This window comes from Massilia aurea (assembly GCF_024753205.1).
In the GTDB taxonomy this organism is placed as follows: domain Bacteria; phylum Pseudomonadota; class Gammaproteobacteria; order Burkholderiales; family Burkholderiaceae_D; genus Telluria; species Telluria aurea.
This window is the reverse complement of record NZ_JANUGZ010000008.1, coordinates 1-57,671: the sequence shown is the minus strand read 5'-3', so window position 1 is coordinate 57,671 and position 57,671 is coordinate 1. Positions and strand designations below refer to the sequence as shown.

Sequence of the window (57,671 nt, the reverse complement as noted above, 5' to 3'; positions counted from 1 at the left end):
GCCCACTGGTTAAAAGCTGGTCGGCTGTTCGTGACGCCGCGGCCCGAAAAACCCGGTAAATACAATAATGCGCTCGTTGCCATGATGCCCGGCGACCCGGTCTTCGCCTACGAGGACCGGCTCGGCTTCGTCGCCATCGGCTGGGTGTGCAGTCCAAAAGACCTGCAGGACAGCAGCGGCGGCACGGCGCTGTACCCCAACCCGGCCGAGATGGTGCGCTCGCTCGGCGTCGACTGGGATACATCGGTGACCCGGACCATGAGCGAAGTGTCTGCACGCACCCGCGTTCCCCAGCATGGCCTGCAGGCCTGCAACGCCGGCACCCCACTTCATGACCTCATGACCACGATGCTGCGGGAGGCGCAAGGGCGGCGCCAGCTGGACGCTGAAGCACAGGATGCGGACACGCTCAAGCGTATCAAGGCGGACCCGAAGTACGACAGCGTGACCAGGACGCAGCTCGTTCGCGCTCGCATCGGCCAGGGGCGCTTTCGCGACGGCGTGCTGGCCCGGGAGCCGGCGTGCCGGGTGACCGGCATCACGCAGTCGCACTGCCTCGTGGCCAGCCACATCAAACCCTGGGCGGTATGCGAAGACGGTGAACACCTCGACGCTGCGAATGGCTTGATGCTGGCTCCGCACGTCGACCACCTGTTCGACACGGGCCTGATCAGTTTTACGGATGAGGGCCGGATGATCGTCGCGCCGGCGCTTGACCCTGCCGTGCTGCAGGCCTGGCATATCGCGCCTGACGCGAATGTCGGCCAGTTCGCCCCCGACCAGGCGCACTACATGGCATATCACCGCCTTTACGTGCTTGGACAGCCGCGGCCGCGACGACAACGCAACGTCGTGGGCGACGCCGACGCAGGTCCGGTCGATATCGCTACGGCAGAGATTTCGTCAACCGTAACTCCTGGAGTGCTCTAATGCCCGCGCTCACGCTACCCTCCCGCAAGTCGGTACCTGGCCGCCAGTGCGATTGCGTCCATCACCTCGATACAGGTCCGATTCCCATGACGACCTGCGTGCGTTGTCTCGGCACCGGGCGGACCGACCCGCGGCGCGAAAGGACAATCAAAAAGAATCGCGAGCGCCGCATACCTACCCAGGAACAAATCGACGCCTTTAATGGGGCACATTGCAGGCTGCTCTATGCCAGCCTCGGCCCGCACTGGCGGTGCCCGGGCTGTCGTCGTACGAAGTACCAAGCGATCCGCTGGACCACGCTGTTTCGCAACAGCCCGAACAGCTATCAGGGATGGGCGTGCGGCCTGGCCAAGCACCATGATCATGGTCCAAGGCCTGCGCGGTTTCCCGAGACGGTGATGTGCGAACAGTGCAACAGCGCCGACGGCACGGCCAAGCGGGTATTGCGGCTGCCCGACGATTTCTCGTTCTCGCCGGCGGAAGTGAATCGGTTTGTGTTGCCGACGCCGCATGGATGGCACCTGATCGACTACCTCGCTGCGCAGAATCTGTATGCCGCGGTGCGCCGCCCTCTTCCGCCGCCCCCGCCGCTGATCTTCTGGCCACCAGGGACATCATCATGACTCGCCCACCCTTTAAACTTCAGGATGATGAGGCGCGTACTCTGCTTGCGCACCTGAGGATGATTGAAGCGAATCACCCTCTCGACCAGCGCGATCATCGCCCGTTTGTCCGCGCGTTCATGCGGGCCGTGCACAGCGCGACCGGCAAAACCTTCAGCCCTGCCATCTACCGGCGCCTGCTGTCCGTCTACGCGCCTGAGCGGCGCCCATCGACGTCGACGCTCGCGATGGAGAAAGAGAGACTACGCGACGAGCTCGCGCTCGAGCGCGATGGGTCAATGCAAGCGGCGGCGCTGGACGCGCCACGGCTTGGAGAGGCGATTCGCGCCGCGGTTACCGACGCGATCGGCGAGCGGCCGGCCAGGCACGCCGACGCTAGCGCCGGCGCGGCGGGGCCGGATGCCGGATTCTGGCGCGAGCGTGCAGCAGAGACCGAACATGCGTTGGCCGATGCGCGCGCCCACGCCGCACGGCTCGCCGGCGAACTGCTGGCAGCGCAGGCCAGTGTCGAAGTGCTGTCCGCCGAGCTGCAGGCCGCCAGGAACACGTTGAACAAGCAGGCTGACAGCATCGGCAAGCTGGCCGCCGAGGTCGAGGAATCGCGCCGGTTCACCATGCGCGCCATCGATGATGCCCGTGGCGAGACGAGATTGTGGCGCGAGCGCTGTCAGGTCATTGAGGCGCAGGCCGCAGCCAAGGCCAAAGAAGACAATATTTTGCTCGAGACATTCCGCCAGCTCGCCTACCAGCGCGGCGCGGCGATTCCCCCGATACTCCAGAAAGGATCGAAGTGAACGACATCATGATTGCCCCGCTGGCAGCGATCGACCTGATGGTACCGGTGCCGCAGCCCGATCACGGTCTGGGACCAGTCGAGGATGACTGGGACGCAGCCGCTGTTTGGTTGCGCTCGGTCGCTCGCAAGAGCAAGAATGGATCCGAAGAGACCGTCAAAACGTATGCGTTTCACCTGGCGAAATTGCGCTGGTATTGCGAGAACGTGCGCCGCGTCACGCCGTCGCGCTGGAACCTGCAGGATGTCGAAGCCTTTAAAGAATTTCTCGAAGAACTGCCATTCGAGGCGTTATGCGCTCGCATTGACGCGGGCAAAGGACGGCCGGGACGTTACGCGAAACAGGGCGAGCCAGGCCATACACCATTCAGGATCCAGCCGTCGGATGGAAGCCGCGCCGACATCGAGCGCTTCGTGCACGCGATGTTCAGGGCGTGGCACACAAGCGGGTATATTCGCCTCAATCCCATGGCGCTCGAGGGTGCCGGCACGCGGCGCACGATCAACGCGCATCGCGCGATCGACGTCGACGTCCACGCCCTGGTGCTGGCGACGATGGAGCGCGAGCGATGCGACACGCCGGCCGCACGCCAAATTAACTTGCGCGATCGGTTCATTCTCGTGGCCTTGCGCGAACTGGGCCTGCGCGCGAGCGAGATCGTCGGGTCGTCCATGAACGCTTTCGAGCAGCTCTCGGATCCTCAGACGAAGCGACGCTACTGGATTTTTCATGTCACTGCATCGGTTGCTAAAGGTGGAAAAGAGCGCTGGGTGCCGGTCACGGATACCCTTCTTAAAATGCTCGAGGGGTACCGTATGGAGTTTGGCCTGTCGCCGCAGCCGACGCTATCGGAAAAAGGCGCCCTGCTGCTTTCTCCTTACACGCGGGCCGTCCTGATCGCCGGCAAGCCGGTGCGCAGCGCCAACGACCGGCGCTATTTCGGCGCCTGGAAGGAACTGACGACGAGGCAGCACCTGTTTGCGCGCGTGAAAGCGAGACTGGCAACCACGGCCGCGATGCTCGACGCCGACTCTGAGACCAAACGACTCGCCGACGATCTTCGCAAGGCCTCGCCGCATTGGCTGCGCCACACCTTCGCCAAGTCTGCCTTGTTGCAGGGCCAGTCGATGCGCGAGGTCGCTGATCTGCTCGGTCATACCAGCATGGACACGACGATGGTCTACACCAAGCAGAAAGCGCTCGACGCGATCCGTGCCTACGAGCGCGAACACATGGGGCCGGCCAGCGAAACGTAAGAAACTTGCGGTCAGGAGACTGGCGTCTGTTTTGTCCACGGAAGCGGCAGACGTCGGATGGCAAGTCTGCCGATCAGTTGCTCCTAAATCCAAAATTGCGTCGATTTGGGGCTACAATTCTGCTGCAGGATCACCCGGTTAAATTTTTTAGGACATCTTATGACCCATTCCCTTGCTCATTCGGTCGCCGCACGGGGCGACTATCGAATCATTCGACGAAACGGCGCGGTTGTTCCTTTCGATCCCAGCAAGCTTTCGACTGCGATGACGAAGACGTTTATGTCGGTTGCAGGTGGCAAATCTGTGGCTGCATCGTCGGGTGGAAGCGTACAGGCGGATTCTGGAAACGGCGACTGTGGTTCGATAACGTCGGCCGGAGCTGATGGTGCAGCGCCAGGCAATTCTGGAGGCGACGATGATGGTGATGGTGATGGTGATGGCGACGGCGATGGGCCCCGACGTAGACCACGATCCCGCCTCAAATCTCCCCGCACTCGCGCCGCTCGGCGCCGCCTGCCCTCATCAAAACCAGAACCTGAGCGTGCCCATAGCCACGCCTTGCTTGTGTTAGCGTTTGTCTTAACACTCACACTAGCAACTGTTCTGACATGCGCCCTCATTGGGCAGCCGAACCTCGCCGAAAAAATCCTGCTCGCTATTGGCTCAATTGCGGGGTTAGCCTCTGCGTTTGTGCGACCAAAGTAGCCCGGCTGGGCTCGGGGGGGCCGTTGAAGTGCAGCCCCCTCTCCCCATCGCCGCCGGCCAAGCGCCCTTCCGATTGGTGACGCTCCAACGCAGGAACAGCCAGGTACACCGAATTGTATAAAATTGTCAAAATGCGCTTCGATGATAATACCAATTATCATTGAAGGGCAGAACCGTAACCCTTGGAGTTTCGATCTGTAATTTGGAGCTTTCTTGGGTGTGGAGCCCTTGGAAGTAAATTTGGTACTTTTTTGGAAGTAAAGTTGTTAGATATCCTACTCGGCAGATATCTAACAAATTCACTTCCAAGTGCATGGACGCTGAGGACATCACTCGCTTAGAGCAAGCGACCATTAGCTAAAAGGCGCGAACGGAGCGGTGAGGCCACTGGCCTAGCCTGCGTCTAGCTTATTTCGCATACAATGCCTGATGAAAATAGAGTCCTTACGGAAATTTTCAACATGCACCTTTCTAATATCAAGCTGTGGAACTTCCGCAAGTTCGGGACGCGCGCAGCGTTTGCGGTGGGGACGCCGCACCTCGACCTTTGCCTGAACGAAGGCCTCAATGTACTGATCGGCGAAAACGACTCGGGCAAGTCTGCCATCATCGACGCCATCCGCCTCGTTCTCAAGACGCACAGCTACGACTGGGCCCGCGTCGGCGAGGATGACTTCCACCACACGCAGTGCAGGATGAGGATCGAGGTAATACTGTCCGGCCTCGGACCGCCGGAAGCGAAGAACTTCACCGAGTTCCTCTGCTGGGAGCGTGGCGTGTCGGCGCCCCTGCCCTATCTCCGCCTTATCCTCGACGCGAAGAAGAACCCGCTTACCGGTCATGTCCTGCCATACGAGGTACGCGCTGGCGCAGACGCCGAAGGCAAGGCGCTCAGCCCTGAAGCCAAGGAGTACCTCAAGGTTACATACCTGAAGCCGCTGCGCGACGCGGAAGACGAACTGGTGGCCAGGAAGAACTCCAGGCTCTCGCAGATTCTCGTCGGGCACGAAGCGTTCAAGAACAAGGGTATCGGCCACGTGCTGATGAAGCAGCTCGCGGGCTTTAACGGCTCGATCGAAGGCTATTTCGACGGAAAGGACCATGCGGGGGCAACGATTCCGGACCAGCTCGGCAAGTCTCTGAAAGACGACATTGATGGCTATATCGCGGCACTCTACGAACCGGGCAAGAAAACCGGGCTTGCGGTCACGGAGCGCGGCCAGCTCAGGAACCTTCTAGAGAAACTGGAGCTTTCGATCTCTGGCGAAACGAAGCCCGGGCTGGGCACGCTCAACCGCCTTTTCATGGCGTCCGAGTTACTTCACCTAAACAAGAGCGGATGGACCGGGATACGCCTGGGGTTGGTGGAAGAACTGGAGGCGCATCTGCATCCTCAGGTCCAGATGCAGGCCGTCGAAATGCTCCAGAAGCAGGCAAATGTACAGCTCATTCTGACTACGCACAGCCCGAATATCGGATCGAAAGTAGAACTGAAGGATCTGGTTATATGCAGCGAAGGCAAAGCATTCCCGATGGGCCCCGCGCACACAGAGCTAGCAACCGACGACTACGTGTTCCTCCAACGGTTCCTCGACGTCACGAAAGCTAACCTGTTTTTCTCGAAAGGAGTGATCCTGGTTGAGGGATGGTCGGAAGAGCTGCTCGTGCCTGAATTCGCCAAGTTCCTTGGATATAACCTGACCCAGAAGGGAATCGCTGTTATCAACGTTAACAGTCTTGCCTTCATCCGGTACGCCAATATCTTCAAGCGCAAGGCCAAGCCCGATTTCCCCAAGCCGGTGGCAGTAATTACGGATTCGGACGTTTCTCCGGACAACGAGGACGGCGCGATTAAGGGAGACAAAGCGATGCTCGCGGCTGCCATCGCCGCCAAAAGAGTCAAGTACGACGGCCAGTGTGTTAAGTCCTTTATTGCGCCGCAGTGGACTCTGGAATACTGCCTATCGAAATCCGCCGCGTTCGGACCGAAATTTCAAGAGATAGCGAAAGCCGTTCACAGCGGCACCGAGTGGACCGACTTCGACGCGACCCTCACCAAAAAACTGGAGAGCCAGTCGCTGAAGAAGACCGAAATCGCGAGCCGGCTGGCTCAAGCGATAGCGAAGGGCGAAATTGATAGGTTGAAGGTCGCGGGCGACAAGCACGTCGAATACCTCGTGAACGCAATTAAATATGCCTGCGGCGTTTAGCGTTACGGACGAGGACATCGCCTACGCCGAGAGCATCCTCCTTCCGGCCGGTGAATCATTCGATAGCGAGCGCCGCGAATTCATCAGAAACCTGGACACCATCGACCTCCAGGCCGTACCCGGCAGCGGCAAGACGACAGCGCTACTCGCGAAGCTGCTGATCCTTGACCGCCACCTTCCCTTCGCCGACGGTGCAGGCGTCCTCGTCATTTCCCACACCAACGCCGCTATCGACGAGATAAGGGATAAGATTGGTTCCCGCTGCTCCAACCTATTCAGGTACCCGAACTTCGTCGGTACAATCCAGTCGTTCGTGAACGAATTCCTCGCCGTGCCTTACTACGCTAACCGCTTCAATAAGGCACCGCTTAGAATAGAGGACGGTATCTATGATCAGAGATTCTCGTGTCCGCCTTTCAAGATCAGGGACTTCACCGATGAGGAAAACAGGAACGCCAGGCGCTACCTTATGGCATCGAAAAAAGCCATCAGATGGAGTATGGAAAACGGTAAGGCCGTCCTCACGGACGGCTATGGCGGCAAAGCCATCGACTTTAGCAAGCCACGGGGCAACACCAAGCCACAGAACTACGCCGACTGGAATGAAGCCGAAAGGGCGCGCGTGGGATCTTGGGTGTCCGCGTTCAAGGCCCAGATACTGAAGGCCGGATACCTGTGCTACGACGATGCGTACTTCCTCGCAAGCCTGTCCCTACGGAAGAATCCGCTCGCAGGTGAGCTTCTCCAGAGAAGGTTCACTTACGTGTTCGTTGACGAGATGCAGGACATGGAACAACACCAGCATGACCTGCTCGAAGAGGCCTTTATGGCAAACCCTTGCTCACGGAGTACCTACCAGCGGATCGGCGACAAGAACCAAGCCATTTTCGAAGGTAGGGACGCCTCGGCGCACGCTTTCTGGAAGGACCGGGCGACGGTACTACAGCTCAACGGGAGCTACCGGCTGAGTCCGATGGTCGCGGGGATAGTCAGCCCGTTCGCGGTCTCCCCGCTGAAGATCGACGGGAGACAAATGCGAGCCAACGGCCTTCCCGTATCCGTCAAGCCCAGACTCATCGTGTACTCCGACACGACGAAGGAGCAGGTAGTCGCCACGTTCGCGTCCCTCATCCGAACGCTGCTCGACTCCGGAGAGATTCCGGACAGCCGGAAAAACAAATACAAAGCCATCGCTTGGGCAACACAGAAGGGGGACGGAAAAGTACGGCTCTGCGACTACTACCCGGGCTTTTCAAAGGAAGAACAGCAGCAGAAGCCTGACTACTCTGATCTAGCGAGCCACCTTGAATACTACGATAAGGAAGACCGCACCATGTCGTCGATCGAGAGCAGCATTTGCAACGCCCTGCTGCGCATTCTGAGGGAGGAGGCCCTTTTCAATCCAGAGGGGATGCCGTACTCGAGAGCGAGGATGCTGACATTCCTACGGGAGGACAAGCACGACTATTGGCCGACTTACCAAGCGCAGGTGTACGAGTGGTGCGCCGACGTCTTGGGGGGACAGGGCATAGCGGTGCTGAGGAAGATCCAAGCCGCCCTGCCCGAGTTCCTGCGGCAGTTTGGCGGTAAGGTGGACAGGAGTTCCGCGTTCATATCAACCCGGAACGAAGGCATGCCGGCAATAGCAATGAAAACCGGCAGCGAAGCAGCCAACTTTTTCAAGCACGACGGAGTCACAGTAGAGATTGCCTCGGTGCACCGGGTAAAGGGGGAAACGCATGCGGCAACGCTATACATGGAGTCGTTTTACGAACGGGGCGGCGGCGGCAATTACGAATCCGAACGTCTCGCGGAACAGCTGCAAGGCGACCCCCTGTCCGTCAAGCCGCACAACCTAGTTGTGCAGTCAGCCAAAATGGTCTATGTAGGGTTCTCAAGGCCTACTCACCTGCTCTGCTTCGCCGTGCACGAAGCGAGGTTTAAGAAGCTGGAGGCCAGTATGCCACTGGGCAGGTGGGAAGTCGTCCGCCTGTAGCAGGAGCCGCGCGGCAAGCAGCTTCCATTCCTTACGCCCCGCGATTGCGCCCTACTAACGGCCGCGTGATCAAGACGCGCTTCAAAACGCCTGGCTATCGCAGAGCGCCATCAGGCGTCGTAGCACCAGACATCGCGCCTGCTATCGAGCCGAAACCGGCACGGTCTAACAAATGTAGTTCATGCCGCAGTAAAGTGCCCGTTTTACTTCTAGTTTTCGGAAGTAAAAGTATGAGATCGGGATCGCAGATTGAAAATCCCTTCCATGATCCGGGCCTATAGCGATCTAACAACGTTGCTTCCGAGAGCTTGTGGCCCGCAGCGCCGGCGCTCCTGATGCGACAGGTTTATGGAGCGCTACCGTCCGTTGAAGCAAAAATGCCACGGCTTGCGCAGCAAAGTTGCCACATGTCGTGCGGTTACCGGCTAGCCACGTCGGCCAGTTGAAAGGCCGGTCTCGACCCAAAGAAGACAATGCAGATCTGCTCTCTACGACCCGGCTAGCTCCGGCAACAGGAGGCCTACATGCTTTTTATGGTTCGCTTGAGCCAGCTTAGACGTTCGGGAACCCGTTGAGAAGCTGCCCGATGCGATCCTTCGTCATTGTCGTTTTGCATTGGTTAAGCGCCATCGTGTATGCGGTCTTACTCTCTTCTATCTCAAACGCGAAAACTGCGCAGTTTGCATCACGGAACTTAATCCATGCAATCTGAGCGGACTTCAACTTGGAAAGCAGTTCAGTACGTAGTTCCGGTGCTGCCTTGTACGAACCCACGACCTGATCAATGGTTTGACGATAGACGACATTCAGTTCCCGATCTGCCTGTTTGAAATTTTCAGCAACGCAAGACTCGATACTGGCACTTGAACTCAAAGCACATTGTGTGTCGGCATTGGTTGTTCCGGCCAAGCAGAAAACGAAAAGACTTACGAAAAACTTCATCAGTTCCTTCATATCGATTCTGTTGGGAAAAGGGGAATGACCGCTTTTGGCCCAGGCTGTGTAAAAACTTAGAAGTAGGCCTTGGCAGGAGAACTATACCCGCCGATGCATTTGGTACGGCGCTTTAAGAAACTCAGGGAGCAATGCCGTGTTTTTGAGGTTACTGACCGGATCAGCAAGGTAATCGCTCCAAATACGCGTTGCAGGTCCAATAAAAAGGCATACGCCCTAATCGCTTCCATCATGCCAGCGACCCCAAGCAGCGACATCAACCGTTTGACGTTATAGGCGAGCACGTGCAGGCTCATTTCGGTCTTCACGCGTTCCAGTCCTTTTGTCAGGAAGTGCGTTGCCCCCATCCAGGACTTGATGGTCCCGAATGGATGCTCGACTGAGCAACGCCGGATCCGCATGGCATCTGGGCTCCGTCCAAGCTGCTCCTGCATGTCGTCGAGCACGTCCTGGTGCTCCCAGCGCGTCACCCGGCGCTGTTGGCTAGGCGTGCACCTGTCCTTGAGCGGGCAGGTCTTGCAATTCGAGCTCCAATAACGGTTGAGCGTCATGCCTTTTTCAACGCCGGCGAAACGCCAGATCAGTGCCTGACCCGCCGGGCAACGATACTCGTTCTTCTCCCGGTCATAGACGAAATCTGATTTGTCGAATCTGCCGTCGGCCTTGGCGTTGGATGTCCTGGTAGCCGGCACCAGCACGGCAATCCCGGCTTGCTTGCACGCCAAAATTTCCTCGCCCTTGAAGTAGCCGCGATCAGCAATTGCAGTCAGCGACTCTGTCCCGATTGCGGTGCGAGCCTTCTTTGCCATTCGCGACAGCTGATCGCGGTCGTTGCCGATGTTGGTTACCTCGTGTTCGACGATCAAATGGTGCTTGGCGTCGACTGCGGTTTGCACGTTGTAGCCGACGATGCCTGAGCCCCGCGTCATCATGGAACGAGCATCTGGATCGGTCAGCGAGATCTGCGTTTCGCCAGTCTCCTCCAGCCTCGCTTCAATTTCTCTAAGCGCGGCCATCTGCAATTTCATCGCTGAGATCTTCTCGTTCAGTCGGGCGCTGCGCGCTTGCTTTACCGCCGGCTCCTGCCTGTCAGCCGTGTCCAGTTCCGCCAAATAGCGGCCGATATTGGCCTCGATTTCTTCCATCCGGCGCTTGAGCTTTGCTTGAGTAAAGTTGCGATCGCTGCTGTTGACTGCTTGAACTTGCTGCCGTCGATCGCCACAACCGCGTCCGAGAACAGGTCCAGTTGCTGGCACAGAACGACAAACTGCCGGCACACATTGCGGATCGCTTTGCCATTATCTTTACGGAAGTTCGCGATCGTCTTGAAGTCCGGCGCCAAGCGTTGCGTCAACCACATCAGCTCGACATTACGCTGCGCTTCGCGCTCGAGCCGACGGCTCGATTGGATGCGGTTAAGGTAGCCATAAATGTAAAGTTTAAGAAGAACGGCGGGATGGTAAGCGGGCCGGCCCGTCTTTGCTGGTTGCACCCGAGTGAAGCCCAGGATGCCAAGGTCAAGTTCGTCCACGAATACATCGACCACCCGCACTGGATTATCTTCGGCCACGTAGTCGTCCAAGAGTTCAGGCAACAGCGTGCCTTGGCCACGATCCTCGCCTTCAATAAAGCGCTTCATTTTGCATCTGTCTTGATGAGATACTGGCTTAACGTTTACCGAGCCACGTCCGTTTACACGAGGCTACGTTTTTACACAGCCTGGGCCGATAGCGGACGTTGGGGGCTCAGTGTACGAGCTTGTTGCAACCTGGACAAGCCGCCGGTGGGCTGGTAGACAGGTTGTTGAGGCAGACTTTATTGTTTTGTGGCGAACTTTATTAGTTTGTGGCGGACTTTATTAGCGCGCCACACTCGATCCCAGGTGCGGGACAGCCCAATTATCAGCATCGTGTTTTCCGTCCTATCGGTTGCCCAGCTTTTGAACCTCAGCGATCAGTGACACGGCGACGAACATGCCGAAGGCCGGGGCAATTGCCGAGACCGGTACCCACCACCACGACTTGTCGGAAACCGACGTGATCCCAAGCATGCCGCCGACAAGTTTGACCCCAACCAGCACAGGCAACAGGGCTCCAAAGACCTGTAGGCCAAACATGGCAGCGCCGCGCCAAGTGCGAATACCGAGGTCTTTCAGGGCCTGGCTACGGTGATCTTGTCCCATGATGTTTTCCTCGACTAGGCAGCGTGCTTAAGGCGCCAAGCCTCAGTGTTCTTGATTGCGTCGTACAACTTACCTTCTACGCGATTGCTGTCTATTTCACCTAGCTCTACACAGTACTGCGTCCACCCATCGTGCCAAACGTGGCTCGTTGTAACCATAACAGGTGCAGTACCTTCCTCCGGAAACTGGTCCGCGGTTATGTCGACTATTAGGTCACCGCGCCGCAACCAGATATGAGATTTTTCAAGATGTTCGCCACGGCTCCCAACTACAAGTTCGAATCCGTTTTCCCCTGATTCCTTGAGTAGCGCGCCCAATACCCTCGAACAGTCGTCGCACCAACCTCCAGGGAAAAGGCCGTTGGGGTTCCAGATCGAGGGACTGACCTCTTCAACGATCGAACGCACTAGCGCTGCAATCCGGCCCACATTTGATTCTGACGTATCCATTAATGTTTTTTCCTCGTCGCCGGCACCGTGCCAGCTCTCAATGCACCAGGCCCGTCGTGCGGGCCATGGGGATGCAAACACCGCCAAGCGAAGAAAGTTTTCGATTAGTCGACGTGAATGATTAAGCTCACGCTGTTCGCTTCACGTAAGACATTGGTCGACGCGATTTTCATAAAAACATCTTCGTCTTGTGTGTTGCTCGCCGCGTTAACAGCCTTTTGAACGCTTGCTTTCGTGCCCATCACGAAAATCTCTGCGGTATCCGGCAAATCGTGCAGGAGAGCCAGGAGTTGCGCCTTTGTTGTGGTGCGTGCCATGTCGTACTTCCTTAGATCGGCTACCGGCCGGGTCGGGGTGCCGATCGGCACCAGGTTGTTTTCCTAGCGCTTCTTGTCGGCGGCCTTGATCTCGTCTTCTGTAAGCTGCAGACGATGGAGATACGCGCCTTTTGTCATGACAGGAACTGGTTTGAGGGTGCCATCGTCACCAGCTCCGACCAGCCCGTAGGTTTTACCTTCATCGGTGAGGCCAAATGCAGCAAGGTGCCATACTGTTGCGTCGTGTTTGAAGTACCAGTCCACTGCTGGCATGATCTGGATAATTTTCATTTTTAGTCCCTTTCACGGGCCGGCACTGCGCCGCCCTTCCAGTGCCGCAGCCGCGTCAAGCGCGGCGAAGGCGAACATGATAGTTGACGATGTATAGGAGAAGACTCTCCGAAATCCACACCGGCCGATCAACTAACTTTTCCTCGTTCGCCGGCACCGTGCCAGCTCTCAACGCACTAGGCCAGTCATGCTGGCCGTGGGTGCTGCTGTGCGGGTTTTCCGCTGCTAGTCGTTGCTTAGATGGTCAATCGGGCATGCCGCGCGTGCGGTCCTGAACCTCGCGACGTTCGATAATCTTTGTCAGATGAGGAACAACCTGCAGATCGTAGACCGCTTTCTGCTTTTCGGTAAGAGCGCTGTAGCCTTGATCGATACACGCCAACGCGACCCCATGTGCTGTGGACTTCTCCTCGATCACGCCCTCGTCCACGGCCTCTTGCAGCAGTTCATGCGATTCAAAGTCGTATTCCATGTCGTTCCTAATAAACTGTTTATACGCTATTTTCCTATTTATTCCAGCGAGTTAGAAGCGGCATGCATTGCGCTAACCAACTTTGGTACCGCCTCGGCAATGCCCGTCACGAGCTTCACCATTTTCTGGCTGCCTTCAGCTGCACCTAAACTCACGCGCCAATAGCTAGCCAATTTTTCGCGTAACGCAACTGGTGCAGCCTCAGCGACATCATCATGGCTGTCAATCACTTCGGCAGCGGCTTGCTTCGCTGCTTCACGCATCGCTTGACGTCCGCGAATGGGATAATCATCAATGCCGCGCACAATCAGATCTACTTGGTGTAGGACAAACACACGTACAGGCTCTGGAAGGTCATCGTCTTCGACAGTTTTACGAAAAGCGGTCAGAGCATCCATTAGTCGCTGGAGCTCTTCATGGGATAGCGCATCTTCACTTTCGATGGCTTGCGTGCACCAGCGAAGGGCGAGCATTTGATGTTCAGCAAGGTTGGGCCTAAAGTTGCCCCAGCCGGAAGATAGATTTGCTACCGAAATGACATTGAGAACTGCCATTAATGCCGGTTCATACAGATCACTTGAAAAACTTGTTGCCGACATTAGCTTTCGCAGCAATAACACCTCGTTACGTACCAGATTTAGTCTGCTACTGATGGCATGGGGATCTGCGTGAGCGTCATCTGCAGCTATGCCAAAGACACTGCCCCAAACTTCGAGCATCGGTGCTTGATCAGGCATGCGTGAGGTTAAGCTTAGTATGTGGATCAAACGTTTAGCAGGATTCGTTCGCTCTCGCTCTTCGTGGGCAGAGCCTGATTCTTGTTGGTCTTCTTGCGCTTGCATGTGTTTTCCTATCGTTTAGAGTTGCAGGCGTAGCGTTCAAATTTAAGTTCCGGCTGCTCTTGCGCAGGCTCAAACTTTGCATAAAGATGGTCCTGAAGTAGCACCGGAATACTTTCAAGACCGATACGAACCTGTTGATACATTGCCATCGCAAGCACTTCGCCAGTTGTCACATGCGCGATAAGTTTGTTCGCCGTCTCGATGATATTGACCAGTGACCATTCGATAACGGGTTGAGGCATATTGATAGCACCGAAAACGTCAGTTGGCGAAACCATCGACAAGCTTTTGCCATTGATCGAATAATGTTCGATAGCGATATCGCTGGAGTTGCGCTTGGTAAGCTGTACCAGTTTCCCTTTTCTTGCGCCTAGACCTAAGAACTCTAAGAGCGCCCTGGCATGAAGAAAACCGATGTCGATCAACGGGTCTGCGAAAGTTGACAAGCTAAGATCCATTGCTGGCTTACCAGCAATGCTAATGCTAATGGGCGTCGAGTCGTTGAATTTCTCACACAAATTCAAGACCGATAGCGTTCCCTCGATGGCACTGACCCGGCGGGGAAGCCAGACAGCTAGAACCTGGTCTAAGCTCAGAGGTTGACTGCGTAAGTCTTGGCGCGCTTCCATCACATTTCCTATACTAGCTGCCGGCCAGCTTGCGGGCGCCAACAGGGCGCGTTTTACTTTACCTGCGTTTTTCTTTAGATCGGCAATGCATCTACAGCGCTTTTGATTGCAGTCCGGTACTCCGTGGCTTCGTCCAGCGCTCGAACTTCGCTGCGGGCCGGGCCACGACCTGTCCTCGTAGTTGCGACACGCGACGCCTCCAAGAACGAGTGCAGCGCCTTCTGCCGCGCGTACGCATCGATGAGGTCGAGCAGGTGCTGTTTAGTGATTTCGGCCATGGCGCGTTTTCCTCGTTATCCCAAGCGTCGAGCGGCGGCGCAGTCTGGGCAATAACCTTTGTGCGCCGCTCATACCCATCCCTGTGTCGATGCATTGCTGCGAAGACTGGTGGTAGAACCAAGTTGGCGTCCTTGGCGGTGTCCTGATTGAATGCCTGTGATCGTGGGCATTTCATGCCACCGTCACACAACAACAGCATTTCCGTTAAGATCGACATCATATTTTCCTTTGCAACCGCCCCAGCGAAGCCAGGGCGGTATGCCACCTTAGTGACAGTGAGAGAGAATTAACATCACGAGCACGGCTACTGCCCACAATTTCCAGATTCCGTTCATTTGAGACTCCTTGCTTAAGTTCCAACCGGCTTGGTTGTCTCAGGTATAGGAAGCAGTCTCATCAATCTTTCTGATTTGAAACAATTTCTTACATTTTCTTAGCGAACCCGTTTTCCTTGGGGTTCAGGCACTAGCCAAAGCCCTGAAAATCGTTTCAAAGAGTTGCGCAGCATTCGCGCGCGTAGTTGAATCGAGCGGACGTTCGCCGCACTCATCCCCATCAAGCAACACCGCAAGAGTCATGGCCTTTCCCATTGGATGATCCGTCGCAGTGCGAAAGGCGGCTAAGACCGCTTCCGCACCTGCTTGGGCCTCAACTGCTGGCGGTGTCCGATGTAATTGTGCCTTGGCAGTTGCTGGGTAGGCACGAATCAAGCGGCCCAGATACCGGTCTTTGCTCATGGTCATTTCCTCGCCCAGCGGCCGGCCGGGTAACGGGCGCCGGAGCGCTGTTTCCCTAGAACGGCACATCGTCAATCAATGAGCCAACTTCCGGCGCCTCGTGCTGCCCCGCCATCTTTTCGAGCCGCGCTATGGCCCGTGACTTCATCTCTTTGATTTGAGGCGCGATCGCGTACATATCGACTCCAACTGCCGACGCGCAAAGTTGACCTAGCAGATCCATCTCTCGCTTTTCAACGGCCTGCGTCGGCACGAGTAGGATGGCACAAGCAAACGCTAACTCATCCGAAGTCGGTAGCGTGGCTGTCTTCTCCTCTACTGCTTCCAGGTACTGATCAACGACTGCCTCAGCGTCAAGAAACTGTTTGGTCGAGGCGTCATCTTCACCGTGCTTCAGTTCGACCTTGAGCCTTGCGAGCAAAACCTCACGGCCCCGTGCGATAGCTTGGTTCTTATCGAATTTGCGCGTCATGTTTTCCTTGGGCTAATCACTGGTGCGGAGCAATTCAGCAACAGTCGTCACATGCTGTTTGACATACATGACCTCGCCACTGCTCAGAGTCAGGCGGGTATGTGGGCTGCCAGATAGCTCATACGATGCGACGGATTCGTAAGAGGTTACATCGCTGGCGCGAATCGCACGTGAGGTAGTCGAAGCGGAGCCTTGACCTTGCATCATGAAGAGCGAAAGCAAGGGATTAATATCAACAGATACCGCGTCGAAGGTGACAAACTTGCTCATGGTGTTTTCCTCGGGTCAGGCAGCGTTGGCAGATGCCCAGCAATCGGCATCGGCTTCCTGCCAGCCTTCAATCCACGCTTGCCGCATCTGTGCATCATCCTCGCCATACGGGCAGCTCGTGCGGGCGGCGCCGCCGAAGTAGCAGGCGTTGTAGCCGGCTCTTTGATCCGTTGCTTGCCGCCGTTGGTGAACGCGACCAGGTTGAATGGAATTTTGTTCATGGGTCAGTTTTCCTTTAGAACTCTGGCAGTACAGCCGGCTTGAATTGCAGGGGCAGTTCGGGATCAGGAAACGACAGTCGATGCGTCATCGCCTCGCCGACGTAGACGATCAGCTTGTCGCCTTCCAGCAGAGCACGTGCCGACATCAGCGCAGCCTCAGGCATGCCGGCGATGCGGCCGTAGGCCCAATACCAACCCGGCGCCGTCGGCCAGGTAGCAGAAGTAGTGCTCATCATTTTCCTCGTTCGCCGGCACCGTGCCAGCTCTCAATGCGCCAGGCCCGTCATGCGGGCCATGGATGCTGCTGTGCGGGTTTTCCATGGTCATGCGCTGAAAGCGCGTGCTGACCGTAACCGGGCTCCCCCGCCGCCTGTGCACAAGGGTTAGCGGCCCGGTGCGATGTGTTTGTATAGCTGACCGTTATTGCACGCTGGGAGCTTGTCCAAGCTGCCTAATCGCCGCTCCAATCTCCTCCTGAAGACGCAGGCCAGTATCAACAACCAAATTATGTAGGTCACTGGCACGTTCGGCGTCGCGAGCATTTACTGTCGCCGCACCGTTAGATGTAAACGTCGCGATTTGAGAACGTAAAGATTCGTCTGCCACTCGGGACGCTAACAAGGCTACGTTCCTGAACGTCTGCCTCATAATTTCTTCATCAGGACGGTGTACTTCAAGTGCCGGCCAATTTGCCAGGAACGTCATCGATACCATACGAACTAGACTGTTGATTTCACCCTGTAGCTGGAGCAGGTTCTCACGCTGGAACTGCTGCTCTCTGATTCTGAGGTCGTGTTCTGCTGTCCGTCGATGAAGTTTTTCAGTGTTCCTTGCAGAGATCATCGTTGTCGTAACGCTGACAAGCGCGCCGACCACAGTTCCAATGAAACCCCATACGGCTGCATCCATGATTTTTCCTTCACCAGTCGGCGCCGTGCATCGAGCGCAAGATCGCGCCAGTCGGTTTAGCGAATTTGTATGGAATGCGGTAGCAGTCCAGGTAATGCTCAATCTGTGGCCATTCGAGATCGGAACAAACTTTTTCGGCAATGTGCGGGGTGGCTGCGCCACTGCCAAATGCACCGATCAATGACGACGGCAACGAACTGGCATCTTGTACAGCCAGCTCTAAAGTAACTGTGCTCATGTGTTTTCCTCTGATCTAACGTGGTGCGAAGCCAGCATCAGCCAGGGCTTTTCCCACGGCCATGACGCCAGCTTGCATTTGGTAGGCGCGTTCCTCGGCCTGCTCGTGGGAAAGATGAGGCTCAACGAATTGAGCAAAGGTATCGAGGGTCGACCGCTTCGCAAATTGCGCCAGCTGGAGCGCAACAGCTTCATCAATCGTGATGGTCAAAGTAACTTGTTGGTCTGCGCTCATAAGCTCTTTCCAGGGTTTCGGGATTGGCACCATGCCGGCGCTCTCATTGCGTCCGGCCCGTCATGCGGGCCGTGGATGCTGCTGTGCGCGTTTTCCTAGCTTCGAAGGTACCGATCCCGCAGCTCCATGAACCCTGCAGAATCTCGGGTCAAGTTGTAGCCTTCCGGGAGATCGCGTGCGATGCCACCAGAGCCCCAAAGCACGTCCCGTTCCGCGCCATGTTCGTTTGTCTCGACTGTTCCGCGGAACTTATCGATCGGATCGAGCAGCCGGAAATACTCGACCACCGCTGGCATGCCAGCTTCGGTCACTGTCCGCAGTGGCGGAACGATCTTAATTTCTTTCATTGCCTTTCATTTGGCGCTCACTCAGAACGTTCAGGCCATTTGACGAAGTACACATAGCGGCCGATCAACCAGATTGCGGCCAGGATCGAAAGCCCGCTCCCAGATAGAAGGAAGAGGCCAACCGTAGACCGCACTGGTTCAACCAGGGCCGAGAATTGCCCGGCACCGTCGCTATCGATGCCAGCCACCAGAAAGGCCAGGACCAGCAGGAACAAGGCCAGGAAGCCGTACCCTATAGCTTTGCGCTCCGATCGCTTCAGTAACGCCACACAGGGGTCAATAGAGTGTTTGTAGCCCATACCTAAACCTTCCGATGTGTGCAGTTCGGACCGCACTCATCCGCTAATACGTACATAAAAATCTCATGTTCCGGTAGGTCGCCGTAGGCTTGTCTGATGCGCCTAAATCGTAGCGTGGAAGAGACGGTTTCCAGAGCATCGCAGCGGCCGTTCTTGCACCGCGCCTCGTGTCCTTCTCTGCACCCGGTCCAGGCCTCGACAGCATTGCCCACAGTTTTTCCTCTGCCTTAGCGCTTTGCCTTACGGGCCAGGTCGAGTACCTGCTGCAAGACTGGACCGACACTCATTCCTTTGCGGGTCGCGCCGAGTAGTAGACGGTGCGCACCCACAACGCCGGATTGGTTCGGGCTGACGATCACACCAGCGTGGCCAGTGGTCCCTACGTCGGACAAGTTACTTTTTGCGGTCTTGGTCATAGTGTTCTCATGGTTGCGGGGCAGGCACTGTACCTTCCCTTTCAATGACATCGCCGCGTCGAGCGCGCCATTGGTACTGCTAGGCGTTTTCCGAGATTAGCCCTAGACAAGCTTGCCAAGCTTTACGCTGCGCTCTTTAGTGAGCCAGCGGTAAGCAAAGACATCGCCATTCTCGATCTGAACACAATCGTACATGCCGATAGCACGGCTTTTGTCCACCGTTATATCGAAACTGAGGACGGTCGGCTTACCACTCTCATCCAAGATTTCATACACCGGGGCGACGCCGGCTGGTCGAGGTCCGTCTATAGCACGAACATTCAACGAAACTTCACGCTGGTCAGCGGTTTCAAAGCTCAAATTCATCACTTTTCCTAGGTGCAGATTACAGTCGGAACACGCGCGTCTAAATTTTCTAGCTCGGCGTTAGCGACCATATTGGCTAGTAGATCGGAAACTTGACGACGATAGCTTTGCGTATCGGGGTGGATACAGTCCCTTGGGATATTGACCGGCTGCGTCCAGAAGAAACCCACCACCAACCACCTGTCGCTCTGACCAGGAATAAGGATCGATTCTTGATCCGGGTGAGGCTGCAGGTCGCTTGTTCGGCGAGTATGAAAACCCACGTGCACTGCGAAGTACTGAGGTGGATTAAGCGCGCTTTCCGGTGCTGGACCTTCGAGGTGGATCGTCGCGCTCCCTCCACCCCGATTCCAGTTGAACTGAACAATTTGTAGCTTCATGATTTTCCTCGTTCGCCGGCACCATGCCGACTTTCAATGGGCCAGGCCTGTCATGCGGGCCTTGGATGCTTCTATGCGCGGTTTTCCTTGGTCAAAGAGCGCGAGGCCGTGACGCTCGGCCAAGTCGTTCGCATACTGGTCGAAGTCAACCAAAGTGCCAGTGCTGTCGCGAACTACCCAACGCCCAGCCATCGGATTGCCTTGCGGAGTCTCGCAGAACTCGCGCTTCATGGATAAAGAGCCGTCTGCTGCACGGAACTCACCATCGCTTAGGCGCTGCATCACACGCTTCATGGACAGGCTCATCTAGGCAGTTCTCCTATCAAATCGGTTTATAAAATGCGACACCGTCCGCGCCAGCCTTTACGACGACAAAATCCTGTGACCAAAGATCCAAGATTCCAAATGCACCGTTTTTATTGATGTAAAGCCAATGTCCGAGTTGAGGGACACGAATTGAACCGTCATCAAATTTTTTAACCTCTTTAGCTGTTAACGGATCGATTTTCCACGGACTCGTCTCGGCCTGCTCTGCTGCTTGGACTGCAGCTGAAATATTTGACCAAGCCATCTGAACGCTAGATGCTGCCGCTGCACCCTTAATCGAATTAAGAAGACGCTGAATTCGGGCCTCGACCTCCGGAGAGCGCTTATGCTCTGTCATAAGATTTTTCCGCTGAGTTAGTTATACACAACCTGCACTGACATTCCGGTTTCTTCACGAAGACGCCGGATGACCGACATGTGCAGCGTGGTTTGTTGCTCGTTCAACTGACCGTTGACATAAATAGGCTTGCCTGCCCGGACCAGTGCGACGAGTTGCGAATAGATGTCGACTTCGTTTTGACCACCGTTGTCGATCGAATCCGCTGGACCGCTGCTGGCTTTTCCGGCAACGACTTGCTTGTAGCGACGCTCGAACTCATCAAATTCACTCATGTCGAAGATGAAGCCGCCGAGCGGGGTGTACCCCAGGATTTCTTGACAAACCACGTAGAACACGTCGTTCGGATTCCCGTTACTATGTTTGTTAATCGACTGACGGATCTGCTCGTCCGTGTACTGTTTGCGCATACTTTTCTCTCAATCAACGGCATCCGGCCGGATCGGGGGCGCCGTGCGGCACCAGGTTGTTTTCCGCTCTACGCGGCGATACGTTCAATAGCTGGCCGTTTGGCCTTTCCAGCTTGATGCAGATCGTACTGAAGTTGCATGCCTGCCCAAAGCTCGGGGCTAGTCCCGAAGGCTGCGCCAAGGCGATATGCCATGTCTGGCGAAACACCGGCTGCACCAGTCACGACGCGCTGAAGTGTCACACGGCCGACACCGAGTCGAGAAGCCGCCTCTGTCACGGTCATGTCCCCCAGGTACTCCCGAAGAACTTCGCCAGGATGGGGAGGATTGTGCATACGAGTCATAATGTCCCTCTGTTGTCAGTGATAATCAAGATAGTCAACGAGAATCGCATCACTACCTTCAAATGCGAAAATCATTCGCCAGTTTCCGTTGACCGTGATTGCCCAATGTCCTTTCAGGGCACCCTTCAACGGATGCAAACCCCACGACGGAGCCGACAAATCCTCTGGCCGGATTGCTTGGTCGAGAGCGGCCAACTGTAGACGCAATCTTGTCGCATGTGCCGCTTGGATTCCAGCCTTGCTCCCTGTCTCAAAGAACCGCTGCAGGCCCTTGTGTCTAAAGGTCTTTATCATAGATTAATTGTAGCGTGTATCGCTACTAGGTACAAGAAGTATTGTTGCTCCTGCGCGGCGGTGAGCTGGTGGAAACCGTTTCCTATCAACGTATCCGCTAAGCCACTCCTATGCTTGCAAATATATATAAAGGAACGGTAATGAACTCTGACGATATCGACGAGCTGCGGCAAATGCGGATTTGCTATGTATGCGTGGACGAGGCCTACCTGTCGAAGGAAATTCAGAACGACGGTGATCCGGTTCAGTGTTCGTATTGCAACGAGATAGTGAACACCTACAGCATTGGTGATGTCGCTGAATGCATCGAGACCGCGTTCGAACAACACTTCTACCTCACAAACCCGAATCCGGACGACGTCCAGCAAATGCTCATGGCGGATCGGGAATCACGCTACGAGTTCTACCGCGATGGTCTGGCGACTGCCGACGCGATCGAGAATGCAGGCGGTTTCCCCTCGGATGCTGCGCGCGTTATCCAAGAAATCCTAGCCGAAAAGCATTCGAGCCGGGAATCTGACGAGATGGGCGAGGAAACCCCGTTCTCGCCAGAGGCCCATTATTCCGAAGTGGATACCAACACTCGCGCTTGGCGAGAGGTGTGGCGGCAGTTCGAACAGTCGCTTCGGACCGAAGGGCGATTCTTTAATCGTGCCGCAGCCGCCCATTTAACCGCGATTTTCGGCGGCATCGACAAGCTCCGTACTACCGAGGACGATTCGTTGGTGGTCGAGGTCGGCCCCGGCTGCAAAATCGATCACTTCTACCGCGGAAGGGTTTTCCAGACCGAGGCGCCTCTGCTTGAGGCTTTGTGTCGTCCAGATCGTCACTTAGGGTCACCGCCGGCGAACTTTGCAGCGGCTGGGCGCATGAACGCTCATTTATTTACGACGGATGGTGAGCGTCATGACACACACCCTAGTGATATTGTAATAGCACGCGCTTTGACTGCCACTCCAGATGCACTGCTGTTGTTCAATTATTCGAACGGAACCTATGAGCGTTGGGCCAACCGACCTGCTGAGAGAGGCTATCCATTTGAGACGCGAGCAGGGAAAAAGGAAGAGGGCATTAGTATTCGCCTGGAGATGGGTCCAGGTGGAAGTGTTCGTGAGGTTAGCTGACGCAGCTGAGTACTACATTTCAACTCTGATTTTCATGCGTCGATCAAAGAAATGAGCAACATACGGTTGCGGGCGTCCGATTGTAAGTCACGTAAAAGGCTTATGAGGTGCAATAACCTCTACAGGCTATTTTTCGTACCGGTCCCAAGATGCCAGCCCAAAGCTGGCCGAATAGAGTCATAAAAAGGGCATACGCCTGGATTGCCTCGAGCATCGCTGTCGTGCGTCTTGCCGTCCGCCGAAGTCTGCACAGTAACAACGCGACCGTTGAATACTACCGAGGACAGCACGTACTGCAGGAAGTTCTCGAGGGCTTGCGCGCTCAGGTCTGGACAGCACGCCAAGGCATGGCCGACCATGCGGACGTGAGCAGCCAGAATCAGGCATGGGACACCGTTACGAAATGGGGTTCTGTCGCGTTGTTGATTAAGCGGCGGTATTTCGTTGAAATGGTACTGTACCGCTCAAACTGGACGGACCATCCCTGCCAACGCGGAAAATTGTTCGGCGAATGACATTGCATCAACGCCGTCGATCGCGAACTGGCCCTTGCGTATCATGTGCATCAACTCAATGCCGGCGAGTACTGAGCCGGCAGCCCGAAACGATTTGAAGTTGAGCATCGGCTTGGTCACACGCTTGATGGCGCGATGGTCCTGCTCGACGATGTTGTTGAGGTATTTAACCTGGCGCACAAGGATTGGCGCGTCGCGGCCGGTGTTGATCGCATCAATGGCCGCCTTGTTGGCGCCGCTCTTGTCCATCGCGACCTTGTTCGGATCCCCATTCGCTTCAATGGCCTTGTCGAAGAAGCGCTTCGCCGCGACTATGTCGCGCTTCGCTGTCAGCAGGAAGTCGGCGGTCTTGCCGTGCTTGTCGACAGCGCGGTAGAGTTATTTCCAGACGCCCTTAACCTTGATGTACGTCTCATCCATGTGCCAGCTGCCCCCGACTGGGCGCTTGTGTTTCCGGGCCATCTTCTCGATGAGAGGCAGAAAACGAATCGCCCACCGGTTGATCGAGGAATGGTGGACCGACACGCCACGCTCTTCCATCATCTGCTCGAGGTGCGGGTAGCTCAGCGGATAGGCCGCATACCAGCGGACGCAGACCAAGATCACGTCAATCGGAAAGCGCATACCTTTGAAGTTGAGCATGTCGATTCATCCAAGTTAGGGCACCGTAGCTTATCCGACTGGCCCTCCGACGTTCGCTAATGCGACAGAACTTGGGCACTCCCTCTATGGAAAGGGCCAAGAAGCAAATCCGCGAAGCCGAAGCAGTGCTGGTTGAGCTTGGTGAACCGTTCAAGCCATACGATTTCAAGGAGACCGAAGATGCCGGCAAATACTGAGCGGGAAATCAAGCTCGCAATTACCCGCATCCGCCATGGAAAGCAAAAGCGCATTGCTGCCGACCGCAAGTTCAGTATTGCAGCGGTCGCCGCAGAGGCGGGAGTTAGCAATGCGACCATTCACAATCGCTATCCCCAACTTGCTGAACATATTCGGAAACTGCAAAAGGAGGATATTAGGTCGGAGTTTACCGCCAGACGATCGGAGAATGACGCGTTGAAGCGGCAGATCAAGGATCTACGTGCTCTGCCGCTGGCAAGGGAAAACGAAGTGAAGAAAATCGCGATAGTCAACCTCCAAATGGCACAGCAAGTAAAATGCCTGAAAGTAGAAGTGGCGTCGAAACGATCGGCGCACAGTAAAATTGTACAGATGGGCTGATCAAATGAGCATGGCACGCGCAAAAGAGAATCTTAAACGACTTCTCGCTGAGACATAGCTTTACCCGGCAAGTTATGGACGGGCAAGCCCATGTGAGTGCTTGCGCGGGAAGCGGTCCAAGTTTCCTTGTTCGGCGACCTCGGTCGCGGAGCTCTGGCTTAAGCATAGGGGCGAACAATGTATATGAAGGATGTATAGTGCAAAAATCACGTATGATATTGCGCATAACAGCAAAGTTCGGGAGGCTAGTGGATGGAACAGGAATTTCTGTTAAGGTTTCTTGAGATTGGAGCTATCGACCTTAAAGGCGATGATTCCAAACTCGGTAGGCTTCGGTCCACGGCCAAAGACCTGTCAATTACTTTGCAAAAGGCACCTTCAAAGACCGCTAGCTTCACGATGGTGGCAGCCGATCCCAATATTTCGGCTACGGATCCAACCGTAGAAGAGGCAATGACATCCCTCCGCAAGCAATGGGAGACTGTAGCAAACGCGTTTTCCGGGCGACCTGTTGGCGTCTTGCGCGCTATCCTGCTAGACGCGATCGTACAGGCAGCTCGTTCGGACGATGCGATCGCCGTCGGTTTCGTTAATTCGGCGCGTAATGCTTTGGCCCACTCCGAGACGGCCGACGAGGCCGAGATTTGGCGCGAAGCAGTTAGCGAAATTGAAACGAAGGTTGATGCACGCGCCGAGGCAGAGTGGGCAACGCCGGAGATGATTACGCTCGAGCCGTTGAAGTACACGCTACCGGCCCCAGTGTCTGTGGACTATGAGGCACCTACTGTCGATCGCAGTGAGCTTCAGGCAAAAATCTTTTCCGCTGCGGGGCCATGGGGGACCAACAATCCGAATCGTTATCACTTCCCGAACAATCCCCAGCCGTGGGCGCAAGATTTTTCCGACAGGATGAGCATCGCCATAGCAGAGGCATTGAACGGGATGGCTAAGGAGCTTGCGCCAGCACCCGTCGATCTCTCTGGCCCGCTGTCTACGCTTGCGAAGGCGGTCACCGCTCACGTTGACAAGGCGTTAGCCAGCTTCAGCGGTGCGACGGCGGGCCTGCAGCGCCGTACGAACCTGCTTTGGTGGAAGGAAGCGCTGTATTCGCCGAGCGCTCATGCGAGCTACCTTGACCTGCCGCGGTTCGAGGCCTCTGCTTTGATGGCCCTCGACCTACACGAACGGGTACCAACCTATTCACCAGCGAGCGTGTCGGCCTTTCTGCGGGAAGCCATTCGCTGTCTTCCGGTTGAAGGAGATGATCAAGGGAGTGGCAGGCGTGACGTCGCTGACCTTTTACGTGAGGCCAGGAGTACTGCGGTTATGCAACCTTTCCGTGCACTGGCTGCTCAGTACGCGCCTGCACCACTTGGCAGAGGCCCGCTACTGTCGTTGATTGGGCACCCGAAGGATTCGGGCGCAATTGAAGCGACAACCCTGCGCGCCTTCGGTGGCGTGGACGCTTCCACCAAGATGACTCCGTCCGAGTGGGGAACGTACCTTTTCCGCGAGCTCCAAGCCGCACGCGCCACCAGCGAAAGCCCAACCAAGCGGGCCAAAAAGAAGTAACGCCCATGGACAGATGCCCCCATCCCAACTGCTTCGCTGACGACAACACTACCTGCTCGCTAGGCCACATTCGGCTCGATATGTGCCCCGAGTGGAAGCACGTCAGCAACAGCGTCGTCCCCCCCCCGTCTGACTCTGACCAAATGCTGCTTCCATGGAACGGCTTGGCGATGGGAGAGTCTGACCTCAACTTCGTCAGCGGCAAGGTCAAGCCCATCACTGTCTGTATCGTCGGCCCGGAAAGCTCAGGTAAGACGACCATCTTGGGTGTCTTCTATCTGCTGCTGGGTCGAGGTGCGTTGACTACTAACGCCAATCCTTTTAGCAACTCATACACGCTGGCGGGTTGGGAGGCTGTAGCAACATGTCTGCGCTGGAAGCCGGGGCAACCCCCGCGCTTTCCGCCCCACACCCCCAGCGGAGCGGCTCGGGCACCGGGCATGCTTCACCTCGGCTTTCGTCGTGAGGATGGATCCCTGCGTGACCTTCTTTTTGCCGATGCGCCTGGAGAGTGGTTTCAGAAATGGGCGATCAACGAGCAGGCTCCCGACGCGGAAGGGGCTCGTTGGATTGCCCGGCACGCAGACGTCACGCTGCTGATTGCTGACCGTCAGGCACTTGCTAGCTCTAAGATGGGGACCGCTAGAAACGATTTTCAGCTGCTTGCTCAGCGTGCAGTAGCCGAGGCCCGAGGACGGCGTCTGGCACTCGTGTGGACCAAGGGGGACGTAGACGTGGCGCCAGCCATGGAGACGCAGATCAGAAAAGCGGTTGCGTCGGTCTCATCAAGCGTCCCAGAGTTCACAGTCAGCGTTTACTCCCGTGGCGAGGTCGACGCTGCACACGGTTTCCGCGAGCTATTTGCCTGGATTCTTTGCACCAAGCGTGCTGTGGTGGATTTGCCCACGACAGAAGCGTCTGCTCACGACCCCCTTTTTCGATTTGGTAGGAGATAGTTGGTGACTTCTCAACGCACCATCTTGTTGGTCGGCGAGTCGAACGCCGGGAAAACTCACTTTGGGGCCCAGTTTTTGAAGCGGCTCATGGTTAAGGGGTGTGCGCTCAAGATGTCGGGTGCTCCAACGAATCTGGAGGCGTTCACTACAGCTCTCAGCTGCCTGACTGAGGGAAAGTCAACCGACCACACGCCTGCCAACGTCTACGTCGAGAGCGTCTGGCCCATTACTGACGAGGCCGGCCGCTACGCCGAACTGGTTTGGCCGGACTATGGCGGCGAACAGGTTCGCAACCTTGTCACGCAGCGCCGGATCCCAGCTGCTTGGCGCGAGCGCGTGCTCGAAGCCACGGACTGGGTTTTGCTCATCAGACTGCATTCGCTTCGGTCCGAAGACGACCTGTTCTCGCGGCCGCTGCAGTCATTTGCTGCGGCCGCGCCCCAAGATGAGCAATCCGGATACGAGCCGTCGGACCAAGCAAGGACAGTGGAGCTACTTCAAATGCTGCTCTACCTGGCGCATTTCCACTTAGACCGTCCGCTTCGAAAGCCGCGCTTAACCATCGTGCTGAGCTGCTGGGATGAGCTTGAAACGACGGAGCTGCCGCCTGACCTCCTGGCATCTCAACTGCCGATGCTGTGGTCGTTCGTGCGTAGCAATTGGGTCTCGCCGATTGTCATCGGCCTGTCCGCTCTCGAACGCGCGCTCAGCAAGACGGACCCGGACCTGGAGTACGCAGCCCGCGGGCCCGAGGAGTTCGGCTACGTGGTGCTACCCGACGGAGTGAAGAACACCGACATTACCCTTCCGATCCAACGCTTGATGGTCGACGGGACCTGAACGAATGCGAGTCGATCAGGCCGTCTATGGCGAGGTCCCAGGCCGCGGTCACGGACTCAGAACATCTAGTTCGGATTCGCCCGTAGCCGCTGCTATCGCATCAAAGCTAGACCTGCCAGATGCAGTGCCGCCAGGAGTCCACGCGTGGTCGCCGTTCGTTCGCGGTTTTCCCATCGACGACCACTACGTTCTTGCTCGCACGTTCGTGGATCCGACTGCATCTCGCGGCGGGATGGTGCTGACTCACGCGCTAATCGTCAGCTTGGACGATATTTGCGAGGTTGGAAGCCTGAGTGGGTTATTTGGCTTGCTAGCACCTTCAGTCACCAATTGCCCTTGTTCGGTAGCAACACTTGAGCTTGACACTGCCGGCAGCATCGACGCAGCTGCCGCTGACTTGATTGGTACAGCCAACGCGTTGACAGTCCAAGGACTAGCTCCCGTTGTCCGACTGGGCGTCGAGGGATTCGAGCACCTTATCGATTCACTGTGGAGGAATTTTTGGCCGACCTTAAGACGAGCCTTTGCGTTCCGGCTAAGCTTCGGTCCGAACGACGTGGTAGAGCAACCCACGCCGGCGCTTGTGTGCACGCCCGAGCAACTCCAAGGTCGCTGGACGAAGCACCGCATAGTCAAGCCTGACGATCAAAGCCCGGCTTCTGAATCCGCGAGGGTCCTCTGCGGCCATCGCGACGTGCAGCCAATCATCGCTCTCGCCAAGGACCTAGGCCTTGAAGTTCATACGCTTAGGGAACTAAGCAGGCTTGAGCGGCTGCACACTCTGCTCTCTGGCAACGACGGCTTCGATGATTTGCTGGCGGCCATACGCTTAGTAGACGGGCTCTCCACTCAACCGACGTTAGGCGCAAGCATCAAGGACGAGCTCATCGGTCGGTTCACTGCCTTAATTCCGAGCTCAAGTTGTAAGCAGCTGCTGCCAATGAGGAATTTGGCGCTCTCTGGTTTTGCCAACACGCGAGCTCTGTGGTCGGCCGTTGAGCTCCTCGTCAGCAACCTCAGATTCGCGCTAGCGGACGATAGCGACTTAATGGAGATGGTCGTTGCGTCAGTTGATGAGAATCTCGCATTGCCGCCTTGGCGCGCTGCGGTGACAGCCGGCTTGTCGACTGTCGCTCGTCGCGACGAGCCCGCCATCTACCAAGCAATCTGGAGATGGGCCGAGCATAGCAAAGCGGCGTTCGTCGCAGCCGTAGGCACCCTGCCGGCTGATGCGGCAGTTGAGCAGCGGCTGGCGGGCAAAGTGCCCAGAAAGCTCAACGTTATCACCTCGGCCGACCTGCTTTCGCCGCTGCTGAAGAAGCGTTGGCTAACCGCGTACGGCGCCACACTAGCTTCGACGTTGCCGCCTCTTGATGCCACAGGTCAGCAACTCAAGGTAGACAAAGATCCAGACCACAGTGATGGTTTGCGGTCGGCCCTTCGGTACGCGAGCCCCTCCCAGACTTTGGAATGCGTTTTCGCGCATAAGGACTCGCGCTTGGTCGGACTGTGCGCAGATATGGCTGCTGCCCATCCTCAAATGCTGTATAACATCCGCTGTGACGACATCACCGAGCAAAAGGTGTGGGGCGTCGCGATTGGCAGGGATTCGACCCTCTGGAACGCTCCTAGCAATGCCATCGGTGTGCGCGATACCGTTGTAGCTCAACTCGCCGAAGGACGGCCAATCGACATGGGATTACTCGAGGCACTGGGACAAACACCCTTGGCTGACCTCAGCGCCACTCCGGAGCGGGCGCGGCTCTGGTCACTTCTGCCCGCATCGCAGCATGACCACTATCTGCGGGCCACCGCAACCGGCTGGCTGGAAGCAGCTGGGAAAGGCGCGCTGCTAGCTCCCCCTGAAGCTCTGCTTGAGCGCGCAATCATCGCTAGTTCGAGCTTGCGGTCCGTGCTTGAACGATCATCGGTGGCGATTAATTCGCGTCTAGCAATCGTTAGTGCCCTTCCGTCGTTCCTGGAAGAGGTGTTCATCACATGGCTGAAGAACCTCTTGAGGGGTGTTCGCAATCTTTCTCATTCGGATTCTGAGCAACTGGGAGCACTTGTGTCATTCCGACGTTGGGAGAACGCGGCCCAATATCTTTCTGAACGACTTGCCGATCATCGTCCAGATCTCATGCCAGGACTACGGCTGTGTGCAGACTTGCTTAGCTTTTATACGCGCTGGACGCTTGGAATCTCAAAACCAACCGTTGCAGAGAAGTGGAATGCCTTCGAGGATGAGGCGCGTGACCTCTATCCGAGCGGTCCGGATAGCGGCGAACTCTGGTCACGCGCCGGAGGCAAGAATTCCGACCTGCCGGGATGGTCTCAAAACGGTGCAGCACGTTGGCACCTTGCATTGAATTTAATCCGTTACGGCGGCCGTCCGGGTACGCGTGCGCTCCTTGCCGTGATGTGCCAAGATTTCCCTTCGAACGAGAAGCTGCGCCTGTATTCCAACGACACGGACATCGTTGGCTGGCGTTGACGTTCCAATATACCCATCCTTGAAACATGAACCCAACTGGCTATCCACAAGGTCACGCACTTCTTATCGGCGTGGCGAACTATCAGCGAATCTCTAGCCTACCTGCTGCGATCCTGAACGACGTCACCGACGTCGCTGCAACACTCTCATCGCCCAACTACTGTGCCTATGCCCCCGCCAACGTCGTCACTCTCATGGACGCAAACGCTACTCGGGCGGCCGTATTAAAGGGTCTTGACGACCTGGCTGCTCGCGCGGACCCTGATGACACAGCCTGCGTGTTTTTCTCCGGCCACGGTGCCGTCTTGGGCAGCCCGGGTAATGAGGATAGCGTGTTGGCGACCGTGGATAGCGACCTCGCTGACATTGAAAACACAACCATTAGCTCGGATGAGTTAGCTGCGGCACTTGCGCAGATTAAGGCGAAGCGGCTACTGGTCTTCATCGACGCCTGTCATGCTGGAGGTGCCGCAATCTCGAAGAGATTGACCGATGGCAAAGGCCACGAGTTCAAGTCTGGCTATACCCAAAACACCTTCGCGAAGCTGGCTGCTGGGAGCGGACGCGCCCTGATGGCGTCGTGTCGTGCTGACGAAGTGTCAGCCGTATTTGTCGGCGCGAGGAACAGCGTTTTCACGACTGTACTGCTGGCAGGTTTGCGCGGAGCTGCCGACAAGAACGCAAGTGGCTTTATCAAGGTCTTTGACCTGTTTAACTACGTCTCCGAGGAGGTGCCTAAGCTAATCCCAGACAACCAGCACCCAATCTTTAAGGCTGACAATCTTGAAGTGAACTTCCCTGTTGCGCTGAGCCACGGCGGGAAGAAATCGCCGTACAGCTCGGAGGCCACGCCTACGGCGAAAGAGAAGGACCCTTGGTCGGTGCTAGAGGGGGTCCTGATCGAGCTCTACCCATTTGGGCCACGGGACCAGGAGGTGTGGAGCCGTGCCGGTGGTGATCTGTCCCGTCTCCAGTTTCATCCTACTGGCCAGGCTGCCTGGCATGCAGCGCTACGTACGCTGAAACAGGGAGGCGGAGGCAGGAACATCAACTTTGGCAGCTTGCTTAGGACAGCGAAGGACGACTTCTCCAACCATCCGCAGTTGGCAATACTCCAGGCGCCGTAAGTATGAACGTTTTTGAATCACCACGGCTTTCCTTGACACCCGAGAGCCGCAGTTGTAACACCAATTTTGTTTCTAGCCTAGCACTAAGCATCGATGCGGTGGTAGTAATGTAACACTCTCACTTACTTACATTTTCCTCGGAAAAGTGCTAGGACGGCACTCATTGATGGCCAAGCGACCGTTTCTCTTTAAGGACGCCAAATTCGCTTGTGCGCAGTCTTAGCGCCGTTCACTCGCTCGAAAAGTCGTGAATACGTTTGATCGGCATGCGCGTAGTAGAATCGCTTGTAGCATTAATTTTTCAAGCACCTAACGAAGAAAGAAGGATAATATGGCCAAGGTAGATCTGTCGGACTATAACCTCAGTGAACTCAAAGGACTGCAGGCAGAGATTGAAAAAGAAATCAAAGCCCGCCAACAACAAGACGTCACCAAAGCACGCGAACAGATTTTTGCTATCGCTCACGGCTTAGGCGTTTCGGTAGAAGAGCTGCTTGCGGATGGTGGAAAAAAATCGAAGAGCAGCGGAAAAAAGGTGCAAGTGCAGTACCAGAACCCAGCTGACAATGCGCAGACGTGGACCGGTCGTGGCCGGCAGCCAAAGTGGATTGCTGAGGGACTCGCTGGTGGGAAGTCGTTAGACGATTTCAGAATTTAACTATCGGTTTTCCCCTACTGCTACATGGAGTATCGCTAAACCTCTGAGCGCTCCAGTATTGTTCAGGGCAAGGCATGGATATCAACATTTTTAGTGGATAACCTTACTGATAAGTTCGTAAAAACCAGCGCCCATGCGGCTTTCAAAGGGGTGCCTGATAATTGGGCAGCCACCCGAATCGACGCTTGTTGCACAGTCCCTCAGACGATAATAATAATTATCATCGAAGGGACCATCCGCCAAAAACGGCCCGTGGGCCGTTTTCATCATCGTTTCGCTGCTTTGCAGCCGTCTCGTTAATGGATCATTACGCGCAGCGCCGGCAACGCAGCACTGTAGCCAGGGCGATGACGACGGCCAGCCAGCGGCAACGCAAGACTACCCGGGTTTCGGAACTTCGACGACAAGTTCTGTAAACTAGGCGGCAGAACGGCTGACGGTAAGATCCAGGATACTCGCGATTCCGCGTAGGCTATATCAGCAGCTCTACCTTAAGAATCCGGCTTCTTACACGGAGCCAGTATAATGGGGGATGGATATTACTTAATGCGATAGATTACGTCTACCTCTTGGCTCAATTTTTGAACGGCAACTAAAGTGTAGTCGGTCTCGGTCTCGGGCCGCCTTTCATTAAGGCGTTCCGAACGCTGAAAAGGCAAAGCCGCTGCAAGCCCAAATGAATTTGCAAGGTTCTTTAATGGAGAAATAGCAACAGCATTGACGGGGCCGACTTTTCCTCGAACTCCTTTTGCGATAATCAGGGCTTTTCTATAGGCTTCTGCAATAGCCTGATTAACAAGCTGAGATTCGATCTCGTTCTTGTTTGAAATACTGAAGGCAACAGCCATTGAATTAATATTTTGCATTCTCATCAGCGCGGTTACAATCTCCTGCCATTTGGACATCTCACGAACGGTAATGTGCACCGAGGTAAAAATTTCAATTGGAATCTGTTCGTTAGACACGTTTTGCTCAGCCGCCTTACGGCGGCGGGATTCAATATTCTGCACCGAAAGATCTTCACCTTTTACATTGTGATAGCAAAGCAACGCTTTGACGCTGGTAAGTGTTTCCTCAACCGTTTTCCAAGCTTGTTGCGAATCCAGATTACTGGACGTGATCTCAATATCAATCTCACCAATATCCGGACGAACATGAAGCATCGCACTCCCACTCACGTGTATGAAAGGATAATTAGGCAGATCATTAGCCTGAGCGAAAAACGGAAGGAAGGCTAAAGCCACGAACGCCAAAACTTTTCTCAACATGTTAATCCTATATAATTTGAATGTTAGATGTGATAATCAACAAAGATAGTCCGCTTGTAACAGAAGAATCTCTCGCATTGCTTCTAAAAATCCGACTTGCAATATCACACCTCTAGCGTGTTGCAATAGCAGCCAAAATCATCAATTCATTGTCGTGGTATTAAGCATCATTCGGCACTACTTGGAAAATTAAAGTCGATTCTACGGGCAGCCGAAATAGCGATGCACGCGACGCCAAGCCCGCTATTCATCGATGAAACCAAAAAATCCAGCTTTTCTCGAAACTTTAAAATTATCACAATTCAGCGTATGGTCTTTTTCGAGCATTCTATTTGAAAATCTGAAGACTTATAGCGCCTAAAAAATAGGCAAGCGCTCTGCACCCGTGACTACATCCCCGCAACGTTCGACCACCGCACCTATTCGCGCGGCCGGATAGGATCCGGTCTAATTCAAGTTCATCAGATAGTTCACCCAGAAATCTAGAGAATCGCCGATTAATTCATAATTTCCTAAGATTTCTCTCGTAAGCGCTTGATTTCTAATAGGGTGGATTTCCGGAAAACGAATTAATCAGCGCCACCCTAGCAACCTGTTTAAGAAATCCATTGTCACTCGCTTAACGGGACTAATCTCGATTCCACCAAAAAATTCCATAACTGACTAAAAAAACGAAGGTCGCAATCAGCACCGAATTACTCAATTATCAAAGTTAATGAATGGACATGCCGCCGACTAGATCAAATCATGCCCTTCTATCGAAATATCACGACGCATAGAAATCTTGTTATAAACACGCACCCTAGGAAAAAAGTTTAGTTCCGGGAAACTTTGTAGCCATACAAGTGAAGTAAACCAATACAAGTAAACTATAGAAAACGTTAAATCTCAATTTTGCATTAGATCGCAAAACTTGGCAATATTTATTTGGTGCAATTTAAAAAAATACCCTGGTAGCATAAGAACATTGGTGTCTGCCCCGACTTGGATCTCCGACGAACTCTCAACCTGCATGCCGATGTAATGAGCATAAATTTACAGAGCACATAGAGTTACTGCTGTTCAGTGTCAGCAAAACGCTCGGTGGCTGAATCAACGGTGAATATGCCTGAACAAGCTCTTCCGCTGACCGCAGTAGCATTCTGTCAACATTCAGATCGTCGAGCGGACGGGATCTGACCGCTGGAGCGCAGTTCGCCAAAGCACTGAAGGATTAGACGATCTAGCACTTGGAATTAAATCTGGTCGCCGCCGAAATTAAACAACTGCTGATTCAGAAGAACGCCAATCATCAACGCGAACGGGCCGTTAAACAGCCGCTGCATGCAGGTCGGGTACATGGCTTTGCACGGTCCACTACCGTCGCCAGCGCAGCGAAATATAGCTGCTACTACACCCGAAGCGCATCACCAAACTTATTCAGCCTCGCTTCGTGCTTATAGTCGGTTGAAAAATCATCTTGATCCCTGAAACTGAGTCAATTAGGGAAGCCACAATCGCCCATGCGAAACGGATTTGCTGCGGCCCTGAAGTTATTATCGCATGCGATCATATTTCTCGGACCGTTGTAACTAACGAACGACCGCTATCCCTGCGAAAAACACCGTGGATTATTTATGCACACGGGACTTTACTTTGGAACTCGTCGAACGCGCAGGATTGTGTACATTGCGTCGGAAATACATCGCTGTTATTTTGGAGACAGTATTGATCCAAATGCATTCGTCCAACTTGTAACTTAATTTCTAGGTCAGCGGCATCGTTTTAGTTATACTTTCCTTAATTATAGGTGGGGCTTTGTACGGTCGTGTTTTTCTTCGCAACGCGGCCGTTTCTAGTACAAAGACGTTGCTTAATTATTTGATCGTGCGTTTTCCGTCGCGACACCTTCACTGATTTCAAGCCGTCAGATAGAGAATCAAGATTTCCAAAATACTGACCTATAACGGAAAGCAGTTTTCGGATCGTCTTTACACGAGATATAAGAAGCCGAGCGGTGGTCATGCATTCGATCAGGCTTGCACGAGTATGATCATCTAGCACCGATCAGAGTTTCCATCATATCCATAAACCAACGGGATAGTGAAACGGTCGGCGTCCAAATGAGGCAAAATCCAATTTGACCGCAGTGCCGACCTGAGAAAGACCCTGCTCAGGTACCTCAAACTTTATAACCATGACATTTTACAGCGTGCCACCGGTATCAAAATACCAATTCCGGCTCAAAGACTGGCAACACGCCAAGCCGAAATTATTCGTTAAATGAGTTTATGAGCATGCGGAACTTAAAAATCAACTAAATCGGATGAAATTAATAAATTCATGAAGGAAAGAGCATGCATGCTAGTGCGATCCGGGAACGAGATTTTCTCTACTGATAGCTTTCACGTCTGAGAGACCACAGAGCCCCATTGTCAAATCGAGTTCGTTATGAATGATTTCCAAACATTTTGTAACGCCGGACTCGCCTAACGCCCCAAGCCCATAAACAAATGGACGACCTATGTGTACACCCTTAGCACCCAATGCCAATGCTCGCGCAACGTCCTGCCCGGAACGGATGCCGCCATCCATGTGTATTTCGATGCGATCTTTACAGGCATCAGCGATTAAACTAAGGGCTGCGATACTAGAGGATGTTCCATCTAGTTGCCGACCGCCATGATTTGAAACAATTAGCGCGTCGGCGCCGCAGGCGACAGCCAATTCGGCATCTTCAACGTCCATAATCCCCTTAACAATTAACTTTCCCGCCCACAATCTGCGTACCCATTGGACATCCTTCCACGTTAGCGACGAGTCAAATTGTTCAGTCGTCCAGGCTGCCAGTGAACTCATGTTCGATACATTGTCTACGTAACCCATGATGTTTCCAAACCCACGTCGCGATGTGGAAATCATACGCGCGCACCAAACCGGCCTACGCAACATGTCTACAATGTTCGCCCCGGTCATTTTGAGCGGTAACGACATACGGTTCTTTACGTCCTTATGGCGTTGTCCAAAGACAGCGACGTCTAAAGTTAGCACCAATGCGGAGCAATCGGCTTTTCGTGCTCGGTCGATCAGACACTTTACAAAGCTTCGATCCTTAAACATGTATAACTGAAACCAAAATGGGTTCACCGTGTGAGCTGCCACTTCTTCTATTGAACATATGCTCATAGTTGACAATGTAAAAGGAACGCCAAATTTCTCAGCAGCGCGTGCCGCCAAAATTTCACCATCAGCATACTGCATTCCTGCCAATCCGACTGGAGCGAGGGCCACGGGCATTGCAACCTCTTGGTCAAGCATCTTACTGCGCGTCGTCCGTTGGGCGACATTCAACCCGACACGCTGACGCAGTTTGATGCGAGCGAAATCCGCTTCGTTAGCAAGGTACGTTGCTTCAGTCCAAGAGCCTCCATCAACGTAATCATAAAACATGCGGGGAACACGCTTTCTAGCCAATTCTCGCAGATCTTCTATACATGTTATCGCGCTCATCTGATCAAACATTCCTTGTCAAACAGTACTAAGAAGCCAAAGTCATATATCCGAATTGCATAAATGAAGAACATGGCAGAGTACATCATATTCTTCCCGCGGCGGTTCTACAAGGAATGAGTAGCTAGAACAACCAGCGTTCTCCTAAAAAACTTCTTGACAGATAACTCGATTTTATAGCAATGTGATACGAAACCAATTCAAGCTGAGTAAATGCAGATGACTATTGCTCCGTCTATTTCGGGAATGCTCCGGCTACAAACAGTATATGTCAGTGCCGACCACATCCCAGTGCAACTGATTGAATTCGACCTCATGGAATTCCGAATGGACGCTTACCGACAGATGTCGATAGCATGCCCGGATCAGATTGCGCGTAGCGTATTTCGACGTCGGGTAGAGTTCTTTTTTGGTCGGCTCGCTGCAAGCTGTGCGCTCTCGCAGTATGGTGCCGCTCACATTCAACTTGAAATTGGCCCTCAGCGCGCACCTATATGGCCATCTGGTATAACAGGCAGTATCAGTCACAGCGACAGGTTTGCGGCGGCCGCGGTAATTCCTCATGAATTTGGAAATGGACTTGGCTTAGATATTGAGCGCCGTCTAGTAGGTACTGCTAAGCGAGACGTCGAATATGTTGTGCTAGACGAGGATGAGCGCAGACTGCTTGGTACTATCCCACTTAACCAGCGAGCAAACGCAGCAACACTTGCATTTTCGGCAAAAGAAAGCTTCTTCAAAGCTGTGTCGGCTTCTGTTGACGACATCTTTGGTTACGAGGTGATGCGAATTGACTCGATTGATCTCATAGCAAAAAAGATTAATTTCAGCTTGGTAAAAACAATAAGCGATGAGTTTCGCCAGGGCACAAAGGGTTGTGTTGACTTTCTAGAAATCGCAGACGATCATTACCTTACGCTCTATCGCAGACGGCCTTTTCACAATTGAGAAAACAGCTTTAATAGATCTACGTCATGAGCTTGTTAAACCGAATCAATACACGGAGTACGCGCCTATTTCCTCTCACAATTAAAGGGCTATCTAATCATTAAAAATGATAGAATTCTTGATCGCTAAAAGGAATAGATATGTTGAACACGTCAAAAATACATGTTAGTACTGTCGAGCGCGTGCTACAGGACGCCTCTTTACATTGGTCGTCAACCGATCTGCAACGCTTACGAGCAACGCTCGATATCTGGACAGGTAAAATCGTACCTGAACCATACCATGGTCAAGTCGCCAAGGGATTCTTCATGCCAGGTTTGAAAGATGAGGCCTGGATTTCCCCCTCATGTTTTAAGTTCGTTGATACGCTTCGTGAGAATTTTCTCAATATCAGAAGAGAGGCACAGCAGTTCGTGAACGGGACAATAGTTCCACCTCCCTACGGATTGGGTGGCAACGCGCCATCGAACGCGTTGCCGCTGCAAGGAAACCCCAAGCAGTGGCGCGAATGGAGGCTTTATCGCGCAGGCACTTTTTATAATGAACGGTGTCGCGCGTTTCCTGAGACAACACGCGTCCTACATGAGGTATTGAACCAGACGTCGTTCATGATGAATGCAATTTTTTTGATAATGGGGCCAGGGGAACATCTACGCCCACACACAGATCAGAACAATATTTTTGTAAATGTTTGGCTACCATTGGAAACGCCTTCCGGCTGTTATTTAACGATACGAGAGAAAACGATTAATCCGAAGGCCGGAGAAATATTTTCCTTCAATCATTCTTATACCCACTCGGCAGGCAACTTCGGTAACAGTAACAGAATAGTTCTGGCTCTTTCAGTTTTTCACCCCGAACTCACTGGAGCTGAACGTCAGGTAATTGCGAAACTTGCAGGAATGCTCACTGATTCCACCAATACTTTCCCCTATTAATGATGCGCATAGTGGTCTTTGTGGAGCGCAGTCTGAGTCTCATTATTCAGCACAACTTAGGACGACCACGCTTACGTGAGTAACCAAATTTCACATAAATTAATTTTTTGCTAAAAAGTTATCGAAGTATAGATAAAGAACGTACTACCACTCAAAATCTTGTCGTATTCGAATATGCCTATTTTGCACGGCTGATATCACCAGTGATAACAATAAAAAGCTGCTACGTGTCGATCAAAACTTTGATTCGTATTGAATTCGCCAGTTCAAATGGCCATCCACGATTCTTTGTCTCTCGAAGGTTCGCAGTTCGTCGGAATACAGATTTGATGAGTCGTTGTCTGTTTTTAAGGTATTGCGTAACGTGAAGCGCAACCTATTTGACGGGCTTATTCGATACACGAAATAAATATCCAGATCACGCTTCGCCGCCGTCCAGGTTGACTCTAGACGCGAGTTGCGGATTAATCCGCCGGCTACCACTGAGAGGCTTGCTCCATAGCCCCAAGAGCCTTTGATATAGTCAGCACCGACCGTGGCAGACCAAAGCGGTTGCTGGCTAAGACGGTTGTCAGGACCCGGGATGTTGTTCACTGTGGACCAGTTTCGGCTAGCGCTTAATCTTGTTTCTATCGCCGGCATTGTTGGCAGTAAGCGGTTCAGCGGAAACTTTGTTTCGAGCTCTAACGTCCGCACGGTGGCTCTGCCTAAATTTTCTGGTGTAGATATCCAGCGTTCGTCCTGAAGACGAAGTGTATTTTGAATAACATCTTTGATATCACGCGCGCCTGCGCTAATTGAAATCGTCGCTCCTTGCCCCCAGTTCCGCTCGTAAGATAGCTCAACACCGCTGGCTAACTCCGGTCTCAGCGCCGGGTTTCCAACCGTATCAGGCGTTACTGGAGTATTGATTGATGCATAGAAACGAGTTGGCACCAAGCGCGACAACTCGGGTGCTTTATATGTTCGCGTTATCGCGAGACGCAATTGGTCTTGTCGTTTGCCAGGAAGCTTCCACAAAGCTTGCATTAATGGACTGAATACTTGAGAACTTGATCTCGCGGAAATGTTTCCGCTTTCCGTTGTAACTTCGATCCGCTCACCTCGCATACCCAAGTATAGTGACCATTCCGGCCCAACTCTCCACTCATCCTGCAAATAAAGCGCAAGACGGCGGATGCTTGCATCGTAATTATTCTCGAAGTTAAACGGCATTCCCGTTGCGACGGCAGAGTCGCGCTGAACTTCTTCTTCTTGTAACTGACTATAACCACCGTCCCATCCGAAGTCGATCAAATGATTACTCGCAACCCCCAATGAGTATTTGCCTGTCCAAGTTAAACCTTGCTCACGGATGTCCGTGCCGTAATCTCGATTTAGCACAAGGATCGGTCCATCATATGCCTCTCGGTCGAAATCAAGCTGTCTACGAGATGCGAATAATCCAGCCTTGGTTTCCAACTTGGCCGCTTCCCCAAGATTTATAAGCCAGTTGAGGTCATTCCGAACGCTCCAGTTAATCCCACCAGCGTGCACGCTCTCCTCTGGATACGGATAATGGTTTCCAACTATAGTTTCAGTAGCAATACTTGAGCCACCACGATACCGACCAAGGTTGGCAAATCCTTGCCAAGTTAAACTATCGGCGCCTTCGCGCACCCAATTGACGCGCCCATTAAGATTAATGCCGCTCCTAGTATTGCTGTTCTGGCCTATGATTCGACGCAGACCAATCAACTCCCTGGAAGCGTTTTGCTCTCGCTCGGTAGTCGTCGCTGTCGGTGTACTGTCATTATGGTAAATCTGTGCGCCGAAATTATGTGAACGTTTGTCATGTTTGTCGGACCAAGCCAGGTTTGCGTTAGCAGAGCGTTCAGTCGGACCGCCGCCAAGTGCTCCCTTAACCTCCCCAGTAGCCTTATTTGCGACTTTTCTTAACACGACGTTAACTGTTCCAGCAATTGCTTGAGTACTGAACTCGGCTGTTGCTGAGCGTAAAATTTCAATCCGCTCAACTGCATCTGGAGCCAAGGTATCCAGCGAAAAACCAGCCGGTGGCCGCTCACCGTCGACTAACAGTTGCGTGTAACCGCTGCCTAGCCCGCGAAGTTGTACTTTCGAATCGCTTATCGTTATGCCAGGCAAACGTTTCAGTGAGTCAAGAAGAGACAAGTCACCGAACTTGACCAGCTCGTCCCGATTGACCACCGTTCGGCTTACCGGATCATCTCGACGGGCTGATTCAGCACTTCCACGGATCACTACAGTGGCTTTCCTGCTGGAATCGTCCCCACCGCTTGCAGGTTGCTGCTGAGCGACTGCTGTTGTACATGTTAGTAATGCTAATGTGGCTATACCCTGGCGTGGTGCTACAGAAACAATTCCCATCAGGAGGTCTCCCTTAACATTGAAGGTTAGTGCGCACTCAACTATTGAATAGAAGTTAGCATATGTCAACCACCTTATGCACAGGACATAAGCTTACGCACGAGGGAGCTTCAATTGCGGGATTATGCGCGCTAAGCTTCTTATGCAAGTCTCATAAATATGCGAAGTGCATGGTCTTCATGATCAGAATTTATTCTATTCGGGTAAGGTAAGAATGGGTTCAAGGGTGGTTGGCCTTAACTATAGAGAAAGTGAAAATACTTCCGCAATTAAAATATTTTAAGGTACACTCCTCACGTATGTGGTCTTTGTCAGATCTGTATTGACATACGTGGCGCGAGTCCAAAATCCTTTGGTTATTTTTACCTTAAGCACATCATGGGCAGAACGATCGGAATCCTTGGAGGAATGGGGACGGCTGCGGGCATACACTTCGCCCAAAGACTGGTCGACCTTAACCACACGGCGACAGGTGACAAAAGCCACCCGGCTTTCATCTTATATTCTAATCCGAGCATACCGGATCGCGGCTCCGCCTATCTATACGGGACCCATAGCCCCGTGACGAATATATGTTTCTCACTAAACAAATTGGCGTATCTAGGCGCTGATTTTGGTGTTCTAATCTGCAACACCGCTCATATTTATTTCGACGATATTGTGCAGAATTCAAAGCTTCCGTTAATTAACATGGTAGCTTCGGTAGCAGAAATGGTCGAGAAAATGCCTTTAAGTAAAATCGGCCTACTTGCAACCTCTGCTACAGTAAGTTCAAGACTGTATCATGATTATTTAGCGCCCAGCGGCATAGATGTGTTCACGCCCGACCAGAACGATCAGATTCATGTAGACCGTTCGATATACGACCCAGTCATCGGTATTAAGTCTACAGGGAATCGAATAAATTCGTTAGCGCTTGACCTGCTTGAACATGTGACTGAGCGCATGCATAGGGAATTTGGCATCGAGCATTTCATTCTTGGATGTACGGAGCTTTCAATGATTCCAATATGTGGCAGGCTAGAAAAATTTCAGTTTGTAGATCCGGTATCCTTGCTTGCCGAACGCTGCCTCTCGTCGGCGGGTTTCTTATGAGCGCACCTGACAGTCAATGGCAAAAAAAGCTTGTATCTTCACAACTTGCATTGCGTTTTATAATATTCTTGGTAGTCCCAGTTGTAATAATTTGCGTCACAATCTATTGGCAGTTATATAAAGCTCTTCCCCAGTCTGGTACGGTAACCTTCAACGGTGTCGGTCCAATTTCGGTCACTCGTGACCAACATGGTGTAACGTCTCTTCAAGCAAATAATCAACGCGATGTCTTTTTCGCAACCGGTTATGTGCATGCGCAAGACAGAGCGTGGCAGCTTGAAATTTTGAGGCGCACTGCGCAAGGTCGGTTGAGTGAGGTGCTCGGGAAGGGTAGCGTTCAACAGGACATTTGGTTCAGAACCTTGGGCATTTACCGCGCAGCGGCGTCGGCTCGGAAGGTACTTAGCCGTGATGCGTTCGCGTCATTGCAAGCCTATTCGGAAGGCGTCAATGCAGGACTTGATTCTCAGATAACCTTAGCGCCTGAGTTTCTCGTCTTTCGAGTAAAACCCGAGAGATGGACGCCAACAGATTCCCTAGCTGTAATTAAGCTATTTGCATTGACTATGGCCGGGAGCATGGATACTGAGCTCGAACGTTATGTAGCAAAACAGCTACTTGAGGCTGAGAAATTTGATTTGCTTTTCGGCCCGGCAGCTGCGCTAACACATGAAGCTGCTTTGTCTTTCCTCCCTCCCGCCGATGTTGTTGGTTCTATGTTGGATCGCTCACTCGTCGCCGGTACCTTGCTAGGTATCGGCGAAAAATATGCCGGCAGCAACGCTTGGGTTGTCTCCGGTTCACACACCACTGACGGTAAGCCGTTGCTAGCAAACGATCCACATATGGGGCTCTCAATGCCCTCTCCATGGTATGCCGTAAAGCAGACGGCCCCAGCTTTCGAGGCGGCGGGAATGACCATTGTTGGGACCCCGTTGGTAATTTTTGGAAAAAACAAGTCGATCGCTTGGGGCGGTACAAACATGATGGCCGACGTGCAAGATCTGTTTTTCGAGCAAGTTCGGGGCTCAGATTCACTGGAATACCGCGACGGAAGTGAGTGGAGGGCTTTTGAGGTCCGACATGAGACTATCAATGTCGCCCGTCCAAGTCCGTCTTGGTTACACGAAGAAATTCCTTCTATTCAGATTCGGGTACGTGAAACAGTACGCGGCCCTGTGATTAGTGATGTCCAATCCCATTTCGATCAACCGGTTTCGCTTAGATGGACGGGGCTAGACAGCGATGACACGTCCTATGAAGCTTTTTACCGCCTTAATCATGCTTCCAATTGGAGTGAGTTTCGCCGAGCGTTAGCACTTCAAGTCATCCCGACCCTGAATATGTTATATGCTGACAGTGACAATAACATCGGCTTTACCGCTGCAGGGAGGATTCCGGTGCGGGCGAAAGGCCAAGGCGCAATTCCTCAACCAGGCTGGACTCGCGAGTACAGCTGGACCAGCGTAATCTCGCCATTGTCAATGCCGTATATATATAATCCGGATCAAGGTTATATTGTGTCTGCCAACGATAAAATGGTCGAGGATATTTATCCCAGCTTTATTACGCTTGATTGGGCGCCAAGCTATCGTGCTATGCGAATCAAATCCCTGCTCCGCGAGGCAATTACAAGTCGAAAACCCATCGATAGTTCGCTAACTATGGCGATTCAAAATGATGTGGTCGCGCCTGAAGCGCGTGAAATGTTGCCGCTACTATTGCGTACCCAGCCGACGACGATGCTGGAGCGCGAAGCGCAGCAGTACCTACGCAACTGGGACCATCGCATGAGCCTTGACAGCCCGGCTGCGACAATTTTCAGCGTTTGGATGCAGCATTTCCAACAAGAACTTCTGGCTAGTCATCTAACCCATATTCATACACCGCGGCTGACAGCGCCGATGTTATCGTCATTAGTTGGCAATGTTTCGCCGGAGGTAATGATTCGTGCTATACATATGAGTGGTCCTGGCCTCTGTGCACAGTACGGCTGCCCTCAGGAGCTGCGTAAGTCATTCGAACGGACGCTACGAGACCTAACTAAACTTAGAGGCATGAAACCCGCTGACTGGCGTTGGGGGGGCGTTCATTCGTTACATTTACGCCATACTCCGTTCAGTCAAGTGCCCGTGCTTAGTAGTTTGTTCGATTGGCGTCATGAAAGCCCTGGCGGTCCTTATTCCCTGAACGTTAGCAACTCCAGATTTATCGGCTCGGGCGGTTATGAACAGACATTTGGTGCGACATTCAGACAAATCATGCAACCGGGTACCGGACTTCACCTGTTGATTGGCTCCTCTGGACAGTCAGGAAACCCATTCAGTTCCGATTATTCAAACATGAGCAAGCTTTTTGCGGCGGGGATGTATCTAGACATGACGAAATCTGCTCCATTTCCCGCATCGTCAGCGACATTTGAGCGAGTCCGGCATTGAGCTTCTTGGGCGAATTCGGCAGAAATGCGCCTAATAAGGTGTTTTTCTCGATTATATTTGGAGGCATCGCAGGATTAGCGTATTCCGCTTTGATTCCAACGCTACTTCTAGCAATTGAGATGCCTCAAACAGTAGGAGTATATTCTAAAGCTGAACCATATTACTTATTTGGATTAGAGATTTCTCATCATCGCACTGCAGCGTTTTTCTTAATGCTATGCATTATTATTTGGACATGTAGGACCTTGTCCCAGATACTCTTATTACAGGTGGCTAATGCGGTCTCCTCGGAGTTGCGTGAAAGACTGTTTCGGGCTGTGGCAGGCACTTCGGTTGAACGTCTAGAAAGGGTGGGGGTTGTGCGCGTAAATATGGCACTCACCATGGATGTCGGACGTATTGTAGTCGGTGCCCGTACGGCTCCAGACCTATTAATCCATAGTATTTCTGTTTTTGGCGTCCTTAGCTTCCTATTTTTCGTCAATACCGATCTGCTTATATTCATTCTGCTTATAATTCTGATTGGCGGTTTGTCCTATCGTGTTCCGATCTACATCGGCAGTCTATATCTTAAGCAAGCTAGGAAAGTCCAGGAACAACAGGGGGAGGCTACTTCCGCATTAATTCTTGGCGCAAAAGAATTAAAAATCAACGATGCTAAAAGAAGGCACTTTTTTAAGAACGTCCTCGTACGAAACGAGAAGTGCGCAGCTTCCTTGGAAATTCGTGGAGCGAGCATTACTCGTGCAGGTATAAGTTACGGAGACTTAGTCAGCGTTGGCACAATTGGTATTGTGTCCTTCATTTTCGTGAACTATCGTACCATTTCGCAAAACGAATTAACCGGTGTAATCATGGGTTTACTATATTTGGTCGGTCCGATTGCTGCCATTTTAAGTTCTGCCCCGCAAATTTCGCTCGCCCGTATTTCGCAACGGAGAGTAGACAGTCTGCTGCGCGAACTGCCGATTGAACCCGAGGACATCTCACCTAAAGAAGTGGAAGCTTGGAAGTGTATGCGTATTTGTGGCGCCACTTATCAGCACGCGGCGAGCGAGTCCGCTCGCAGTTTTTCCGTCGGACCTATCGACCTGGAACTACACAGAGGCCAAGTCACGATGTTGATTGGTGGCAATGGCTCTGGCAAGTCGACGATCGGAAAGTTGATAAGTATGCACTACCTTCCAATTACAGGCACGCTCCGATTCGACGATGTCGCCGTTTCCACCGAACTCGTCAGTTCGTATCGACAGGAGATTTCAGCAATTTTCCCTAGCTATTATTTGTTTGATCACCTTTTTGGCTTAGCGGAATACAATCAGACATTGATTGACAAATATCTGTCATTGTTAAAGTTGGAGGGTAAGGTCAGTATCGAAAACGGCCGATTCTCTACATTGAATCTCTCTGACGGGCAACGGCGGCGACTAGCGCTGCTAGCAACCTTTCTCGAAGATCGTTCGCTGTATGTCTTTGATGAATGGGCGGCGGACCAAGACCCGGAATTCAAGCACTTTTTCTATCAAGAGCTCCTTCAAGATCTTCGGAATGCGAACAAGGCAATTGTGGTTATTACACATGACGATCGGTATTTCTACATTGCAGACCAGCTCGTATTTATCGAGAACGGCCAGATAACGCATATGGAACACCGTACGCGTCTCCCCAATGATGTTCCGCACTAGAAGAATTTCAGTTCTTAAATTGCCGCCATGACACACAAAATTATCGAGCTTTCGCCGGTTCAGACCGAGATCTATCTGAATCAAGTCCAGGACTTGGAGAATCCTAGGTATAACGTAGGCGGGTTCATCCGGTTGAGTGCGGTAAACATCGAGCGCATTTCGAGTGCGCACGCGTTTTTAATAAGGACAAATGACGTCTTCGGAACTCGAGTCGCTAGGAGCGGTTTAGTGCACTACATTAGTTCGCAGCGTACGGACTCTTTACCATTAATTGACGTCAGTACGTGCTCTGACCCAATCGCGGCTGCCTGGCACCATGTCGATAAAATGTTTGAAGCGCCGTTTGTGCTGTTTGATTCTGAGTTGTTTCAAGCTCGATTATTGAAACTTCATACGAATGAATTTTGGTATGTTGGTCGAGCACATCACATTTGCATGGACGGCTGGAGTTTTGCGAACTGGGCTAAAAAACTCAGTCAGCTATATAACACTCTTCCCGAAGGGAATTTTGCGAGGCCTACCGGCGATCCTGTCGCACCGAAAAAAGGTAAACCAAATAACGCTCGGCTGCTCGCTCAGCAATCCTTTTGGCAAGAAACGCTTGAGAATCTACCAGAACCTTTCTTGGCGGGACGCCCTGCTCGACGAAGCGGACGGTTGACCAAGTCTCTGAGTTCGACCCAGCATAGCAGTGTGCTGGCTCTCGCTGCACAGTTCGACTCAAGCAATGCTCACGTCTATTCGGCGCTTGTAATCACCTATCTCTTCTTAGTGTATGGTCAAACCGATGTCGTTTTGGCGGTTCCATTCCATCACCGGACTACGCGTGCGCTAAAGGAGCTTTTGGGCACTTTCGCTGACATTGGTATATTACGTGTACATATCGATCCAGAGATGACATTCGAAGATTTGGTTCGCGAGGTCGGTATCCTTCAGAGGCGTAATTTGATGGGTCAGAGGTTACCATTAGTTCAACATCTCAGACAGACAGGACTACATCGCAGTGAGAGACCTGTCTATCAGGTCGCGTTTAATTATGTTCAGCTTGAAGCCTCTCTTCCGATCGGGACAGCCAACGGTCAACTGGTCTATTGCACGTCCTACCATGAGTCGACGCCGCTTTCCATTAATATATGTGAATATGGAGTCGATCTCGTTCCGGAATTGCAGGTCGATTACAACCTTGGATTCTTTGATAGCTCCGAGATAGCGCTACTGGCTGGCCGACTTGACCACCTTCTGGATGCCCTTTCAGCGATTAAGAACGTGCCTTTGCGTCAGGTTAACGCGATCCCTGAGCAAGAGTGGCATCGACTGCGGGAATGGCAGAGCCCGAGTCTGCTGACATCTGACAATGAGTATTGCTTGCATGAACTCTTTGAAAGGCGAGTGCGCGAGGATCCGCACGCGATTGCGCTCATTTGTGGAAACGAGCGCCTCACCTATGGGGAGCTGAATCGGCGCGCTAATCGACTCGCTCATCGATTGCTTACTTATGGGGTCAGACCTGATAAGCGCGTGGCGATCTGCCTTGGTCGCAACGTAGAAATGGTTGTGGGTGTACTCGGCGTCCTAAAAGCGGGAGGCTCCTATGTGCCACTAGACCCAATGCAACTGGATGAGAGACTTACCTTTGTTTTAGCCGATTGCAGTCCAGTCTTACTCCTCACTGAACGTGCCTTCTTTTCACGCTTCATGTTGGATATCCCAATCTTAGACATTAGTGTGCTTACGGTACAGGGGGCGGTTGGCGAATTGATCGAAGCTGACCTGCCCCGTCCCCAGGTCGGCCTTACGGCGTCCAATTTGGCCTACGTCATCTACACCTCAGGCTCGACAGGCACGCCTAAAGGTGTATTGGTAGAACATCGCCAAGTTGTCCGGCTATTTGATTCCACCGAACGACTATTTCACTTCTCAAATGAGGATACATGGTCACTGTTCCATTCGTTCGCATTCGACTTCTCCGTTTGGGAGATGTGGGGCGCTCTCGTTCACGGCGGGAAGCTGGTCATGGTGCCGACCGAGTGCGCACGTTCAGCTAGGGAATTCTATGAGTTGCTGTGTGCTGAAGGAATAACAGTTCTTAATCAGACGCCTAGTGCATTCAAGCAACTACAGGTAATGCAAGAGCAGACCCGGCGAGAGCATAGGCTACGCTACGTCGTGTTTGGCGGAGAAGCGTTGGACTTAAGAGGCCTACTCCCTTGGGTACAACGTAATCGACTCGAGCGCACCCAACTGGTAAATATGTATGGGATTACCGAAACTACCGTTCATGTGACTGTTCATTTCATTACGAATGACGATCTGAATCAGAACCGTAGCTTGATCGGAAAGCCGCTGAATGACCTGACCGTCTCAGTGCTGGACGCGGATTTGAGAACTGTCCCGATCGGAATTTGTGGTGAGTTCTACATCGGGGGAGCTGGGGTTTCGCGGGGCTACCTGAATCGTCCGGATCTAACGGCAGCGCGCTTCTTGCCTGTCCCATCTGAAAGAGTCGCCGATGCACGTTTGTACAAGACGGGCGATCTGGGTCGATGGCTTCCCAACGGAATTCTGGAGTATCTCGGCCGTAATGACTCCCAGATTAAGGTCCGAGGATTTCGCATTGAGCTTGGAGAGATCGAGGCGCACTTGGCGGCGATTCCCACCGTGTGCGAGGCCGTCGTTGTCGAACACACTGACCGTCAGGAAAATAGGCGTCTAATCGCTTACGTGAAGCCAGAGGCCGGCGCCATTCTTTACGCTGCCGAACTTCGTACCGAGCTCTCGAGAGTCCTGCCGGAGTATATGCTACCTAGCGCATTTGTAACCGTCGACTCGTTCCCGCTTACCTCCAATGGAAAACTTGATCACAAAGCGCTCCCTGAGCCGGGCACTAATGCCGTCGCAAGCCAGGCCTATGAGGCGCCGCGCGGCGGTACGGAAGCCGTTCTCGCCGCAATTTGGCAACAATTGCTGGGTCTTGAACGAGTCGGACGCAACGACCACTTCTTTGAACTCGGTGGCCATTCGTTGCTAGCTGTCCAGGTTGCGTCGCGCCTGCGCGCGGAACTCGGAGTTGAAATACCGCTACACGTTTTGTTTGCCGAACCTGTACTGTCGCGGCTTGCTGCGGTAGCTGGGCGTACTGCCCAACTCACTCTGGAAGGCCCACTGCCGGTCAACCGCAACCAGCCCCTGCCGCTTTCGCTTGCCCAACAACGCCTGTGGTTCTTATCCCAGCTCGACCCCACTGCCAGTGCTGCTTACCACATGCCGGCTGGTCTGCGCTTAGATGGCTGCCTCGATCGTCGTGCGCTGTGCTCTGCCCTCGACCGCATCGTTGCCCGTCATGAGATCTTGCGCACAACTTTTGCTAGTGGTGCTGGCGAAATCATTCAACGGGTCGGTACCACCGAAAGCGGCTTCGCAATGCAATTTCACGATTTGCAAAGCGTACCGGAACAAGAGCGGGTTGGACTATTCACGCAAATTTGTGCTGAGGAAGCGTCGGCCCCGTTTAACCTGGAGACCGGGCCCCTAGTCCGCGGACGTCTTTTGCAACTGGGTGAGCATCAACACTTACTGTTCTTCACACTGCACCATATCGTCACCGATGGCTGGTCTATCGGTCTGTTTATTAACGAGCTAGCGACCATATATCGTGCGTTCTCCAGTGGCTTGGCCGATCCGCTGCCGCCATTGCGCCTACAGTATGCTGACTTTGCCTCGTGGCAGCGTCGTGACGCACTTGCAGCCTCGATGGAGCAACACGCAATTTACTGGCGGAGGCAACTGCATGATGCTCCCGCCTTACTGCAGCTTCCGGTTGACCGTCCACGCCCTCCACAACAAGGTTACGCAGGTGCCACAGCACGAGTGAAGCTCGATTCTGCTCGTACGGATATGTTACTTCGCCTTGGCCAGCGCCACGGGACTACCCTGTTTATGACACTGCTTGCCAGCTGGGCAGTGCTTCTGACACGCCTATCCGGACAAGACGATGTGGTAATCGGGACGCCTATGGCGAACAGACGAAGTGTGGAGGCGGAAGAATTGATCGGGCCCTTTGTCAATATGTTGCCGCTGCGCGTTTGGTTTGCTGACGGACCAACTGTCAGCCAACTGCTCGCCCAAGTCAAAAAAACATGCTTGAGCGCACATGAGCACCAGGATTTTCCGTTTGAACGAATCATTGATGCGGTTGGTGCGGACCGTCATCCCAGCTACAGTCCGCTCTTTCAGAGCGCCCTGATATTAGACAATACGCCAACTCGAAAGCTGGAACTTCCGGGGCTGACATTATCGCCTTGGGAGCCAGTATATGTCGGGGCTAAACATGACTTGAGCTTGCACGTCGTCGAGGAAAACGGGAGTATTGATTGCACGATCGTCTATAACACTTCTCTCTTCGACAGCAACACTATTCAAGCATTCGTGCGTCACTGGTCTCAAATTCTTAGCGCGATGTGCGGCAACGACAACGCTAGTGTCTCAACACTTGGCGCGGATGATATCGAGGAGCTTGAAGTGGCATCGCTGCCGGATCACCCAATTATCCCATCGCCGTTGTTTATTCCTTTCGCTCCGCACGAAATCAACCAGACCATTGGAGAACGCTTTATAGCACAAGTACAGCAACATTGGAATGACACCGCCATCATGTCGATGACACGGAACTTAAGCTATGGCGAAGTATACATGATGGCCCAGCGGGTAGAACAATCTATAGTAATTGCACAAGCAGTCGAGGCTCCAGTAGGCCTGCTGCTGTCGCATGGCGAAGAGATGATCGTAGGAATTCTTGGCACCCTCTTAGCCGGTCGATGCTACGTCCCGTTGGATCCGGAGTATCCGCAATCAAGATTGGCATTCATGGTTCGTGATTCCGGCATGACCCACATCATTGCGAGTACTACTCACCTGACGCTGGGCAGACACATCGCAGGCACTTCGCTCCAAGTGGTAACAATGGACCAAACGCCATTACTAGACAGTAAGGCATACCCGCCAGCAATGCGGCGATCACTAGGTGTGCCAGACGACATCGCGTACATTCTGTACACGTCCGGCTCGACAGGTCAGCCCAAAGGGATCGTACAAAACCATCGAAATGTTCTGTACTTTTGTAGTTGCTACACAAACAATCTTGCCATTTCAGCATCTGACCGCGTGGCTTTGGTTGCATCATTTAGTTTCGATGCCGCCGTTATGGACTTGTTCGGTGCCTTGCTGAATGGCGCGTGCTTAGTACCAATCCACCCCAAGGCGCTCGATGCCGAAGGTCTGCGGGGCCACCTTTCCAACAAAGAAGTAAGCATTTACCATTCGACCCCGACGCTTTTCCGTCATTTGTTCGCGGCTGAGGCCAGCGTTCGTCTACCGAAGGTGCGAGCCGTTGTCCTCGGCGGGGAATTGGCAAGTCGAACGGATCTCGATATCTATCTGAAGGCATTTTCTGATACCTGCGTTTTCGTAAATGGTTATGGACCAACCGAGTCCACATTGGCGCTACAGCGCTTCCTCGACAAGCCGAAAGCTCGGCTGAACGGTCCAATCACCGTCGGCTACCCGGTAGCAGGAACGACAGTCAGGATCGGAGATCCGAATACACCCCTTACTGCCTTCAAAACTGGTGAAATCTACATCCGAAGCGGCCACCTCGCCGTCCAGTACCATGGTCGTCAAGAACTCACTTCGACTGCTTTTGGAACTTCGTCGGATGGAACGAGATATTACCGCAGCGGCGACATCGGGCGGGTTCTCGCCGATGGCAGCGTCCAGATACTTGGTCGCGCCGATAACCAGATCAAGCTGCGTGGCATACGTATTGAGCCAGGTGAAATCGAATTTCAGCTCAAGCGCTGCCATGGCGTTCAAGATGCGATCGTTGTGCTGCGCGAAGATCAACCTGGCGACCAACGTTTGGTTGCTTACATTATCGCCGATGAACGCTGGGAACAATCGGACGTACTCGCCAATCTGACACAGACTTTACCGAGTCAGATGATCCCGTCGTGCTTTCTTCAGTTAAAGCAACTCCCATTGACACCAAGCGGGAAGGTAGACCGGCGTGCGCTTCCAGAGCCGCCTGTGGCTTGTTCAGCGTCATTTACACCGCCTATTACCGGTACCGAAATCGCGCTGGTTCGTATCTGGAGCGACTGCGTGGGAAGGACCGCTATCGGCGTCACCGACAACTTTTTCGGAATCGGTGGCAACTCCCTTGTACTGATACAAGTATATTTTCGCATTAATCAAGAATTCAATCTGAATCTTTCGCTGTCCTCGGTGATGAAACTTCAAACGATAGAAATACTCGCAAGAACCATCGATGAGCTGCTGGTTCAACGAGCCGCTCATAATCGGATCATGGAAAGCGCCCCTCAGAAAACTGGAATCAGGATCTAATCAGACAATGAATCTCCATCCAAAAGACTTACTTGCAAGTCTGCACGCAGCCGGCGTGACGGTCACCCGTGACGGTAACGACCTCATTCTTCATACGGAAAACGAAGTCGTGCCTGAGCATTTGATCGACGCCGTGTGCGCTTTAAAGCAAGCACTACTAGGGTATCTTGATACCTTGGTTGCCCCCAAATCGATCACGGCGCAACGGGATCGATGGCTAGCGCCGAATCGCTGTCCAGCATCTCCGGCACAGAGACAGTTATGGCTGGCGCACCGCGCCTCCGATAGTCCCGCGACGTACAACCTGACCACTATTTTTCGTGTGTTTGGATCATTCGACATCGCTCGATTTGAGCTGGCTGTCGACCAGGTCATCGAGCGGCATGAAGTATTGCGCACAACTTTCCACGAATGCCCTGATGGACTAATCCAGCAAATCGAACCAGACCTGAAAATTGGAGTTGCTCGTGCATTAGTTAATAGCGTTGCGCACGAACTGCAATCCCGGTCCTACCTAAATGAATGGACCTCTCAAGAGTTCGATCTCAACCACGGGCCGCTGCTACGAGTTGGGGTCGTGGCAGAAGCGCCGGATCAGTATGTCGTATCTCTGGTCGTGCATCATATCGTTTTCGACGCTTGGTCTGCTCATGCTCTTCTCTACGAAGTGCTCACGACTTACGCCGGTATCGCAGCAGGCAGAACAGACAAAGGCAGTGTACAACCGCTCCAGTTTGCTGACTACGCTTTCTGGCAGCAGAATCTGCGTGATAGCGGTCGTACGCAAGAGCAACGAAATTTCTGGTCGAGGACATTGTCGCAGGCTCCTGCAGTAACCACGTTGCCTTACGACTTCCCAATCACCGAGCGCCCTACTTCGGAAGGCGCAGCCGTCAATCTCGCTTTCACCCCTGAGCTTTCAGCGGCCGTATTAAAGTTCGCCACAGCACACAATACCAGTCTTTTCAATGTCACTGCGACGGCGCTTATTGCGCTCCTTGCCAAATACACATCGCAGGAGGACCTTTGTATTGGCGTGCCCGTTTCGAACAGAAACAATGCAGAACTCCAGTCGTTAATCGGCTTTCTTGTCAACACGGCGGTGTTACGTCTCACCTTTCCTCCAGACGCCACATTTATCGGCCTGTTAGAACAGTGCAAGCACGCGATGCAGGATATGTACGCTAACAGCGACCTGCCCTTTGAAGATGTTCTTCAGAAAGTTAAGCCTGATCGCAGCGCCATTCACTCCCCGCTGTTTCAAGTAATGCTTTCAGTCTTACACACACGGGAGGTAGAGATGGGTTCAACTGGTCTGCGTTGCGAACTCGTCGACCCGCATACGGGGAACGTGAAGTACGATCTAGTCCTGAACCTTCGGGAGCATCATGGCGCTCTGACGTGTCGGCTGGAGTACCGCACCCAACTCTATGAGAGAAGTACCGCAGTTCGATTTCTCGCCAATTTCCAGCACCTACTAAGTCAGGTCGTCTCAGCAGCAAACTGCAAACTCGATCAACTATCGTATGTTTCCCCTTCCGAGCTAACGCTCCAGCACGACACCTGGAATGCAACTCAAACGCCGGTGCCAGAAGAGTGCATCCATGCGCAGTTCGAACGCCAAGCGCACGCATTCCCTAGCGCAATCGCAATCGTCACCGATACGCGGTCATACAGCTATGAGGAATTAAATACCCATGCGAACAAATTAGCATTCGAGCTGCTTGAACGTCTCGTCAAACCTGGAGATCGGATCATGATCTGCATGCCGCGCAGCGTAGATCTGATTGCCCTCATTCTCGCGGTGGTCAAGGTAGGTGGCATTTTTGTGCCCGCCGATCCCGCCGAACCGACCGAACGACTCAAGCAAATTTTTTCCAATGTAAAACCGTCACTATTTATTGTGACTGATTCTATTGCGCACAGGATTAATCAGGCTGCGACGACTGTAGCGTATGAAGCGTTCGCGCACTGCGCCGCACGCCACGCTAAAAATAATCCTTCGATTAAGGTCAGCAGCGGGGACAGCGCTTATATCATGTTTACGTCAGGTTCAACCGGTACACCAAAAGGCGCGTTAGTCAAGCACCGCGGACTAATCAACCGTTTTAGATGGCAGACGCGTGTCCATGGATATACGAAAACCGACATTTTCGTGCAAAAAAGTCCGATTACATTCGATACCGCTGTTTGGGAAATTTTTATCCCGTTATCAATTGGAGCTCGGCTTGTGGTGGCCGATCATGATGGCCATCGCGACCCGGAATATCTGGCAAACCTAATCGCGCAGCATGGAATTACAGTTATTGATTTCGTACCGTCGATGCTAGCCGTTTTCCTAAATTATTGTGGGGTGCGCGGCGAAATGATTCGGACCCTCAGACACATCATTCTGGGTGGAGAACCCCTTCCGTTGCGCTTACTGTATGAGTTAAAACGGCGGTCGGCGGCTCGCGTTTATAATCAATACGGGCCGACTGAGACATCAATCGGTGTGACGGCGTGGATAGGAGACGCAAACGCACGCCAGGTGTCCATCGGCCGGCCTATCGACAATACGCGCATCTATATTTTGGACGTCAGGCAGCAACCCTTACCGGTCGGTGCTGTGGGCGAACTCTTCATTGGCGGTACACCGGTCGGAGGGGGGTATTTTGGACGAGACGACCTTACCAAAAAGGCGTTCCTGAGCAATCCGTTCCTTGAGAACGATGTGTTGTACCGTACTGGTGACATTGCGCGGTATTTACCTGACGGTGAGATTGAGTACCGGGGTCGCGTCGATAGCCAAGTCAAGATCCGCGGCATTCGCGTGGAACTTGGGGAAGTGGCTCGTGCTTTACTCGATCACGCGGCCATCCGCGAAGCATTCGCAAAGATGACTGATGGTGAAGGAAGAAGCGAATTAAGTATCTACTACGTGAACTCAAGTCCAGTAACTATTGCGCAATTGCGACAACACTTAAAACAGCGTTTACCTCGCCACATGCTACCGACGCATTACGTCGCACTCGAAATTTTTCCGCTGACCCGCAACGGCAAAGTCGACGAAAAAGCATTGCCTATTCCAGTACACACGCCATCCACTGTAATTCGGGCGCTTAGAACCCCAACTCAACACGCACTTGCCCGAATCTGGCATTCCTTGCTCTCGGTACTTCCTTCCAGTCTCGATGATGATTTCTTTGAGCTCGGAGGACATTCGATCATAGCAACGCAGTTGATCTTGGCTTTACGAGAGCAACTACAATCCGATCTATCCCTCAAAGATGTATTCGAATTTTCTACCGTAGAATCGATGAGCGAGCGGATTGAGCAGATGCGTTACCTCATCGAGACCTTCGAGATCTAAACAGTAAACTGACGTGAACCCAACGATGATGAACTTGTCCGACTTGATTGCCTCACTGCGTGCCAAAAGCGTGAATTTCTCCATCAATGGTGACAAGATAAGCTTCGATGCGCCAGCTGGTGTGATATCGGCTGATCTGCTTGATCAGCTGCGAAAGCATAAGTCAGAATTACTCGAGTATCTAATGAGAACGCCCCAACAGGAGGATGTCTCCCTATTGCCAAAAACTGCGCCCGCGTCCGCCGCTCAGCAAAGGATGTGGTTTCTTAATCGTGTCGGCAATAGTAGTCAATACAATATTCGCTCACTCTTTCGTCTTCAAGGGTCTTTCGAGCTCGCTACGTTCACGGACGCGCTCAACGAGATTATTTGTCGACATGAGATATTGCGAACGTTTTTTACGTGGGAAAACGAGGTCCTCGTTCAGCATATCTTGCCAGAGCTCAGCATTCCGATTATTCCGCACGATGCGCAACATATGGACGCGGTGGACCGTAGCGATAAAGTAATGGAGATGGCAAAGGTGGAGGCGGACAAACCTTTCGACTTAGAACACGCCCCGCTAATGCGCTGCAGCATATTCCGGCTACGCCCTGATGAACACCTCGTTCATTTCACGATACACCATATCATCGCGGATGGTTGGTCTATGGCAGTCCTGATCAAGGAGTTTGTCCGGACTTACGCTGCTCTAATGGACACCGCTAGCGCCCCCTTACCGCCACTAACCCTGCAGTATTCGGATTTCGTCCGATGGCAGCGCCAATGGCTAACGGAAAAACGCGTTAGCGACCAGCTTGCTTATTGGTCCGCGCAGCTAAATGGCGCGCCTCCGCTCTTGGACTTACCAACTGATCGCCCGCGTCCCGCCGTCTCTTTAAAGAACGGCGCGATCATTGAAATGAGCGTCCCGAGCGATCTAGATTTCTCGCTTGATCTGTATAGTAAGGACGAGCGCACGACCGTTTTTATGGTTTTCGCTACGGCGCTCAAGATTCTCTTTGCCCGCTATACCGGCCAGGATGATATCTGTATTGGGACCACAGTAGCTGGAAGAACGCGTGCCGAATTTGAACCATTGATCGGTTTGTTCCTCAATACGATTGTCCTACGCACGCGCGTCGTTTTGGACAAGACGTTCTCAGAAGTGCTCCGGGAGGTCCGCACCAACGCCCTGAATGCTTATAGCAACCAGGATGTGCCATTTGAACAGGTAATCGAAGCGCTGAATCCAGCACGTCATCCGAATCATTCGCCTTATTTTCGGGTTATGCTCGTGCTGCAAAATACACCCACAGCGGAACTGAAGTTACCCGGACTTTCTATGTCTCCTGTCAAGCTGCAGGAGGCGTTCGCAAAGTTCGATTTGACTATTAATGTAAGGGAAGAAGAAGGGCGGCGTGTCGTTCAGTTCCAGTATAACGCAGACCTTTTCGACGCAACGACGATCGATCGGCTTGGGAGGCATTTGATTGCTGTGCTACGCGCCGCCGCTGCGGCCGATCCGCTTCCGATACATGACATTCAGATCCTGTCTCACTCGGAGCGTCATCAGCTGCTCGCGGTGTTCAACGACACTGCTGTGCCCTACCCGCGTGAGCACCTGCTGCACCAGCTGTTCGAAGAACAGGCCA

At 53.2% G+C, this 57,671-nt stretch carries 51 protein-coding genes and 2 pseudogenes (1 of these 53 running past the window's edge); 23 read left to right on the top strand and 30 right to left on the bottom strand.

Features of this window, described 5'->3' with window-relative positions; all coding sequences use genetic code 11:
• From NX775_RS23245 to NX775_RS23215, 7 genes are all read left to right on the top strand, one after another.
• Window positions 1-930 carry the 3' portion of an HNH endonuclease gene (locus NX775_RS23245; protein WP_258838144.1) on the top strand. Its footprint begins 108 nt before the window's first position, so 930 of the gene's 1,038 nt are visible here — the last part of the coding sequence; its start codon lies beyond the left edge, outside the window; its stop codon occupies window positions 928-930.
• 86 nt (window positions 931-1,016) lie between these two features.
• Window positions 1,017-1,553, top strand: coding sequence for a hypothetical protein (locus tag NX775_RS23240; protein WP_258838143.1), 537 nt, complete (start codon window positions 1,017-1,019; stop codon window positions 1,551-1,553).
• Window positions 1,550-2,347 (top strand): hypothetical protein, encoded by a 798-nt coding sequence (locus NX775_RS23235; RefSeq protein ID WP_258838142.1) that lies wholly within the window; start codon window positions 1,550-1,552, stop codon window positions 2,345-2,347. Before NX775_RS23240 ends, NX775_RS23235 begins: the two co-directional genes overlap by 4 nt.
• Complete coding sequence (locus tag NX775_RS23230; RefSeq protein WP_258838141.1) at window positions 2,344-3,603, top strand: tyrosine-type recombinase/integrase; 1,260 nt, start codon at window positions 2,344-2,346, stop codon at window positions 3,601-3,603. Before NX775_RS23235 ends, NX775_RS23230 begins: the two co-directional genes overlap by 4 nt.
• 382 nt (window positions 3,604-3,985) lie before the next feature.
• Entirely contained in the window at window positions 3,986-4,174 is a 189-nt protein-coding gene (locus NX775_RS23225; protein ID WP_258838140.1) for a hypothetical protein, read from the top strand.
• A gap of 595 nt (window positions 4,175-4,769) precedes the next feature.
• Window positions 4,770-6,518 (top strand): ATP-dependent nuclease, encoded by a 1,749-nt coding sequence (locus NX775_RS23220; protein WP_258838139.1) that lies wholly within the window; start codon window positions 4,770-4,772, stop codon window positions 6,516-6,518.
• Window positions 6,502-8,514, top strand: coding sequence for a UvrD-helicase domain-containing protein (locus NX775_RS23215; protein WP_258838138.1), 2,013 nt, complete (start codon window positions 6,502-6,504; stop codon window positions 8,512-8,514). Before NX775_RS23220 ends, NX775_RS23215 begins: the two co-directional genes overlap by 17 nt.
• A gap of 552 nt (window positions 8,515-9,066) precedes the next feature.
• Here NX775_RS23215 and NX775_RS23210 read toward each other — a convergent pair.
• The 26 genes and pseudogenes from NX775_RS23210 to NX775_RS23085 form a co-directional block, all read right to left on the bottom strand.
• Entirely contained in the window at window positions 9,067-9,468 is a 402-nt protein-coding gene (locus NX775_RS23210) for a lysozyme inhibitor LprI family protein (protein ID WP_258838137.1), read from the bottom strand.
• 212 nt (window positions 9,469-9,680) lie between these two features.
• Window positions 9,681-11,107: pseudogene (locus NX775_RS23205) on the bottom strand (IS1182 family transposase); the annotation flags it as partial.
• Between the two features lie 282 nt (window positions 11,108-11,389).
• The gene (locus NX775_RS23200) at window positions 11,390-11,650 is read right to left on the bottom strand and encodes a hypothetical protein (protein ID WP_258838136.1); all 261 of its coding nucleotides are present in this window, start codon (window positions 11,648-11,650) and stop codon (window positions 11,390-11,392) included.
• Between the two features lie 553 nt (window positions 11,651-12,203).
• Window positions 12,204-12,416, bottom strand: a complete 213-nt coding sequence (locus NX775_RS23195) for a hypothetical protein (RefSeq protein ID WP_258838135.1) — start codon at window positions 12,414-12,416, stop codon at window positions 12,204-12,206.
• 63 nt (window positions 12,417-12,479) lie between these two features.
• Entirely contained in the window at window positions 12,480-12,707 is a 228-nt protein-coding gene (locus NX775_RS23190) for a hypothetical protein (RefSeq protein WP_258838134.1), read from the bottom strand.
• Between the two features lie 244 nt (window positions 12,708-12,951).
• On the bottom strand, window positions 12,952-13,179 hold the full coding sequence (locus tag NX775_RS23185) for a hypothetical protein (protein ID WP_258838133.1): 228 nt from the start codon (window positions 13,177-13,179) through the stop codon (window positions 12,952-12,954).
• Window positions 13,180-13,217: 38 nt separating this feature from the next.
• Window positions 13,218-14,021, bottom strand: coding sequence for a hypothetical protein (locus tag NX775_RS23180; RefSeq protein ID WP_258838132.1), 804 nt, complete (start codon window positions 14,019-14,021; stop codon window positions 13,218-13,220).
• A gap of 8 nt (window positions 14,022-14,029) precedes the next feature.
• Window positions 14,030-14,650: a hypothetical protein gene (locus NX775_RS23175; RefSeq protein WP_258838131.1), complete on the bottom strand. Its 621-nt coding sequence runs from the start codon at window positions 14,648-14,650 to the stop codon at window positions 14,030-14,032.
• Window positions 14,651-14,724: 74 nt separating this feature from the next.
• The gene (locus tag NX775_RS23170) at window positions 14,725-14,928 is read right to left on the bottom strand and encodes a hypothetical protein (protein ID WP_258838130.1); all 204 of its coding nucleotides are present in this window, start codon (window positions 14,926-14,928) and stop codon (window positions 14,725-14,727) included.
• Window positions 14,929-15,387: 459 nt separating this feature from the next.
• Window positions 15,388-15,666, bottom strand: coding sequence for a hypothetical protein (locus tag NX775_RS23165; RefSeq protein ID WP_258838129.1), 279 nt, complete (start codon window positions 15,664-15,666; stop codon window positions 15,388-15,390).
• 55 nt (window positions 15,667-15,721) lie between these two features.
• Window positions 15,722-16,138, bottom strand: coding sequence for a hypothetical protein (locus NX775_RS23160; protein WP_258838128.1), 417 nt, complete (start codon window positions 16,136-16,138; stop codon window positions 15,722-15,724).
• A gap of 12 nt (window positions 16,139-16,150) precedes the next feature.
• On the bottom strand, window positions 16,151-16,408 hold the full coding sequence (locus NX775_RS23155) for a hypothetical protein (protein ID WP_258838127.1): 258 nt from the start codon (window positions 16,406-16,408) through the stop codon (window positions 16,151-16,153).
• A 15-nt stretch (window positions 16,409-16,423) separates the two neighbouring features.
• The gene (locus tag NX775_RS23150; protein WP_370660616.1) at window positions 16,424-16,615 is read right to left on the bottom strand and encodes a ribosome modulation factor; all 192 of its coding nucleotides are present in this window, start codon (window positions 16,613-16,615) and stop codon (window positions 16,424-16,426) included.
• A gap of 28 nt (window positions 16,616-16,643) precedes the next feature.
• On the bottom strand, window positions 16,644-16,865 hold the full coding sequence (locus tag NX775_RS23145) for a hypothetical protein (protein WP_258838125.1): 222 nt from the start codon (window positions 16,863-16,865) through the stop codon (window positions 16,644-16,646).
• A 184-nt stretch (window positions 16,866-17,049) separates the two neighbouring features.
• A complete protein-coding gene (locus NX775_RS23140; protein ID WP_258838124.1) occupies window positions 17,050-17,538 on the bottom strand; it encodes a hypothetical protein in 489 nt (162 codons plus the stop codon).
• A 10-nt stretch (window positions 17,539-17,548) separates the two neighbouring features.
• On the bottom strand, window positions 17,549-17,776 hold the full coding sequence (locus NX775_RS23135) for a hypothetical protein (protein ID WP_258838123.1): 228 nt from the start codon (window positions 17,774-17,776) through the stop codon (window positions 17,549-17,551).
• A 15-nt stretch (window positions 17,777-17,791) separates the two neighbouring features.
• On the bottom strand, window positions 17,792-18,010 hold the full coding sequence (locus NX775_RS23130) for a DUF7706 family protein (protein WP_258838122.1): 219 nt from the start codon (window positions 18,008-18,010) through the stop codon (window positions 17,792-17,794).
• A gap of 95 nt (window positions 18,011-18,105) precedes the next feature.
• Window positions 18,106-18,357 (bottom strand): hypothetical protein, encoded by a 252-nt coding sequence (locus NX775_RS23125; RefSeq protein ID WP_258838121.1) that lies wholly within the window; start codon window positions 18,355-18,357, stop codon window positions 18,106-18,108.
• A gap of 17 nt (window positions 18,358-18,374) precedes the next feature.
• Entirely contained in the window at window positions 18,375-18,656 is a 282-nt protein-coding gene (locus NX775_RS23120) for a hypothetical protein (protein WP_258838120.1), read from the bottom strand.
• A gap of 518 nt (window positions 18,657-19,174) precedes the next feature.
• Window positions 19,175-19,438: a hypothetical protein gene (locus NX775_RS23115; protein WP_258838119.1), complete on the bottom strand. Its 264-nt coding sequence runs from the start codon at window positions 19,436-19,438 to the stop codon at window positions 19,175-19,177.
• 8 nt (window positions 19,439-19,446) lie between these two features.
• Window positions 19,447-19,818: a hypothetical protein gene (locus NX775_RS23110; RefSeq protein WP_258838118.1), complete on the bottom strand. Its 372-nt coding sequence runs from the start codon at window positions 19,816-19,818 to the stop codon at window positions 19,447-19,449.
• A 33-nt stretch (window positions 19,819-19,851) separates the two neighbouring features.
• Window positions 19,852-20,124: a putative molybdenum carrier protein gene (locus NX775_RS23105; RefSeq protein ID WP_258838117.1), complete on the bottom strand. Its 273-nt coding sequence runs from the start codon at window positions 20,122-20,124 to the stop codon at window positions 19,852-19,854.
• 16 nt (window positions 20,125-20,140) lie between these two features.
• A complete protein-coding gene (locus tag NX775_RS23100) occupies window positions 20,141-20,482 on the bottom strand; it encodes a hypothetical protein (protein WP_258838116.1) in 342 nt (113 codons plus the stop codon).
• Window positions 20,483-20,499: 17 nt separating this feature from the next.
• Window positions 20,500-20,892 (bottom strand): hypothetical protein, encoded by a 393-nt coding sequence (locus NX775_RS23095; protein WP_258838115.1) that lies wholly within the window; start codon window positions 20,890-20,892, stop codon window positions 20,500-20,502.
• 68 nt (window positions 20,893-20,960) lie between these two features.
• The gene (locus NX775_RS23090) at window positions 20,961-21,236 is read right to left on the bottom strand and encodes a HigA family addiction module antitoxin (protein ID WP_258838114.1); all 276 of its coding nucleotides are present in this window, start codon (window positions 21,234-21,236) and stop codon (window positions 20,961-20,963) included.
• Window positions 21,237-21,251: 15 nt separating this feature from the next.
• Complete coding sequence (locus tag NX775_RS23085) at window positions 21,252-21,530, bottom strand: type II toxin-antitoxin system RelE/ParE family toxin (RefSeq protein WP_258838113.1); 279 nt, start codon at window positions 21,528-21,530, stop codon at window positions 21,252-21,254.
• Window positions 21,531-21,670: 140 nt separating this feature from the next.
• Here NX775_RS23085 and NX775_RS23080 point away from each other — a divergent pair, with 140 nt between their 5' ends.
• A complete protein-coding gene (locus NX775_RS23080) occupies window positions 21,671-22,654 on the top strand; it encodes a hypothetical protein (RefSeq protein ID WP_258838112.1) in 984 nt (327 codons plus the stop codon).
• A 464-nt stretch (window positions 22,655-23,118) separates the two neighbouring features.
• Here NX775_RS23080 and NX775_RS23075 read toward each other — a convergent pair.
• Window positions 23,119-23,811, bottom strand: a pseudogene (locus tag NX775_RS23075) (IS6 family transposase).
• A gap of 180 nt (window positions 23,812-23,991) precedes the next feature.
• On the opposite strand from NX775_RS23075, the gene NX775_RS23070 reads away from it, so the two are divergent.
• The 7 genes from NX775_RS23070 to NX775_RS23040 all read left to right on the top strand — a co-directional run bounded on the left by NX775_RS23070 (window position 23,992) and on the right by NX775_RS23040 (window position 32,037).
• Complete coding sequence (locus tag NX775_RS23070; RefSeq protein WP_258838111.1) at window positions 23,992-24,390, top strand: hypothetical protein; 399 nt, start codon at window positions 23,992-23,994, stop codon at window positions 24,388-24,390.
• A gap of 252 nt (window positions 24,391-24,642) precedes the next feature.
• Window positions 24,643-25,962: a GTPase-associated system all-helical protein GASH gene (locus NX775_RS23065; RefSeq protein WP_258838110.1), complete on the top strand. Its 1,320-nt coding sequence runs from the start codon at window positions 24,643-24,645 to the stop codon at window positions 25,960-25,962.
• Between the two features lie 143 nt (window positions 25,963-26,105).
• Window positions 26,106-26,918 (top strand): TRAFAC clade GTPase domain-containing protein, encoded by an 813-nt coding sequence (locus NX775_RS23060; protein ID WP_258838109.1) that lies wholly within the window; start codon window positions 26,106-26,108, stop codon window positions 26,916-26,918.
• A 3-nt stretch (window positions 26,919-26,921) separates the two neighbouring features.
• Window positions 26,922-27,758 carry a TRAFAC clade GTPase domain-containing protein gene (locus NX775_RS23055; RefSeq protein ID WP_258838108.1) on the top strand — a complete coding sequence of 279 codons (837 nt, stop codon included), beginning with the start codon at window positions 26,922-26,924 and terminating at the stop codon, window positions 27,756-27,758.
• Between the two features lie 4 nt (window positions 27,759-27,762).
• Window positions 27,763-30,252: a GAP1-N1 domain-containing protein gene (locus NX775_RS23050; protein ID WP_258838107.1), complete on the top strand. Its 2,490-nt coding sequence runs from the start codon at window positions 27,763-27,765 to the stop codon at window positions 30,250-30,252.
• 26 nt (window positions 30,253-30,278) lie between these two features.
• The gene (locus NX775_RS23045) at window positions 30,279-31,379 is read left to right on the top strand and encodes a caspase family protein (protein ID WP_258838106.1); all 1,101 of its coding nucleotides are present in this window, start codon (window positions 30,279-30,281) and stop codon (window positions 31,377-31,379) included.
• 331 nt (window positions 31,380-31,710) lie between these two features.
• Window positions 31,711-32,037, top strand: a complete 327-nt coding sequence (locus NX775_RS23040; protein WP_258838105.1) for an H-NS histone family protein — start codon at window positions 31,711-31,713, stop codon at window positions 32,035-32,037.
• Between the two features lie 539 nt (window positions 32,038-32,576).
• Here NX775_RS23040 and NX775_RS23035 read toward each other — a convergent pair.
• Both NX775_RS23035 and NX775_RS23030 read right to left on the bottom strand, forming a co-directional pair.
• Window positions 32,577-33,305, bottom strand: a complete 729-nt coding sequence (locus tag NX775_RS23035) for an SIMPL domain-containing protein (RefSeq protein ID WP_258838104.1) — start codon at window positions 33,303-33,305, stop codon at window positions 32,577-32,579.
• Between the two features lie 2,343 nt (window positions 33,306-35,648).
• Entirely contained in the window at window positions 35,649-36,794 is a 1,146-nt protein-coding gene (locus NX775_RS23030) for an alpha-hydroxy acid oxidase (RefSeq protein ID WP_258838193.1), read from the bottom strand.
• A 213-nt stretch (window positions 36,795-37,007) separates the two neighbouring features.
• Here NX775_RS23030 and NX775_RS23025 point away from each other — a divergent pair, with 213 nt between their 5' ends.
• Window positions 37,008-37,742: a 4'-phosphopantetheinyl transferase family protein gene (locus NX775_RS23025; protein WP_258838103.1), complete on the top strand. Its 735-nt coding sequence runs from the start codon at window positions 37,008-37,010 to the stop codon at window positions 37,740-37,742.
• A 140-nt stretch (window positions 37,743-37,882) separates the two neighbouring features.
• On the top strand, window positions 37,883-38,680 hold the full coding sequence (locus NX775_RS23020; RefSeq protein WP_258838102.1) for an aspartyl/asparaginyl beta-hydroxylase domain-containing protein: 798 nt from the start codon (window positions 37,883-37,885) through the stop codon (window positions 38,678-38,680).
• A gap of 234 nt (window positions 38,681-38,914) precedes the next feature.
• Here the strand turns inward: NX775_RS23020 and NX775_RS23015 are convergent, their stop codons facing one another.
• Window positions 38,915-41,068 carry a TonB-dependent receptor plug domain-containing protein gene (locus NX775_RS23015; RefSeq protein WP_258838101.1) on the bottom strand — a complete coding sequence of 718 codons (2,154 nt, stop codon included), beginning with the start codon at window positions 41,066-41,068 and terminating at the stop codon, window positions 38,915-38,917.
• Window positions 41,069-41,446: 378 nt separating this feature from the next.
• Between NX775_RS23015 and NX775_RS23010 the strand changes: the two genes are divergently transcribed.
• The 6 genes from NX775_RS23010 to NX775_RS22985 all read left to right on the top strand — a co-directional run.
• Window positions 41,447-42,163, top strand: coding sequence for an aspartate/glutamate racemase family protein (locus NX775_RS23010; RefSeq protein ID WP_258838100.1), 717 nt, complete (start codon window positions 41,447-41,449; stop codon window positions 42,161-42,163).
• Window positions 42,160-44,601 carry a penicillin acylase family protein gene (locus tag NX775_RS23005; RefSeq protein ID WP_258838099.1) on the top strand — a complete coding sequence of 814 codons (2,442 nt, stop codon included), beginning with the start codon at window positions 42,160-42,162 and terminating at the stop codon, window positions 44,599-44,601. Before NX775_RS23010 ends, NX775_RS23005 begins: the two co-directional genes overlap by 4 nt.
• Window positions 44,602-44,606: 5 nt before the next feature.
• Window positions 44,607-46,286, top strand: coding sequence for a cyclic peptide export ABC transporter (locus NX775_RS23000; RefSeq protein WP_258838098.1), 1,680 nt, complete (start codon window positions 44,607-44,609; stop codon window positions 46,284-46,286).
• Window positions 46,287-46,313: 27 nt separating this feature from the next.
• Window positions 46,314-52,685 (top strand): non-ribosomal peptide synthetase, encoded by a 6,372-nt coding sequence (locus NX775_RS22995; RefSeq protein ID WP_258838097.1) that lies wholly within the window; start codon window positions 46,314-46,316, stop codon window positions 52,683-52,685.
• Window positions 52,686-52,692: 7 nt separating this feature from the next.
• Window positions 52,693-56,037, top strand: coding sequence for a non-ribosomal peptide synthetase (locus NX775_RS22990; protein ID WP_258838096.1), 3,345 nt, complete (start codon window positions 52,693-52,695; stop codon window positions 56,035-56,037).
• A 13-nt stretch (window positions 56,038-56,050) separates the two neighbouring features.
• Window positions 56,051-57,671: condensation domain-containing protein (locus NX775_RS22985; protein ID WP_258838095.1), on the top strand; the 1,621-nt coding region annotated here is incomplete at its 3' end.

Coding starts and splice junctions, on each gene's coding strand:
- NX775_RS23035 (WP_258838104.1), bottom strand. CDS start 33,305: ATGTTGAGAAAAGTTTTGGCGTTCGTGGCTTTAGCCTTCCTTCCGTTT.
- NX775_RS22995 (WP_258838097.1), top strand. CDS start 46,314: ATGACACACAAAATTATCGAGCTTTCGCCGGTTCAGACCGAGATCTAT.
- NX775_RS23165 (WP_258838129.1), bottom strand. CDS start 15,666: ATGAGCAAAGACCGGTATCTGGGCCGCTTGATTCGTGCCTACCCAGCA.
- NX775_RS23045 (WP_258838106.1), top strand. CDS start 30,279: ATGAACCCAACTGGCTATCCACAAGGTCACGCACTTCTTATCGGCGTG.
- NX775_RS23080 (WP_258838112.1), top strand. CDS start 21,671: ATGAACTCTGACGATATCGACGAGCTGCGGCAAATGCGGATTTGCTAT.
- NX775_RS23010 (WP_258838100.1), top strand. CDS start 41,447: ATGGGCAGAACGATCGGAATCCTTGGAGGAATGGGGACGGCTGCGGGC.
- NX775_RS23110 (WP_258838118.1), bottom strand. CDS start 19,818: ATGAAGCTACAAATTGTTCAGTTCAACTGGAATCGGGGTGGAGGGAGC.
- NX775_RS23225 (WP_258838140.1), top strand. CDS start 3,986: ATGGTGCAGCGCCAGGCAATTCTGGAGGCGACGATGATGGTGATGGTG.
- NX775_RS23095 (WP_258838115.1), bottom strand. CDS start 20,892: ATGCGCAAACAGTACACGGACGAGCAGATCCGTCAGTCGATTAACAAA.
- NX775_RS23210 (WP_258838137.1), bottom strand. CDS start 9,468: ATGAAGGAACTGATGAAGTTTTTCGTAAGTCTTTTCGTTTTCTGCTTG.
- NX775_RS23120 (WP_258838120.1), bottom strand. CDS start 18,656: ATGGGCTACAAACACTCTATTGACCCCTGTGTGGCGTTACTGAAGCGA.
- NX775_RS23200 (WP_258838136.1), bottom strand. CDS start 11,650: ATGGGACAAGATCACCGTAGCCAGGCCCTGAAAGACCTCGGTATTCGC.
- NX775_RS23130 (WP_258838122.1), bottom strand. CDS start 18,010: ATGAGCGCAGACCAACAAGTTACTTTGACCATCACGATTGATGAAGCT.
- NX775_RS23220 (WP_258838139.1), top strand. CDS start 4,770: ATGCACCTTTCTAATATCAAGCTGTGGAACTTCCGCAAGTTCGGGACG.
- NX775_RS23025 (WP_258838103.1), top strand. CDS start 37,008: ATGCAGATGACTATTGCTCCGTCTATTTCGGGAATGCTCCGGCTACAA.
- NX775_RS23155 (WP_258838127.1), bottom strand. CDS start 16,408: ATGAGCAAGTTTGTCACCTTCGACGCGGTATCTGTTGATATTAATCCC.
- NX775_RS23030 (WP_258838193.1), bottom strand. CDS start 36,794: ATGAGCGCGATAACATGTATAGAAGATCTGCGAGAATTGGCTAGAAAG.
- NX775_RS23185 (WP_258838133.1), bottom strand. CDS start 13,179: ATGGAATACGACTTTGAATCGCATGAACTGCTGCAAGAGGCCGTGGAC.
- NX775_RS23190 (WP_258838134.1), bottom strand. CDS start 12,707: ATGAAAATTATCCAGATCATGCCAGCAGTGGACTGGTACTTCAAACAC.
- NX775_RS23135 (WP_258838123.1), bottom strand. CDS start 17,776: ATGAGCACAGTTACTTTAGAGCTGGCTGTACAAGATGCCAGTTCGTTG.
- NX775_RS23180 (WP_258838132.1), bottom strand. CDS start 14,021: ATGCAAGCGCAAGAAGACCAACAAGAATCAGGCTCTGCCCACGAAGAG.
- NX775_RS23060 (WP_258838109.1), top strand. CDS start 26,106: ATGCTGCTTCCATGGAACGGCTTGGCGATGGGAGAGTCTGACCTCAAC.
- NX775_RS23170 (WP_258838130.1), bottom strand. CDS start 14,928: ATGGCCGAAATCACTAAACAGCACCTGCTCGACCTCATCGATGCGTAC.
- NX775_RS23175 (WP_258838131.1), bottom strand. CDS start 14,650: ATGGAAGCGCGCCAAGACTTACGCAGTCAACCTCTGAGCTTAGACCAG.
- NX775_RS23140 (WP_258838124.1), bottom strand. CDS start 17,538: ATGGATGCAGCCGTATGGGGTTTCATTGGAACTGTGGTCGGCGCGCTT.
- NX775_RS23070 (WP_258838111.1), top strand. CDS start 23,992: ATGCCGGCAAATACTGAGCGGGAAATCAAGCTCGCAATTACCCGCATC.
- NX775_RS23215 (WP_258838138.1), top strand. CDS start 6,502: ATGCCTGCGGCGTTTAGCGTTACGGACGAGGACATCGCCTACGCCGAG.
- NX775_RS23145 (WP_258838125.1), bottom strand. CDS start 16,865: ATGATGAGCACTACTTCTGCTACCTGGCCGACGGCGCCGGGTTGGTAT.
- NX775_RS23100 (WP_258838116.1), bottom strand. CDS start 20,482: ATGACAGAGCATAAGCGCTCTCCGGAGGTCGAGGCCCGAATTCAGCGT.
- NX775_RS23015 (WP_258838101.1), bottom strand. CDS start 41,068: ATGGGAATTGTTTCTGTAGCACCACGCCAGGGTATAGCCACATTAGCA.
- NX775_RS23050 (WP_258838107.1), top strand. CDS start 27,763: ATGCGAGTCGATCAGGCCGTCTATGGCGAGGTCCCAGGCCGCGGTCAC.
- NX775_RS23235 (WP_258838142.1), top strand. CDS start 1,550: ATGACTCGCCCACCCTTTAAACTTCAGGATGATGAGGCGCGTACTCTG.
- NX775_RS23160 (WP_258838128.1), bottom strand. CDS start 16,138: ATGACGCGCAAATTCGATAAGAACCAAGCTATCGCACGGGGCCGTGAG.
- NX775_RS23065 (WP_258838110.1), top strand. CDS start 24,643: ATGGAACAGGAATTTCTGTTAAGGTTTCTTGAGATTGGAGCTATCGAC.
- NX775_RS23115 (WP_258838119.1), bottom strand. CDS start 19,438: ATGAATTTGAGCTTTGAAACCGCTGACCAGCGTGAAGTTTCGTTGAAT.
- NX775_RS22990 (WP_258838096.1), top strand. CDS start 52,693: ATGAATCTCCATCCAAAAGACTTACTTGCAAGTCTGCACGCAGCCGGC.
- NX775_RS23240 (WP_258838143.1), top strand. CDS start 1,017: ATGACGACCTGCGTGCGTTGTCTCGGCACCGGGCGGACCGACCCGCGG.
- NX775_RS23195 (WP_258838135.1), bottom strand. CDS start 12,416: ATGGCACGCACCACAACAAAGGCGCAACTCCTGGCTCTCCTGCACGAT.
- NX775_RS23105 (WP_258838117.1), bottom strand. CDS start 20,124: ATGAGCCTGTCCATGAAGCGTGTGATGCAGCGCCTAAGCGATGGTGAG.
- NX775_RS23125 (WP_258838121.1), bottom strand. CDS start 18,357: ATGAAAGAAATTAAGATCGTTCCGCCACTGCGGACAGTGACCGAAGCT.
- NX775_RS23005 (WP_258838099.1), top strand. CDS start 42,160: ATGAGCGCACCTGACAGTCAATGGCAAAAAAAGCTTGTATCTTCACAA.
- NX775_RS23020 (WP_258838102.1), top strand. CDS start 37,883: ATGTTGAACACGTCAAAAATACATGTTAGTACTGTCGAGCGCGTGCTA.
- NX775_RS23085 (WP_258838113.1), bottom strand. CDS start 21,530: ATGATAAAGACCTTTAGACACAAGGGCCTGCAGCGGTTCTTTGAGACA.
- NX775_RS23040 (WP_258838105.1), top strand. CDS start 31,711: ATGGCCAAGGTAGATCTGTCGGACTATAACCTCAGTGAACTCAAAGGA.
- NX775_RS23090 (WP_258838114.1), bottom strand. CDS start 21,236: ATGACTCGTATGCACAATCCTCCCCATCCTGGCGAAGTTCTTCGGGAG.